This window comes from Denitrobaculum tricleocarpae (assembly GCF_007004665.1).
Classification (GTDB): domain Bacteria; phylum Pseudomonadota; class Alphaproteobacteria; order Kiloniellales; family Kiloniellaceae; genus Denitrobaculum; species Denitrobaculum tricleocarpae.
Genome location: NZ_ML660060.1, coordinates 55,581 through 113,021 on the forward strand (window position 1 = coordinate 55,581; position 57,441 = coordinate 113,021).

The 57,441-nt window shown below is 61.5% G+C and carries 53 protein-coding genes (1 of these 53 cut by a window edge); 35 read left to right on the forward strand and 18 right to left on the reverse strand.

The features are described from left to right. The first annotated feature begins 40 nt into the window (after positions 1-40). On the forward strand, positions 41-994 hold the full coding sequence (locus FKG95_RS22580; RefSeq protein WP_142898701.1) for a LysR substrate-binding domain-containing protein: 954 nt from the start codon (positions 41-43) through the stop codon (positions 992-994). On the opposite strand, the gene FKG95_RS22585 is transcribed toward FKG95_RS22580, so the two are convergent. After that, a complete protein-coding gene (locus tag FKG95_RS22585) occupies positions 991-2,601 on the reverse strand; it encodes a GMC family oxidoreductase (protein WP_142898891.1) in 1,611 nt (536 codons plus the stop codon). The two genes, FKG95_RS22580 and FKG95_RS22585, sit on opposite strands and share 4 nt — an antisense overlap. 102 nt (positions 2,602-2,703) lie before the next feature. Continuing rightward, a complete protein-coding gene (gene pdxR / locus FKG95_RS22590; protein ID WP_142898702.1) occupies positions 2,704-4,218 on the reverse strand; it encodes a MocR-like pyridoxine biosynthesis transcription factor PdxR in 1,515 nt (504 codons plus the stop codon). Positions 4,219-4,408: 190 nt separating this feature from the next. Here pdxR and FKG95_RS22595 point away from each other — a divergent pair, with 190 nt between their 5' ends. The 7 genes from FKG95_RS22595 (at position 4,409) to FKG95_RS22625 (ending at position 11,827) form a co-directional block, all read left to right on the forward strand. Further along, entirely contained in the window at positions 4,409-5,512 is a 1,104-nt protein-coding gene (locus FKG95_RS22595) for a mandelate racemase/muconate lactonizing enzyme family protein (RefSeq protein WP_142898703.1), read from the forward strand. A gap of 64 nt (positions 5,513-5,576) precedes the next feature. Further along, the gene (locus FKG95_RS22600; RefSeq protein WP_218940329.1) at positions 5,577-6,872 is read left to right on the forward strand and encodes an NAD(P)/FAD-dependent oxidoreductase; all 1,296 of its coding nucleotides are present in this window, start codon (positions 5,577-5,579) and stop codon (positions 6,870-6,872) included. Positions 6,873-7,056: 184 nt separating this feature from the next. After that, positions 7,057-8,133, forward strand: coding sequence for an ABC transporter substrate-binding protein (locus FKG95_RS22605; protein ID WP_218940330.1), 1,077 nt, complete (start codon positions 7,057-7,059; stop codon positions 8,131-8,133). Between the two features lie 189 nt (positions 8,134-8,322). After that, a complete protein-coding gene (locus FKG95_RS22610; RefSeq protein WP_142898894.1) occupies positions 8,323-9,453 on the forward strand; it encodes an ABC transporter ATP-binding protein in 1,131 nt (376 codons plus the stop codon). Between the two features lie 3 nt (positions 9,454-9,456). Beyond that, entirely contained in the window at positions 9,457-10,380 is a 924-nt protein-coding gene (locus FKG95_RS22615; protein WP_246116865.1) for an ABC transporter permease, read from the forward strand. A gap of 2 nt (positions 10,381-10,382) precedes the next feature. Then, positions 10,383-11,204, forward strand: a complete 822-nt coding sequence (locus tag FKG95_RS22620; RefSeq protein ID WP_218940331.1) for an ABC transporter permease — start codon at positions 10,383-10,385, stop codon at positions 11,202-11,204. A 35-nt stretch (positions 11,205-11,239) separates the two neighbouring features. Then, positions 11,240-11,827, forward strand: coding sequence for a dimethylsulfonioproprionate lyase family protein (locus tag FKG95_RS22625; RefSeq protein ID WP_142898704.1), 588 nt, complete (start codon positions 11,240-11,242; stop codon positions 11,825-11,827). 11 nt (positions 11,828-11,838) lie between these two features. Here the strand turns inward: FKG95_RS22625 and paaN are convergent, their stop codons facing one another. Then, positions 11,839-13,503 carry a phenylacetic acid degradation protein PaaN gene (paaN, locus tag FKG95_RS22630; protein WP_142898705.1) on the reverse strand — a complete coding sequence of 555 codons (1,665 nt, stop codon included), beginning with the start codon at positions 13,501-13,503 and terminating at the stop codon, positions 11,839-11,841. A 194-nt stretch (positions 13,504-13,697) separates the two neighbouring features. Between paaN and paaG the strand changes: the two genes are divergently transcribed. The 11 genes from paaG (at position 13,698) to FKG95_RS22685 (ending at position 23,054) form a co-directional block, all read left to right on the forward strand. Beyond that, a complete protein-coding gene (paaG, locus tag FKG95_RS22635; RefSeq protein WP_142898706.1) occupies positions 13,698-14,495 on the forward strand; it encodes a 2-(1,2-epoxy-1,2-dihydrophenyl)acetyl-CoA isomerase PaaG in 798 nt (265 codons plus the stop codon). Further along, positions 14,492-14,956, forward strand: coding sequence for a hydroxyphenylacetyl-CoA thioesterase PaaI (gene paaI / locus FKG95_RS22640; protein ID WP_142898707.1), 465 nt, complete (start codon positions 14,492-14,494; stop codon positions 14,954-14,956). Before paaG ends, paaI begins: the two co-directional genes overlap by 4 nt. A 59-nt stretch (positions 14,957-15,015) precedes the next feature. Beyond that, a complete protein-coding gene (paaK, locus tag FKG95_RS22645; protein WP_142898708.1) occupies positions 15,016-16,326 on the forward strand; it encodes a phenylacetate--CoA ligase PaaK in 1,311 nt (436 codons plus the stop codon). Positions 16,327-16,362: 36 nt separating this feature from the next. After that, entirely contained in the window at positions 16,363-16,959 is a 597-nt protein-coding gene (locus FKG95_RS22650) for a TetR/AcrR family transcriptional regulator (protein ID WP_142898709.1), read from the forward strand. A gap of 50 nt (positions 16,960-17,009) precedes the next feature. Further along, positions 17,010-17,933 (forward strand): PaaX family transcriptional regulator, encoded by a 924-nt coding sequence (locus tag FKG95_RS22655; RefSeq protein WP_142898710.1) that lies wholly within the window; start codon positions 17,010-17,012, stop codon positions 17,931-17,933. Positions 17,934-18,132: 199 nt separating this feature from the next. Next, positions 18,133-19,122, forward strand: coding sequence for a 1,2-phenylacetyl-CoA epoxidase subunit PaaA (gene paaA, locus FKG95_RS22660; protein WP_142898711.1), 990 nt, complete (start codon positions 18,133-18,135; stop codon positions 19,120-19,122). 46 nt (positions 19,123-19,168) lie between these two features. After that, complete coding sequence (gene paaB / locus FKG95_RS22665) at positions 19,169-19,456, forward strand: 1,2-phenylacetyl-CoA epoxidase subunit PaaB (protein ID WP_142898712.1); 288 nt, start codon at positions 19,169-19,171, stop codon at positions 19,454-19,456. Then, positions 19,456-20,226 (forward strand): 1,2-phenylacetyl-CoA epoxidase subunit PaaC, encoded by a 771-nt coding sequence (gene paaC, locus FKG95_RS22670; protein ID WP_142898713.1) that lies wholly within the window; start codon positions 19,456-19,458, stop codon positions 20,224-20,226. The genes paaB and paaC overlap by 1 nt, the downstream gene beginning before the upstream one ends. 4 nt (positions 20,227-20,230) lie before the next feature. Beyond that, positions 20,231-20,743 carry a 1,2-phenylacetyl-CoA epoxidase subunit PaaD gene (gene paaD, locus FKG95_RS22675; protein WP_179954234.1) on the forward strand — a complete coding sequence of 171 codons (513 nt, stop codon included), beginning with the start codon at positions 20,231-20,233 and terminating at the stop codon, positions 20,741-20,743. Positions 20,744-20,767: 24 nt separating this feature from the next. Then, on the forward strand, positions 20,768-21,850 hold the full coding sequence (paaE, locus tag FKG95_RS22680) for a 1,2-phenylacetyl-CoA epoxidase subunit PaaE (RefSeq protein ID WP_142898714.1): 1,083 nt from the start codon (positions 20,768-20,770) through the stop codon (positions 21,848-21,850). 136 nt (positions 21,851-21,986) lie between these two features. After that, positions 21,987-23,054 (forward strand): phospholipase D-like domain-containing protein, encoded by a 1,068-nt coding sequence (locus tag FKG95_RS22685; RefSeq protein WP_142898715.1) that lies wholly within the window; start codon positions 21,987-21,989, stop codon positions 23,052-23,054. Between the two features lie 131 nt (positions 23,055-23,185). Here the strand turns inward: FKG95_RS22685 and FKG95_RS22690 are convergent, their stop codons facing one another. The 6 genes from FKG95_RS22690 to FKG95_RS22715 form a co-directional block, all read right to left on the reverse strand. Continuing rightward, complete coding sequence (locus FKG95_RS22690) at positions 23,186-23,785, reverse strand: transferase hexapeptide repeat family protein (RefSeq protein ID WP_142898716.1); 600 nt, start codon at positions 23,783-23,785, stop codon at positions 23,186-23,188. A gap of 60 nt (positions 23,786-23,845) precedes the next feature. Next, complete coding sequence (locus FKG95_RS22695; protein WP_142898717.1) at positions 23,846-24,841, reverse strand: ABC transporter ATP-binding protein; 996 nt, start codon at positions 24,839-24,841, stop codon at positions 23,846-23,848. Continuing rightward, a complete protein-coding gene (locus tag FKG95_RS22700) occupies positions 24,838-25,848 on the reverse strand; it encodes an ABC transporter ATP-binding protein (protein ID WP_246116866.1) in 1,011 nt (336 codons plus the stop codon). Before FKG95_RS22700 ends, FKG95_RS22695 begins: the two co-directional genes overlap by 4 nt. Beyond that, entirely contained in the window at positions 25,845-26,741 is an 897-nt protein-coding gene (locus FKG95_RS22705) for an ABC transporter permease (RefSeq protein WP_246116867.1), read from the reverse strand. The genes FKG95_RS22700 and FKG95_RS22705 overlap by 4 nt, the downstream gene beginning before the upstream one ends. A gap of 3 nt (positions 26,742-26,744) precedes the next feature. Continuing rightward, positions 26,745-27,722 (reverse strand): ABC transporter permease, encoded by a 978-nt coding sequence (locus FKG95_RS22710; RefSeq protein WP_142898718.1) that lies wholly within the window; start codon positions 27,720-27,722, stop codon positions 26,745-26,747. Positions 27,723-27,818: 96 nt separating this feature from the next. Further along, on the reverse strand, positions 27,819-29,402 hold the full coding sequence (locus FKG95_RS22715) for an ABC transporter substrate-binding protein (protein WP_142898719.1): 1,584 nt from the start codon (positions 29,400-29,402) through the stop codon (positions 27,819-27,821). Between the two features lie 327 nt (positions 29,403-29,729). On the opposite strand from FKG95_RS22715, the gene FKG95_RS22720 reads away from it, so the two are divergent. The 15 genes from FKG95_RS22720 (at position 29,730) to FKG95_RS22790 (ending at position 45,127) form a co-directional block, all read left to right on the forward strand. Next, positions 29,730-31,373, forward strand: coding sequence for an amidohydrolase (locus tag FKG95_RS22720; protein ID WP_246116868.1), 1,644 nt, complete (start codon positions 29,730-29,732; stop codon positions 31,371-31,373). 15 nt (positions 31,374-31,388) lie between these two features. Continuing rightward, positions 31,389-32,357, forward strand: a complete 969-nt coding sequence (locus FKG95_RS22725) for a CobW family GTP-binding protein (RefSeq protein ID WP_142898721.1) — start codon at positions 31,389-31,391, stop codon at positions 32,355-32,357. A 130-nt stretch (positions 32,358-32,487) separates the two neighbouring features. Next, positions 32,488-34,779: a bifunctional salicylyl-CoA 5-hydroxylase/oxidoreductase gene (locus FKG95_RS22730; RefSeq protein ID WP_142898722.1), complete on the forward strand. Its 2,292-nt coding sequence runs from the start codon at positions 32,488-32,490 to the stop codon at positions 34,777-34,779. 3 nt (positions 34,780-34,782) lie between these two features. Beyond that, on the forward strand, positions 34,783-35,547 hold the full coding sequence (locus FKG95_RS22735) for an SDR family NAD(P)-dependent oxidoreductase (RefSeq protein WP_142898723.1): 765 nt from the start codon (positions 34,783-34,785) through the stop codon (positions 35,545-35,547). After that, positions 35,544-36,032 carry a MarR family winged helix-turn-helix transcriptional regulator gene (locus FKG95_RS22740; protein WP_142898724.1) on the forward strand — a complete coding sequence of 163 codons (489 nt, stop codon included), beginning with the start codon at positions 35,544-35,546 and terminating at the stop codon, positions 36,030-36,032. Before FKG95_RS22735 ends, FKG95_RS22740 begins: the two co-directional genes overlap by 4 nt. Before the next feature lie 12 nt (positions 36,033-36,044). Continuing rightward, positions 36,045-36,848 carry an enoyl-CoA hydratase family protein gene (locus tag FKG95_RS22745; protein WP_246116869.1) on the forward strand — a complete coding sequence of 268 codons (804 nt, stop codon included), beginning with the start codon at positions 36,045-36,047 and terminating at the stop codon, positions 36,846-36,848. Between the two features lie 3 nt (positions 36,849-36,851). Beyond that, positions 36,852-38,027, forward strand: coding sequence for an acyl-CoA dehydrogenase family protein (locus FKG95_RS22750; protein WP_142898726.1), 1,176 nt, complete (start codon positions 36,852-36,854; stop codon positions 38,025-38,027). A 2-nt stretch (positions 38,028-38,029) separates the two neighbouring features. After that, entirely contained in the window at positions 38,030-39,673 is a 1,644-nt protein-coding gene (locus FKG95_RS22755; protein ID WP_142898727.1) for an AMP-binding protein, read from the forward strand. Positions 39,674-39,709: 36 nt separating this feature from the next. Next, on the forward strand, positions 39,710-40,864 hold the full coding sequence (locus tag FKG95_RS22760; RefSeq protein WP_142898728.1) for an ABC transporter substrate-binding protein: 1,155 nt from the start codon (positions 39,710-39,712) through the stop codon (positions 40,862-40,864). 91 nt (positions 40,865-40,955) lie between these two features. Continuing rightward, the gene (locus tag FKG95_RS22765) at positions 40,956-41,876 is read left to right on the forward strand and encodes a branched-chain amino acid ABC transporter permease (RefSeq protein WP_142898729.1); all 921 of its coding nucleotides are present in this window, start codon (positions 40,956-40,958) and stop codon (positions 41,874-41,876) included. Then, on the forward strand, positions 41,869-42,858 hold the full coding sequence (locus FKG95_RS22770) for a branched-chain amino acid ABC transporter permease (protein ID WP_142898730.1): 990 nt from the start codon (positions 41,869-41,871) through the stop codon (positions 42,856-42,858). Before FKG95_RS22765 ends, FKG95_RS22770 begins: the two co-directional genes overlap by 8 nt. Continuing rightward, a complete protein-coding gene (locus tag FKG95_RS22775; protein WP_142898731.1) occupies positions 42,851-43,594 on the forward strand; it encodes an ABC transporter ATP-binding protein in 744 nt (247 codons plus the stop codon). The genes FKG95_RS22770 and FKG95_RS22775 overlap by 8 nt, the downstream gene beginning before the upstream one ends. A gap of 2 nt (positions 43,595-43,596) precedes the next feature. Then, positions 43,597-44,283, forward strand: a complete 687-nt coding sequence (locus FKG95_RS22780; RefSeq protein ID WP_142898732.1) for an ABC transporter ATP-binding protein — start codon at positions 43,597-43,599, stop codon at positions 44,281-44,283. A gap of 2 nt (positions 44,284-44,285) precedes the next feature. Next, entirely contained in the window at positions 44,286-44,696 is a 411-nt protein-coding gene (locus tag FKG95_RS22785) for an acyl-CoA thioesterase (protein ID WP_246116870.1), read from the forward strand. Positions 44,697-44,731: 35 nt separating this feature from the next. After that, positions 44,732-45,127 carry a RidA family protein gene (locus FKG95_RS22790; protein ID WP_142898733.1) on the forward strand — a complete coding sequence of 132 codons (396 nt, stop codon included), beginning with the start codon at positions 44,732-44,734 and terminating at the stop codon, positions 45,125-45,127. A 1-nt stretch (position 45,128) separates the two neighbouring features. On the opposite strand, the gene FKG95_RS22795 is transcribed toward FKG95_RS22790, so the two are convergent. The 9 genes from FKG95_RS22795 to FKG95_RS22835 all read right to left on the reverse strand — a co-directional run bounded on the left by FKG95_RS22795 (position 45,129) and on the right by FKG95_RS22835 (position 56,380). Then, complete coding sequence (locus FKG95_RS22795; protein ID WP_246116871.1) at positions 45,129-46,313, reverse strand: M20 family metallopeptidase; 1,185 nt, start codon at positions 46,311-46,313, stop codon at positions 45,129-45,131. A 9-nt stretch (positions 46,314-46,322) separates the two neighbouring features. After that, positions 46,323-47,933, reverse strand: coding sequence for a gamma-glutamyltransferase (ggt, locus tag FKG95_RS22800; protein ID WP_218940332.1), 1,611 nt, complete (start codon positions 47,931-47,933; stop codon positions 46,323-46,325). Positions 47,934-47,943: 10 nt separating this feature from the next. Beyond that, positions 47,944-49,371 (reverse strand): amidase, encoded by a 1,428-nt coding sequence (locus FKG95_RS22805; RefSeq protein WP_142898734.1) that lies wholly within the window; start codon positions 49,369-49,371, stop codon positions 47,944-47,946. Positions 49,372-49,416: 45 nt separating this feature from the next. Then, positions 49,417-50,832: a M20 family metallopeptidase gene (locus FKG95_RS22810; RefSeq protein WP_142898735.1), complete on the reverse strand. Its 1,416-nt coding sequence runs from the start codon at positions 50,830-50,832 to the stop codon at positions 49,417-49,419. Beyond that, positions 50,829-51,812: an ABC transporter ATP-binding protein gene (locus tag FKG95_RS22815; protein WP_142898736.1), complete on the reverse strand. Its 984-nt coding sequence runs from the start codon at positions 51,810-51,812 to the stop codon at positions 50,829-50,831. Before FKG95_RS22815 ends, FKG95_RS22810 begins: the two co-directional genes overlap by 4 nt. Beyond that, on the reverse strand, positions 51,809-52,822 hold the full coding sequence (locus tag FKG95_RS22820; RefSeq protein WP_142898737.1) for an ABC transporter ATP-binding protein: 1,014 nt from the start codon (positions 52,820-52,822) through the stop codon (positions 51,809-51,811). Before FKG95_RS22820 ends, FKG95_RS22815 begins: the two co-directional genes overlap by 4 nt. An 11-nt stretch (positions 52,823-52,833) precedes the next feature. Beyond that, complete coding sequence (locus FKG95_RS22825; RefSeq protein ID WP_142898738.1) at positions 52,834-53,775, reverse strand: ABC transporter permease; 942 nt, start codon at positions 53,773-53,775, stop codon at positions 52,834-52,836. Between the two features lies 1 nt (position 53,776). After that, a complete protein-coding gene (locus tag FKG95_RS22830; RefSeq protein WP_142898739.1) occupies positions 53,777-54,694 on the reverse strand; it encodes an ABC transporter permease in 918 nt (305 codons plus the stop codon). 135 nt (positions 54,695-54,829) lie between these two features. Further along, a complete protein-coding gene (locus tag FKG95_RS22835; protein ID WP_246116872.1) occupies positions 54,830-56,380 on the reverse strand; it encodes an ABC transporter substrate-binding protein in 1,551 nt (516 codons plus the stop codon). A gap of 297 nt (positions 56,381-56,677) precedes the next feature. Here FKG95_RS22835 and FKG95_RS22840 point away from each other — a divergent pair, with 297 nt between their 5' ends. Next, a protein-coding gene (locus FKG95_RS22840) for an IclR family transcriptional regulator (protein ID WP_142898740.1) crosses the window boundary here: on the forward strand, positions 56,678-57,441 show its 5' portion. Its footprint extends 79 nt past the window's final position; 764 of the gene's 843 nt are visible here — the first part of the coding sequence; the start codon lies at positions 56,678-56,680; the stop codon falls past the right edge of the window.

The window sequence follows — 57,441 nt, forward strand, 5'->3', positions numbered from 1 at the left end:
ATTTCTCTATATTTATAGAAAAAATTTATGAGGTGGTGTTGTGAATCTGAAACAGATGTCGGCCTTCCGGGAGGTGATGCTGACCGGATCGGTTTCCGAGGCGGCGCGGAACCTGAACCGCACCCAACCCTCCATCAGCCACATGATTTCCGGTTTGGAAGACGAGCTGGGTATGCGGCTTTTCGAGCGGCAGCGCGGCCGCCTGCACCCGGTGCCCGAAGCCCAGTACCTCTTCAAGGAATGCACCGACGTCCTCAACCGTATCAGCAGCGTCAGTCAGAACATGCAGCGTATGAAGACGATGGAAAGCGGTGAGCTCAAGATCGTTTCCATGCCGGGACCGGCCACGGTTATCCTGCCCGAGCTGATCTGCCAGCATCTTGGGACGAAGCCGGAGGTCAAGGCGACGTTATTGTCCCGCAGCTCGGACGCGGTCCAGCAGCTGGTCGGGTCTCAGCAGTTCGATCTGGGCATCGCGGACCATGACCCGGCCCGGACCATCGAAGCCTCGCTGGTGTCCGCCGAGACCTTTTTCTTTGATTGTATCTGTGCCGTTCCGGCGGAGGACCCGCTGGCAGACCTGCCGGTGATCACGCCTGCGGAGCTCTCCGGGAAACCCCTGGCGACGCTCTTTACCGAGCATCGCAGCCATATCCTGACCCGCCGCGCGTTCGAGGCCGAGGGGCAAAGTCTCAATGTGCGTTTTGTCGGGCAGTTCTTCCACCCGCTTTTGACCTATGTGGAGCAGGAGTTTGCTTGCGCGATCATCGATCCTGTAACGGCGGAGTCCTGGCTATCCCGGGCCGCGCAGCCCAACTCCATCGTCTTTCGCCCCTTCGCGCCGGCAATTGAGTTCGGCATCGACCTGCTGACCCCGGCCTACCGCCCGGCGTCGCTGCTCGCCGGATCCTTCGCGGACCGCCTGATCGAGGTCTTCATGAAGATCGGCGCACGGCGCATGGGGCAGGGCTCGTCGGGCGAGGCGGTTGCCTAACTCTCAGCCAGGACCAGGTCGGCGCCCTTTTCTCCGACCATGATCGCGGGAGCGTTTGTGTTGCCGGAGGTCACCGCCGGAAAGACTGAGGCGTCGATCACGCGGAGGTTCTGCAGGCCGTAGACCTTGAGTTTGTGATCGACCACGTTCTCAGCCGGTGATGGGCCCATGCGGCAGGTGCTGACCGGGTGAAAGACGGTCGAGCTGCGTTTGCGGATGTCGGCGATCATGGCCTCGTCGCTTTCGACCGCGCGTCCGGGCTGCAGCTCTTCCTCGATGAGGGCTGAGAGGGACGGAGTTGCAGCGAGTTTGCGCAGGAAACGCACGCCCTCCAGCATTTCCTGCAGATCGTGATTGGTGGAGAGGGAGTTGGGGTGGATGTCCGGCTGGACCGCCGGATCGCTTGAGCTGATCTGCAGATAGCCCCGGCTGGTGGGACGGCAGGGTGAGATCCCCAGCAGGAAACCCGGGTAGGGATCGGGAGACATGAGCGGGCGCTTGCCCGGCGGCGCCTTGATGTAGCTGACCGGCGAGAAATAAAGCTGCATATTCGGGCGCTCGATGTCGGGCCGGGTGCGGAAGAAACCGCCGCCCTGATTGACGCTGAGGCAGAGCGGTCCCTGGCGCAGCAGCAGGTACTTCATCCCTGCCCAAAGCTTGCCGTGCCAGGGATGCAGTTCATTGTTAAGGGTTGGCCTGCGGGCGCGGTAGAGATGGTCGACCCCCAGATGATCCTGCAGGTTCCGGCCGATCGCCGGGCTCTCATGCAGGACTTCGATGCCGAGAGGCTTCAGGACATCGGCGGGGCCGACGCCGGAGAGCTGCAACAGCTGCGGCGAGGCGATCGATCCGGCGGAGAGAATGACTTCCCGCGCCGCGCGCGCCTGACGAAGCCGGCCGCCTTGCCGGTACTCGACGCCGACGGCCTTCTTGCCCTCGAAGAGAATACGGGTTGCCTGGGCCTTGCCTTTGACCCGCAGGTTGGGGCGTTTCATGGCGGGCCGCAGATAGGCCCGGGCCGCCGACATGCGGATACCGTTTCGTGTGGTGATCTGGTAGAGGCCGACACCTTCCTGGGTTTCGCCGTTGAAATCCTCATTGCGGCGCAGGCCCGCTTCCATGGCGCCCTTGATGTAAACCTCATTCAGCGGGTGCACATGCCGGGAAACATCCGCGACATGCAGCGGGCCGCCGGTCCCGCGCCAGGCATCGGCGCCGCGCGCATTGTCTTCGGACTTCTTGAAGTAAGGCAGGACGTCGTCCCAGCCCCAACCCGGATTGCCGAGCTCTTTCCAGGCGTCGAAATCGGCGGCCTGACCGCGGATGTAGACCATAGCATTGATGGAGGAAGAGCCCCCCAGCACCTTGCCGCGCGGCCAGTAGCCCTCGCGGTTGTCCAGGCCGGGGTCCGGGGCGGTCCGGTACATCCAGTTGACGCCCGGGTCGTAGAAGGATTTGCCGTAGCCGATAGGCATCTGCACCCAGAAGCGCCGGTCGCTGTCGCCGGCTTCCAGAAGCAGAATGCGATGCTTCCCGTTCGCACTCAGACGGTTGGCCAGGACGCAGCCTGCCGAACCGGCGCCGACGATGATGTAGTCGTAGTTCATTCTGGAGGTTGCTGACACGGGGTTGTCTCGCCTTCATTGATGATCCGTGGGGGAGACTAAGTGACGTGCCTGTGGTGCGTCAGGTCCATTTTCGACATCCTGTCAGACCACTCGGCCTGTCCCGGCATTGGGGTGAACGCCCTCCAGGGCGCTGGCGAGCGTGGTGACACCCGCGACGATATCCGGTGGTTTGATGCCGCTGAAGCCCAGGACCAGTCCGTTCCTTTGCGTGGGGGCGATGGAAAAGCGCTCGATGGGCGTCACCGTAATGCCCTTTTGCCCGGCCGCCGCCGCCGCCTCATTCTCTCTGAGGTCGTCCGGCAGCAGGCCGATGGTGTGAAGACCGGTGTCGGTGGGCACAATCTCGAGCAGGCCCGAAAGATGTTCCCTGGCGGCGTCGCAGAGGACCTGATGGCGCTCCGCGTAGATCTTGCGCATGCGCCGAATGTGGGCGGCGAAGTGGCCTTCCTCCATGAAACTTGCGACGACAGCCTGGTTGGCCGAGGGCACGCCCTGCAAAAAGGCATTGCTGACCTGGTTGAAGACATCGACCAGGGCCGGGGGCGATACAAAATACCCCAGGCGCAGCGCGGGGAAGAGGGTCTTGCTGAAGGTCCCGACATAGATCACGCGGCCCGTCGCGTCGACGCTTTTCAGGGTCGGTTGCGGATGTCCGCCGTAACAGAACTCGCCGTCGTAATCGTCTTCGATGATCAGCGCTTCGGCCTTGTCCGCCGCCTTTAAAAGGGCGAAACGCCGCTCAAGCGACATGGTCGAACCCAAGGGTTGCTGATGGGCCGGCGTGACGAAGGCAAGGCGGAAATCAGGGGCCAGACGCAGGCCTTCTTCGACCATCAGGCCATGGTCATCGACAGGCATGGGGATCAGGTTTGCGCCACAGGCGACCAGGGAGTTGCGGGCGCCGATAGCGCCGGGATTCTCGAACCAGACCTTGTCGTTGAGATCGAGCAGCAGGCTGCCGATCAGATAAAAGGCCTGCTGCGCGCCGCCGACGATAAAGATCTGCTCGGGCTCACAGGCGATGCCCCTGTTGGCCCGGAGATGGGACGCGACGGCACGGCGCAAAGGCCCGTAGCCATGCGGGTCGCTATAGCCCATAACGATGTTGCGCTGATCGCGCCAGTGCTTGGACATCTGGCGTGACCAGAGAGCCAGGGGAAAAGCATCGAAGGCCGGCATGGCGGTGGTGAAGGCGCGGGGTTTGTGCGGCAGGCGTTCGTTGAACATCTCCGAGGCCCTGGCGATCGTGCGTGAGAGACGGGGCTTGCTGAGTGGTTGCTGCGCCGCGTCGGTGGGCGGGGATGCCGCCGCAGGACGGTTTTCCCTCAGCGCGTCGCTGACAAAGGTGCCCGCGCCGGTGCGGGACTCGATCAGCCCCTCGGCGGCCAGGCGCTCGAAAACCTCGATGACGGTGGTTCTGGAGATGCCGAGGTCTTTCGCCAGGGTGCGGCTCGCGGGCAGGCGCTCGCCCGCGTTGAGACCGCCGGAGAGGATCATTTCACGGATCGCCGTGAAGACCTGAGTGGTGACCAGTCGCCCGGACTCGCGGTCGATATGCAGAGAGAGCAGCAGGGCGCCGCCGCTTCGTTTGACCATTGGGACCGGCATCCTTCCTGGAGTCTGACCACGTTTTCGCAGATCAAGTGGTATTGTAGAATGTTTAAAATGGATCTTATCTCCAGTCCAATTCATTGTCATATCGATTAATCGAAAAGATCTTTCACCCCTGTTTGAGCTGGAAGCAGGGCAAAATCAGACATCGAAGCCAAAGCGGTATTGCGTTCTTATGAAAATCAAATCCATCGAGACCTTCTCAACTCAATACGTCGGTTTCGTCCGGGTGACCACGAGAGACGGCGCGCAGGGCTGGGGCCAGGTTTCGACTTACAATGCGGACATATCATCCCTGGTGCTGCACCGTCAGGTCGCGCCCTGGGCGCTGGGAGAGGATGCACGCGATATCGATTCCCTGGTCGATAGCATCACCGAGCGCGAACACAAATTTCCCGGCTCCTACCTGCGGCGTGCGATCGGCGGACTGGACACTGCGCTCTGGGATCTGCACGGCAAGCTGGCCGGTAAAAGCGTCTGTGAGCTGCTGGGCGGGACGCCCCGGCCGATCCGCGTCTATGCCTCCTCCATGAAGCGCGACGTCACGCCCGCGCAGGAGGCCGAGCGTCTTCTCACGCTGCGGGACCGCGACGGCTACGATGCCTTCAAATTCCGGATCGGCGCGGAATGCGGGCACGATGTTGACGAGTGGCCGGGCCGGACCGAGCAGATCGTGCCCATGATGCGCAAGGCCATGGGTGATGGCACAGCTTTGCTGGTCGACGCCAACAGCGGCTTTTCACCCAAGCGGGCCATCGAGGTGGGCCGGATGCTGGAGGACAACGGCATTTCCCACTACGAAGAACCCTGCCCCTACTGGGAGCTGGAGCAGACCAAGGAGGTGACCGATGCGCTCGACATCGATGTCACCGGCGGGGAGCAGGACTGCGATCTGGTGAACTGGCGCCGGATCATCGGGATGCGCGCGGTCGATATCGTGCAGCCGGACGTGAGTTATCTCGGCGGCATGACCCGCACCCTGCGGGTGGCCAAGATGGCCGAGACGGCGGGGCTGCCCTGCACGCCGCACTGCGCCAACCTCTCACTGGTCACGCTTTTTACCATGCATCTCCTGGGCGCGATCCCAAATGCCGGCAAGTATCTGGAATTCTCCATCGAAGGCCCGGACTACTATCCCTGGCAGGAGGGACTCTACGAGCGCTCACCCTACGATATCACCGATGGTAAGGTGACAATCCCCGATGCGCCGGGTTGGGGCGTGGAGCTCTCTCAAGCCTGGCTGGACGCGGCGGACTATCAGATCAGCGAAATGAGTTGAGTCCAGACCGGGGCCGGGCCAACATCTTGTCTCCTTTGGATGGCCGGATCGACAGGGAGCTCTCGTGAGTTCAAATCTCTTCACCGATGATTTCAAGACCGACCCCTACTGGTGGGAGGATACGCCGCGACCCCGGATCGAAGCGATCGAGCTACCCAAGACCGCGGACGTGGTGGTGATCGGTTCTGGCTACACCGGTTTGAATGCAGCCCTGGAGACCGCGCGCGGCGGGCGTGACACTCTGGTGCTCGATGCCGAGGCAGCGGGCTGGGGCTGCAGCACGCGCAACGGCGGGCAAATCAGCACCAGTGTGAAGTCGGACCTGGAGAGCCTGAGCGCGAAATACGGCCAAGACAAGGCCTTCGCGATCATGAAGGAAGGTCATAACGCGCTCGCCTGGATCGAGGACTTCGTGGGCCGGGAAAAAATTGATTGCCATTTCAAGGTGCCGGGCCGGTTCCACGCGGCCCATTCGGCGGCGCAGTTTGAAGCCCTGGCTGTGGAAGTCGGGCATGATACGCCGGGTCTGGAGATCGGCGCAGAGCTGGTGCCCCGCGGGGAACAACGCCGTGAGTTGGGCACGGACGCCTACCATGGCGGTGTCGTTTTTCCAAAACACGCCTCCCTCGATCCGGGGCGCTATCATCAGGGACTTCTGGACCGGGTCCTTGAAGCCGGTGCCGCTGTGATCGAGCACTGCGCCGTGACCTCGGTCGAGCGCAAGACGGACGGCTTCCAGGTCACGACTCCGCGCGGCAGCGTTCTGGCCCGTGACGTGGTGGTTGCCACCAACGGCTATACCGGAAGCGTGACGCCCTGGCAGCGGCGGCGGGTGATTCCGATCGGCAGCTACGTGATTGCGACCGAGCCTCTGGTGCCGGATCTCATGAACCGTCTGATGCCCAAGGACCGGATCGTCAGCGACACGCGCAAGGTGGTCTATTACTACCGGCCCTCGCCGGACCGGACCCGTATCGTCTTCGGCGGGCGGGTGTCGCACAACGAGACGGATCCCCTGACCAGCGGGCCGAAGCTGCATGCCGCCATGACCGGGCTCTTCCCGGAACTGGCGGAGACCCGGATCAGCCATTCCTGGGTCGGCTTCGTCGCCTATACCTTCGATGAATTGGCGCACATCGGTCAAAAGGACGGCTTGCACTACGCCATGGGCTACTGCGGTTCCGGGGTTTCCATGGCCAGCTATCTGGGTATGCGCACGGGACAAAAGATTCTCGGGCTCCGGGAGGGCCGGACCGGCTTTGACGATCTGACTTTTCAAACCCGGCCCTTTTACAGCGGCAATCCCTGGTTCCTGGGCGCTTCGGTCATGTACTACCGCTGGCGTGATGCCCGAAGTTGAGGCTTCTCGAGTCCAATTGGTATCTTAAATTGTTGAGAATGGCCCTTCCTGCCAGACCATTATAAAGTCGTAAAATCGTAACCTGAAACAAGAAGCGCGGCTGCGTTGCCTTTCCCCACGTAGGAGGGCGCGAATGGCAGACCGATAAAGACTAAAGACAGGCGACAGATGAGGAGGCACGAAAATGGGAAAAGAAGAAAGCTTTAGCAGTAGATCAAGGACCGGCATTGCGGCGGCTGCAATGGCTCTGGCAGCCGGTGGTTTTGTCTCGGGGGCCACGGCTCAGGAGAAAGTCACCATCGCATCCTGGGGCGGGTCTTACCAGGACGCCCAGAGTAAGGCGCTCTTCCAGCCCGCGGAAAAGGCGACGGGGATCGCGGTGACCGAAGAAACCTACGGCGGAATGTCGGACGTACGCCTGAAGGTCAAAGCCGGGGCCATGACCTGGGACATCGTGGCCAGCGGATCCGGCAGCGCGGCGCGTGCGGGCGCCGAGGGCCTGCTTGAGCCTCTGGACTACGACGTCATCGACGTCTCGAATTTCTATCCGACCCTCAAAATGAAATACTGTGTCGGCGGCGATGTCTTCTCGACGGTTTTCGCCTGGAACACCGAGACTTACGGTAAGAACGGGCCGCAGAGCTGGGCCGACTTCTGGGACGTTGAGAAGTTTCCCGGCAAGCGTGCGTACCGCGGCAAGGTCGCCGGCGCGCTGGAGCCGGCCCTGATGGCCGACGGCGTGCCCATGGACCAGGTCTACGAGGTGCTCTCGACCGAAGAAGGTATCGAGCGCGCGCTGAACAAGATCCGCGAACTCAAGCCGCACATTGCGGTCTGGTGGAGCTCAGGCGCGCAGCATGCGCAACTGATGAAGGACGGTGAGGTCGATATGACCACCGGCTGGAACGGACGTTTTGATGTTGCCATCAATGACGGCGCGAAGGCGGCCTACAGCTTCAATCAGGCTCTGCTGGATTACGATTGCTTCGCAATCCCCAAGGGTGCGCCGAACAAAGATACGGCCATGAAATTCCTGGCCGAGATCAGCAAGGCCGAGTACCAGGCCAATCTGCCGAAGTACATCACCTATGGGCCGACCAACAAGATGGCCTACGAGATCGGCAAGATCGACAAGGCGGTTGCCGAGAAACTGCCGTCGCATCCGGACAACGCCAAGCTGCAGCTGCCGGTCGATATCGAGTGGTACGGCAAGTTCGAGCAGAAAGCTTCGGCGATGTATCAGGATCTGGTGACCGAATAGTACGCGGTCATCGGGAATAGGGGTGGCGCTGGGGCGTCGGAGCGCTTGTCGCTGTCCGGCGTTCCGTTCTTGATGTATTTTTTCGGGAACGATCAGACTCTAGTTTTTGCGGGTTAGAGTTGCGCCACCCCTTTTTCGATAGACCGGAGCTGTTCCAGCGATCGGTACGAGAGGTTTGTTTTGAACGAGATGACTCCGGCAGCTTCGTCGGCCGGTTCTCCGGCAAATACGCCGGCAGGTGGCGCGCTGCCGATCACGATCCGCGACGCCACCAAGGCTTACGGCCGGATCTTCGCGCTCGACAATGTTGACCTGGACGTCCGCAGCGGGGAGTTCCTGACTCTGCTCGGTCCCTCCGGCTCCGGAAAAACCACCCTATTGATGGTGCTGGCCGGTTTTACCCGCCCGGACTACGGCAGCATCAAATTCGGCGAGCGCGAGATTGTCCGCACGCCGCCCCATAAACGTGACCTGGGTATGGTGTTCCAAAACTATGCTCTTTTCCCCCACATGACCGTGGCGGCCAATGTCGCGTTTCCGCTCAAGCTGCGAAGTGTCTCTAAGCCCGAAATGGATCAACGGGTCGAGCAGGCGCTGGAGACGGTGCAGCTTGGCGGTTACGGCGAGCGGCGCATCGATCAGCTTTCGGGCGGCCAACGCCAGCGCGTGGCCCTGGCGCGGGCGATCGTTTTCGAGCCGCGCATTCTCCTGATGGACGAGCCGCTATCTGCGCTGGATAAGAAGCTGCGCGAGCAGATGCAGATTGAGCTGCGGCGTCTGCATGACAAGCTGGGTATGACCACGGTCTACGTGACCCACGACCAGCGCGAAGCCCTGACCATGTCCGACCGGATCGCCGTGATCAATCATGGCCGGGTGATGCAGCTGGGCACGCCCAACGAGATTTACGAACGCCCCGCCAACAGGTTCGTTGCGGACTTTATTGGAGAGTCGACCTTCCTGCCGGTGAGCATTCAGGACGGCGTCGCAAGCTTCGCCGGCCAGGCTCTGAAAGTGGCTCAGTTGCCGCGCGGCGATCATGAACTGCTTCTGATGCTGCGGCCTGAGCGTCTGCACCTCGTCACCAACGGCGAAGAGGTGCTTGATGGCGCCGTGAATGCTTTCCAGGCGCAGGTGCGCGAGATGGTCTATCAGGGCGACAGCTTTCTCATGTATACCGCACTCGAGGATGGCACGGAGGTCACCGTGCGCGGGATGACCCGGCGCGACATGGTCTCCAGTCTGCCTGCCATCGGCGATGCGGTTCAGCTTGCGTTGCATAGCGACGACACGGTGCTGGTCTCGGCCGAGGGGACTTGAGCGGTGAGTGACTTTGCGCTTCCGTCTTCCGGGCCGTCTTCTTCTTCGCCTGTGCGCTCCAATCAGCAGGAACTGAAGCGCGACGCCCGGCGCGAACGTTTCGTCCTTTTCAGTCTTTGCTCGCCGGCCCTTTTGCTGGTGCTGATCATCATGGTGCTGCCGGTCGGCTGGCTCTTCTGGCTGTCGTTCCTGGGCGAGGACGGCAACTTCACGCTGGAAAACTACCAGCGCATGGTGGAGAGCAAGTCCTATGCCCGGATCTTCCGCAACACCTTCGAAGTCAGTCTGCTGACCACGGCGATCTGTATTCTGATTGGCTACCCGTTGGCATATTTTCTGTCTCAGTTGCCCAGGCGGACGGCGAACCTCTGCATGATCACCGTCTTGCTACCCTTCTGGACCTCTCTGCTGGTGCGCACCTACGCCTGGCTGGTGCTGCTGCAGCGCCGGGGGCTGGTCAACGAATGGGGGATGGACATCGGGCTTTGGGATGAACCGATCAAGCTGGTGCACAACCTCACCGGCACGCTCATCGGCATGGTCCATATCATGCTGCCGTTCCTGATCCTGCCCGTTTATGGCTCCATGCGGGCGATCGACCGGGACTACCTGAAAGCCGCGGCGAATCTGGGCGCCAGTCCGACCCAGGCCTTCTGGCGGGTGTTCTTTCCGCTTTCGCTGCCGGGACTCTTTGCCGGGTCGCTGATCGTATTTGTGCTTTGCCTGGGCTTCTTCGTGACGCCCGCGGTGCTGGGTGGCGGCAAGGTCATCATGGTCTCCATGCGGATCGCCACCAACATCGAGCTTTTCTTCAACTGGGGCGCGGCCAGCGCGCTGGGGGTTGTGCTGCTGTTTCTCACTCTGGCGATTCTGGGCCTGGCGTCGCGCGTATTGCGTTTCGATCAGATCCTCGGCAGGGGGCACTGACCGTGAGTTGGTTCAGCCGTCCGGCCTCGGAAACCCAGATCACCAACGGCCAGCGCCTGTGGCTTTACGCCGTGGCCTGGCTCGTGATGATCTTCTTGCTGGCGCCCACCGTGATCGTGATCCCCATGTCCTTCTCGGACTCGCAGTATCTCGAGTTCCCACCCCGGGTCTGGTCTCTGCGCTGGTACGAGCACTACTTCGGTTCGCCGGCCTGGATGCAGGCGACCGCGACGTCACTGAAGGCCGGGGTTCTCACCATGCTGGTCGCGACGCCGATCGGGGTGATGGCAGCCTACGGCCTGTTCGTCTCAAAGATGCGCGCGGCGAGCCTGATTTTTCTGATCCTGGTCATGCCGATCATGGTGCCGGTCATCCTGGTGGCCATCGGTGTTTTCTACATCTATGTGCAGATCAATCTGGTCAACTCCTTGCTGGGGCTCGTACTGGCGCACTCCATTCTCGCCATCCCCCTGGTGGTCGTGGTGGTGAGCTCGGCGCTCAAAAGCTACGACATGAATCAGGAGATGGCCGCCCGCAGCCTGGGCGCCTCGCGCTTCAAGGCCTTTATGGTGATCACCCTGCCGCAGATCCGCTTTTCAGTGATCACCTCGGCGCTGCTGTCGTTCCTGACCTCCTTCGACGAGGTCATCGTCGCCATGTTCGTCTCAGGCGGCGAGAACTCCACTCTCACCCGCAACATGTTCAACGCGCTGCGGGATCAGATCGACCCGACCATTGCGTCTATCTCGACGATTATGATTATCGTCTCGACCAGCCTGCTGGTGCTGGCGCAGGCTTTCGGGAGATCGGACGACGAGACCTGATGCGATAGCACCGGGCGGGAAGATGGTTTGGGGAGATGAAGAGAGTCCTGCAAGCGCTTGCGGATAGCCTCGAAGCGCAGTCTGGTTCCATGACTGCAGCGCTCTGTGATGCTTTGCGTCGTTCCAAGGGTGACACGCATTTACCGCCCTGCGAGCCGCCCCCGGCCGGCCGGATGCTCGATCAGATCCTGGCGACCGGTAACCCCGATCCCCATCCCCTGCTTGCAGAGGTCGCGCGCAGCAGAGAGACACTGGCCTGGTACGGAGCCAGGCCTGAACGTATTCCCGAGGCGATTGGAGCGCGCCTCTTTTTCGTCGAGCTGCTGGGGCCCGACGGCATGGTGTTTTGCGACCGCTGCCGCCTAGGCCTGCTTCTTCAGATGCCGGAGTCGCACTATCCGGAGCATGCGCACGCGGCAGACGAGCTCTATCTGGTGCTGAGCGGAACCGCGGAATGGCGGTCTGAGGGATCAGAGCCGGCGTTGCGGCCACCTGGATCCTTCATCCATCACCCGGGAAGGCAGCGGCATGCCATGACCACGCAAGAAGAAGCCCTGCTCGCGGTCTGGGCCTGGACCGGCGATATCGGTTTCGAAAGCTACAGCATCGAAGCCGGGCCGTAGCCCTCGCGATGTCAGGCCGCCGCGTGGCGCCGGATGGCCGTCACCCGGAAGCGGTTGGCGACGAAGGCTGCGTCAGTCAGACAGGCGTTGCCGGCAGGGTTGGCGCCGCTGACGTGATAGTCGCTGAAGGCTGCGCTTTGATTGACGAAGATGTTGCCGGTCAGATTGCAGGACAGGCTGACACCGGCGCGTGAAAAGGCGTCCGCGGCTTTGTCCAGGGTGGCCTCATCTGTGGCATAAACGGCGGCTGTGATGGCGCCCTTGTCCCTGGCGGATTGCGCCGCGCGGGCAATGGCGTCCTCCGCCGAGTCCGCTGCTACCACGAAGGCGATGGGACCGAAGCGTTCTTCCAGATGGGCGTCGCTCTGCGCGGCGTCGATTTTGAGAAGCATGGGGGTCGCGGTGCGCGCGCCGTCAAGTCCTTCAATCGCCTCCGAAGCCCGTATTACCTCGCCGAGGGATCCGGCCTGCTTGACCCGTTCCAGGGTCGCGGGATTGGCGATGGCGCCGCAGATCCCGGCGGCGCGGGCCGGATCGCCCAGCAGCTTGTCGATGGCAATCTTGATTCCCTCGGCGACCTCGTCGAAGGACTTGTGGCCGGCGTCCGTCTCGATGCCGTCACGCGGCACATAGATGTTCTGCGGGGCGGTGCACATCTGACCGCTGTAGAGCGAGAGGGAAAAGGCGATGTTGCCGCACATGCCCTTGAAGTTGTCGGTCGAGGCGACCACGATGGAATTGACACCGGCTTCCTCGGTATAGACCTGAGCCTGCCGGGCGTTCTCACGGACCCACTGACCGAAGCTGTTCGAGCCGGTGAAGTCGACGATGGCGACCTCGGGATGCAGAACCAGATCCTTGGTGATCTCCGTGCCCGCCTCATCGGCGGCCAGCAGCAGAACGTTGGGATCGAACCCGGCTTCGCGCAGAACCTCGCGCCCGATCTCGATGCTGAGGGCGAGCGGCAGAACGGCTGTCGGGTGCGGTTTCACGATGACGCTGTTGCCTGTCGCGAGGCTGGCGAAAATGCCCGGATAGCCGTTCCAGGTCGGGAAGGTCGCGCAGCCGATGGTCACCGCGATGCCGCGCGGCAGGATGCGGAACTCCTTATCCATCACGATGGGATCGTGCTTGCCCTGGGGCTTGGTCCAGGTGGCGGTGGCGGGGTTGCGGGTCATCTCGGCGTAGGCATAGGCGACGGCCTCGACCGCCCGGTCCTGGGCGTGGGGTCCGCCGGCCTGAAAGGCCATGACGAAGGCCTGGCCGGTGGTGTGCATCACCGCGTTGGCCATCTCGAAACTGCGCTTGTTGATGCGGTGAATGATCTCCAGGCAAACGCCGGTGCGTTCCTCCACGGAGGCCAGAATCCAGGCTTCGCCAGCCGTCTTCGAGGCGCCGATCAGTTGATCGATGTCGGCGGCGGGGTAGGTGATTTCCAGGGGCAGGCCGAAGGGGGAGGCTTCCTTGCCGACCAGCTCGCCGTTGGTCGGGTGGCCGGCCAGCGCGAAGCTGTTTCCAAGGCGCGCCGTGAAGGCGGCTTCGCCATCGTCTTTTGCGGTCTCGCCGTAGATTTTTCCGCTTGGGGCTTCAGGGTAAGGGCTCCAGTAACCGCGGTCCCGCGCCGCCGCCAAAGCCTTGTCCAGCATCTCGCGATGGGTCTCGAAGAAGCGCGTCATGATTGGTCTCCCGTCAAGCGGTTACGCCCGGCAATCACCGCCAGGTGCGATGCGGACAAAGGTTGTTTTTGATTGATTTAAATAATTGACCGACCGGATGGTCTATGCAAGATGTTTTTTAACTGCGCAGGTGATCGACCCTGCCGATAGAATCACCGCGGCTTACTGCGGAAAGATAAACAGGGAGTGCGGGTATGAGCGAAGAGAGCATCCAGATCGAGCAGGCGGCGGGATATCGTGTTTTCACCCTGAACCGGCCTGAAAAACTCAACTCCTTTAACGCGGACATGAACCGGGCGCTCTTCGTCGCCTTCGAGGCGGCGGCTGCGGACGATGACTGCCGCGCGGTTTTGCTGACCGGTGCGGGCCGGGCTTTTTGCGCCGGGCAGGATCTGGGCGACCGGGACTTTTCGAAAATGGAGGGTCCGCCCGATCTCGGCGAGACCATCGAGACGCTCTACAATCCCCTGGTGCGCTCGATCCGGGCCATGGAAAAGCCGGTGGTCTGCGCGGTGAACGGTGTAGCCGCCGGGGCAGGCGCGAACATTGCCCTGGCCTGCGACATCGTGCTGGCGGCGAAGTCGGCGAAGTTCATTCAGGCTTTTTGCAAGATCGGGCTGGTGCCCGACAGCGGCGGCACCTGGAGCCTGGCCCGCCTGATCGGTGAGGCGCGGGCCAAGGCGTTGGCCATGACCGGCGTCCCGGTCTCCGCAGAAGACGCCGCGGACTGGGGGATGATCTGGCAGGCGGTCGAGGATGCGGCGCTGATGAACGAGGCGCGGGCGCTGATGGAAGGTTTCGCAAAGGCGCCGACCGTCGGTCTGGGCCTGACCAAACGGGCCATCCAGGCGGCGGCGACGAACAGCCTGGACCAGCAGCTCGATCTGGAGCGCGATCTGCAGCGCGAGGCAGGGCAGACCCCCGATTATGCCGAGGGCGTGAGCGCGTTCCTGGGTAAACGCGCGCCGAACTTCACGGGCCGCAAGGCATGAGCGAAGCAAAAGCCATGACGCCGGACGAACTGGCGAAGGCCTGTGCCGACTCCATGTGGGCCGATGACAGTGCGTCGCAAGCCCTGGGCTTTGAGATCGAAGAGGTGACGGCGGGGCGGGCACGGCTCTCCATGACCGTGCGTGAAGACATGCTCAACGGACAGCGGATCTGTCATGGGGGCTTTATCTTCACCCTGGCGGACAGCGCCTTCGCTTTTGCCTGCAACAGCTACAATCAGTTCGTGGTCGCGCAACACTGCGCGATCAGCTTCATCGCGCCCGCCTATGAGGATGACCGCCTGATTGCGACGGCAAAAGAGGTCACGCGCTATGGCCGCTCCGGAATCTACGACATCAGCGTGGCGCGCGAAGACGGCGCGGTGATTGCCGAGTTCCGGGGGCAGTCCCGCTCGGTCAAGGGCACGCATCTGCCGGAAGACGAGGTCGCTCTCAAAGCGTGAGAGTCCAAAAAGACAAGAAACAAAAGCGATAAGAACACCAAGACCAGGAGGATCGCACCATGGAAGACCGAACCCCGCAAAAGACGGATCTGGATCCGATAGAAATCGCGTCGCGGGACGAGATCGCCGGCCTCCAGCTCGAACGCCTGCGCTGGTCGCTCCGTCACGCTTATGAGAATACAGCTTTCTACAAGAAAAGCTTCGATGCGGCGGGCGTGCATCCGGATGATCTGAAGTCGCTCTCCGATCTCTCCAGGTTTCCTTTCACGGTCAAAACAGACCTGCGGGATAACTATCCCTTCGACATGTTTGCGGTACCGCGGGATCAGGTGGTGCGCATTCATGCTTCCTCGGGGACCACGGGCAAGCCCACGGTGGTTGGCTACACCCAGACCGATATCGACAACTGGGCGAGCCTTGTCGCCAGATCGATCCGGGCGTCCGGCGGGCGGCCCGGCGATATCGCGCATGTGGCTTACGGCTATGGTCTTTTCACCGGTGGCCTGGGCGCGCACTACGGCGCTGAGCAACTTGGCTGCACCGTTGTGCCGGTCTCCGGCGGCATGACCGAGCGGCAGGTCACCCTGATCCAGGATTTCAAACCCGACATCATCATGGTAACGCCGTCTTACATGCTCTCGATCCTGGATGAGTTCAAAGCCCAGGGTTTCGATCCGCGCGAAAGCTCGCTCAAGGTGGGGATTTTCGGGGCCGAGCCCTGGACCAACACCATGCGTCAGGAAATCGAGCAGGCCTTCGATATGCATGCGGTCGATATCTACGGCCTGTCGGAGGTCATGGGACCCGGCGTTGCCAATGAGTGCGTCGAGACCAAGGACGGCCTGCACATCTGGGAAGATCACTTCTATCCCGAGATCATCAATCCCGAGACCGGCGAGCCGGTCGAAGACGGTGAGCAGGGTGAGCTGGTTTTCACCTCGCTGACCAAAGAGGCTCTGCCGATCATCCGTTACCGCACGCGCGACCTCACGCGTCTTCTGCCGGGATCGGCCCGCAGCATGCGGCGCATGGAGAAGGTTACCGGGCGGTCCGACGACATGATTATCCTGCGCGGGGTCAATGTCTTCCCCACCCAGATCGAAGAACAGATCCTCAAGTGCGCGGGCCTGGCGCCTCATTTTCAGATCGAGCTGACCAACCCGGACCGCATGGATGTCATGACCGTTCATGCTGAAGCGACCGCCGAAGGCGCATCCGAAGCGGCACGCGAGGCGAGTGCGAAAGAGCTGATCCACCACATCAAGAGCGTCATCGGTGTCTCGGCGAAGGTGAGCGTCGGCGAGCCCCACGCGGTGGAACGCTCCATGGGTAAAGCCCGGCGGCTTGTCGACAAGCGCATAAAGAAGTAAGCAACGCACAGACCTACATCAGGGGAAGTTCTTTTTATGGCGCGCACACAGGCGCAGGACTACGGCGAGAAGCGCAACGCTATTCTGCGGCGTTCGGCCCGCCTCTTTGCCGACGGCGGTTTCGAGCGGACCTCCATGTCGAGCGTGGCGGCGGAATGCGGTGTCTCCAAACCACTGCTCTACCACTACTACACCAACAAGGAAGAGCTGCTCTTCGACATCATTCACGGACACCTGGAAGAACTCTGCGAAGCCATTGAACAGGCCGACGATCCGGATGCGGAGCCGAAAACGCGCTTGCGCGGACTGGTCGGTGCGCTGCTCGACTGCTACCGCGACGCCGATGCGGAACACAAGGTACAGATCAACGCCCTCTCGGCCCTGCCCAAGGATAAGCAGGAGGCCCTGAAAGGGCTGGAGCGCAAGCTGGTGGCGATCTTCGCGGATGCGGTCAAAGGCATCAACCCGGCCGTGGAAGACGGGCAATCGATCCTGAAACCGGTGACCATGTCCCTCTTCGGCATGCTGAACTGGCACTACATGTGGTTCCGCCCAGAGGGTTCCATCAGCCGCGAGGACTACGCGGATCTCGCCACGAACCTCTTTGTGAAGGGGCTGCTGGGGTTAAGGTAACGGCGCTGCCCGCTTGTCGTGAGGCAGGTCTTTAGGCCATAAAGCCCTCCATGGTCCCCACAGAATCCTCTTCTTCCGCCACCGCTTGTCTTGAGTCCCTGATCGATCGCCTGCATCGGCGTGAACGCCTGCGGGTCTGGTCGATTGTCATCACCGTCTACGGCGATGCCATCGTGCCGCGGGGCGGGGTGTTGTGGCTGGGGGCTTTGCAGGCCTTGCTGGAACGGCTGCGCATTGAACCGGGGGCTTTGCGGGCGGCCATGTCGCGGCTGGCGTCGGATCACTGGCTGAGCCGTGAGAAGCGGGGGCGGCGCAGTTACTATGCGCTGTCTGAGACCGGGGAGCGTTCCTTTGCCCTGGCGACCCAACGGATCTATGCGGCGGGTCCCGTCGCATGGGACGGCGGCTGGACGATCTGCGTGGCGCCGGAAGAGGCCGGCGAAGCGCGGGATGCCCGGCGCAAGGCCCTGCGCGAGCTGGGCTTCGGGACTCTGGGGCCGACGGTCTTTTGCCGTCCGGACACCGAAGACGCGCCAGATGCCGGCGAGTTTCTGGCTGGGGCGGTCGTCTTTTCGGCCAAGGCGCCAGTGAACGCACATCTACCACCGCTGACCTCCGCCGCTTGGCTGCTGGAAGATACGGGAGCAGCTTACAATGAGATTCTGCGGGTGTTCTCGCCTCTCTTGGCGAGCTTGCGGGACGGAGCACAGCTTGCCCCCCTGGACGCTATGGCCGCGCGCACACTGCTGATCCACGATTTCCGCAGGATCGCCCTGAAAGATCCTCTGCTGCCCCCGGAACTCTTGCCCGAGGACTGGGCGGGACGGGAGGCCCGGGAGACCGTGGCGGAGCTGTATCGTCTGCTGCTGCCGCAGAGTGATCGCTGGCTCGATGGATGCGATGGCGCGCCGGATGGTGGTTTGCCGCCGAATTCAGGGGCGTTTTCCGCGCGTTTTGGGGGTTTGCCGTCCTGATTTCCAGTTAAATGTTACGAAAAATGTATTGATAAAATCATATTTGTAACATATTGTGTCGATGCTGCAGTGTGAAAGCAGATTGCGTTTAAGGTGGCTCAAAATTCGCTGCCTCTCAATTAGCAAGGAGCTAATGTCGAACGCAAATTTTGAGACGCTATGAGTTAAGAAAAACGCGATCCGCGATAGAGGTGATGCTATGTATTCCCAGGGGCTGATCGGTGCGGACGGCACCACCCATGAAGACGAGGAATTCCTCGCGGCCTTTCAGGCGCGGATCGATGCGGAACTCAAGATCGAACCGAACGATCCCATGCCCGCCGGCTACCGCAAGACGCTGGTGCGCCAGATCGCCCAGCACGCCCACTCCGAAATCGTCGGCATGCTGCCCGAAGGCAACTGGATTACCCGCGCGCCGACCCTGCGCCGCAAGGCGGCGTTGCTGGCCAAGGTCCAGGACGAGGGCGGGCACGGGCTTTATCTCTATTCCGCCGCCGAGACCCTGGGGGTCAGCCGGGAAGAACTGGTCGGTCAGTTGCTGAGCGGCAAGGCCAAATACTCTTCGATTTTCAATTATCCGGCCATCACCTGGGCCGACATCGGCACCATCGGCTGGCTGGTCGACGGCGCGGCGATCATGAACCAGATCCCGCTCTGCCGCTGTTCCTTCGGCCCTTACGCGCGGGCCATGATCCGGGTCTGCAAGGAAGAGAGCTTCCATCAGCGCCAGGGCTACGAGATCATGCTGACCCTCTGTAAGGGCAGCGACGAACAAAAGGCCATGGCGCAGGATGCGCTGGACCGCTGGTGGTGGCCGTCGCTGATGATGTTCGGGCCGCACGACGCGGATTCGACCCATTCCGACCAGTCCATGGCCTGGAAGATCAAACGCTTCACCAACGACGAACTGCGCCAGAAGTTCATCGACGCAACTGTGCCGCAGGCGGAGTTCCTGGGTCTTACCATGCCCGACCCGGATCTGAAATGGAACGAGGAGAAGGGCGGCTACGACCACGGTGAAATCGACTGGGATGAGTTTTGGCGCGTGGTCAAGGGCGACGGTATCTGCAACCGCGACCGCATGAAGGCGCGCCGTAAGGCCCATGATGACAACACCTGGGTCCGCGAAGCGGCGCTGGCCTACGCGGAGAAGACCGCGGCCCGCGAAACCGCCGTTGCCGCTGAATAGGCGCACGAGCTCTGGCAATTGAGCGCAAGTTTAATGAGAGACTGATATGACCGAGAAGAATACCCCCCTGTGGGAAGTTTTCATCCGCGCCCGCAATGGCCTGAGCCATAAGCACGTCGGCTCGCTGCATGCGGTCGATGCGGAAATGGCGATGCAGGCTGCGCGCGACGTCTATACCCGGCGCGGCGAGGGCCAGTCGGTCTGGGTGGTGCGTTCCAGTGACATTGTCGCCTCCGATCCGACCGAGAAGGAGACGATGTTCGAACCGACCGGCTCGAAGATTTACCGCCATCCGACCTTCTATGACATTCCCGAAGATGTGGGGCACATGTGATGCCGGACGCAGACCTCAAACCCGAAACCCTGTTCAAGTACGTCCTGCGCCTGGCTGACGATCAGTTGATCCTGGGCCAGCGGCTGGGCGAGTGGTGCGGCCATGCTCCGACGCTGGAAGAAGAGCTGGCGCTGGCCAATATCGGGCTGGATCTTCTGGGTCAGGCCCGTTCGCTCTACAGCTATGCGGGCGAAATCGAAGGCAAGGGCCAGGGCGAGGACGATCTCGCTTTCCTGCGCCCCGAGCGGGAGTATCTGAATGCCCTGCTGGTGGAGCAGCCCAACGGCGACTTCGCGGTCACCATCGTGCGACAGGTCTTTCATGCTGCTTTCATGGTTCCTTTCTGGCGCACGATGACGGCCTCCAGCGACGAGACACTCGCGGCGATCGCGGCAAAATCACTGAAGGAGGTCGAGTATCATCTCCGGCATTCTTCCGAGTGGCTGATCCGGCTGGGCGACGGCACCGAAGAAAGTCATCGGCGCAGCCAGGATGCGCTTGAGGAGCTTTGGGGCTACGCCAGCGAGCTCTTCGAGATGGACGCGCTTGCCGATGAAATGCTCGATTGTGGAATCGCTGTCGATGCCGCCGCACTGAAGGCGGAATGGGACGCGACCGTGAATGCGGTTCTCGAGCGCGCTTCCCTGACCCGGCCTATGGACAGCTGGTCGCAGTCCGGCGGACGGAGCGGGCGGCACAGCGAGCACCTGGGGCACATCCTCAGCGAGCTGCAGTACATGCAGCGTACCTATCCGGGCCTGAGCTGGTAATGCGATGACTGCCGCCGCACCATCGACCGACTCCATGAAGACCGCTAAGGCCTGGGAAGCGGCTGCGACCGTCTGCGACCCCGAGATTCCGGTGCTGACCATCGAGGATCTGGGCGTTTTGCGCGATGTGCAGGTGGCGGAGAGCGGCGCGGCCGTCGTGACGATCACGCCGACCTATTCGGGCTGTCCGGCCATGTTGGTCATGGAAACGGAAATTCTGGGTGCGATGCGCAGCGCTGGCTTCGATGATGTGCGGGTCGAGACGGTGCTTTCGCCGGCCTGGACGACCGACTGGCTGTCGGATGCCGGACGGGAAAAGCTGCGGGCTTACGGCATTGCCCCGCCGGTACGTGCCTCCAGTTCACGCCAGGCGCTCTTCGGCAAGGACTCGGTGGACTGCCCGCAGTGCGGCTCTTGCAATACGGAGCGGGTGAGCGAATTCGGTTCGACCGCCTGCAAGGCGCTCTATCGCTGCAAGGCCTGCGCCGAGCCATTCGATTATTTCAAGTGTTTGTAGAATTCTGTCTGTGAGAGGGTGGCCATGGCCAAATTTCATTCTTTGACCATTGCCGACGTCCGCCGGGAGACGGCGGATGCGGTGTCGATTTCCTTCTCGGTGCCCGAAGAATTGCGCGAAGCCTATCGCTATACGCCGGGTCAGTACCTCACGCTGCGCACGGATGTCGACGGTGAAGACACCCGGCGCTCCTACTCGATCTGTTCCGGACTGGACGACGGCGAGTTGCGGGTCGCGGTGAAGAAAGTCGAGGGAGGAGTCTTCTCGACCTTCGCCAATGACAATCTGACCGTGGGCATGGCACTTGACGTCATGACGCCGGAAGGCCGCTTCCTGGCCGAGCCTCATGAAGATGCGGCGGGCAGCTATGTGGCCTTCGCCGCAGGCAGCGGCGTGACTCCTATCCTTGCGATTGCGAAGAGCCTGCTCGAGCGCGAGCCGCAGAGCGAATTCACTTTTTTCTACGGAAACCGGACAACGGATTCGATCATCTTCCGGACGGCTCTGGAGGATCTCAAGGACCGCTTTCTCGAGCGCTTCCGCCTAATCCATGTCCTGAGCCGGGAAGCACAGGATGTCGATCTGCTGCACGGCCGGCTGGATGCCGGGCGCATCCGCGACCTGGTGCAGACTGGCCTCTTCAATCCGGCGGAGGTGGATGCCTTTTTCCTCTGCGGCCCCGGCGACATGATCGAGCAGGCCAAATCGGCTCTTGAAGATCTAAACGTCGCGCCGGAGAAAGTACGCGCTGAGATGTTCGTGCCCGCCGAGGGCGCACCGCCGCCCCGCGAAGCCTCGGCGCGGGCCAAGGAAACGGCGAAGCAGGGCGCGACCATCGAGACCGTTCTCGACGGCACCCGCCGCAGCATCGAAATGCTCGAGGGTGACGAGAACGTTGTTGCCGCCGCCGCCCGGCAGGGTCTGGAACTGCCCTATTCCTGCAAGGGCGGGATGTGCTGCACCTGCCGCTGCAAAGTGGTGGAGGGTGAAGCGGAGATGGCGACCAATTATTCGCTCGAGCCCTGGGAACAGGAAGCCGGGTTTATCCTGGCCTGCCAGGCACGGCCGCTGACCGAAAAGCTGGTGCTCGATTTCGACGAAGTCTAAGCCGGTGATCTTCGTTCACGACGTGACCTGAAGAACAAGTTCCCGCGCCTATCTGAACTTTAACTCGTCTAATTTTGCGCGAACGCCTATCCTGTCCCCATTACCTTTGGTTTAGGTTTTTTTGGGGACGGATTTCATGGCGATAAAGATAGGCGGCGTCGAATTCTATATGGGCCCGAAGACAGTGGGCGCACCCGACGATCTGGAAGCCGTGATTGTCGATTTTATCGACGGCGCAAAAAAGCGCCTGGAGATCGCGGTTCAGGAGCTGGAGAGCCGGCCCATTGCCGAAGCCATCATCCGGGCCCGTGCCAGGAAGTGCCTGGTGAAGATCGTCCTGGAGCAGGATTATCTGAAGTCCTCGAAGCTGCAGAGCAACCCCTGGGAAGCGAGCGGCAAGTACGAGCCGAACCGGGAGATCCACAACGCCATTCTGCGGTCCCGGATCGACGTCAAGACCGACTACAACACGAGCATATTCCACCAGAAATTCATCGTGCGGGACCGGGTGTCGCTGCTGACCGGCTCCACCAACTTTACGCCGACCGGGACGCACAGCAACCTCAACCACATCGTGGTCATCCATGACGAAAAGGTGGCCAAGATCTACGCACGCGAGTTCGCCGAAATCCAGCGCGGCCATTTCGGCAAGCGCAACGAAGGGCATGATGAAACCCCGACCGACCGCATCGTGTCGGACCTGCCCATTCGGATTCTCTTCGCTCCGGACCACAATCCGGAAATGGAGATCATGAAGCAGATGTTGAAGGCGAAGAAACGCATCGACTTCGCGATCTTCACCTTCGCCAAGTCTTCCGGGATCGACGACACCATGCTGCGCCTGTTGGATATGAATATGCCGATTACCGGCGCGTTCGACGGCGCGCAGGGCGCACAGAAGTGGGCGGCGGTCAAACCGCTGCAGAAAAAGGGCGCGAATCTGACCGCCGTCTGGAAAGGCAAGGGCGTCGGCAAGCTGCATCACAAGCTGATGGTACTGGATGAGCAGGTCGTGATCGGCGGGTCGTTCAATTACACCGGTCCGGCCAACCGTCTGAACGACGAAAACATCTTTATTCTGGGCGACCTGCAAACCACCTCCGCGGCCAGCCGCAGGGCGCAAAAAAAGGTCGGTGCCTTCGCCCTGAAGGAGATCGAACGCATCATCAAGGATCACGGAGCGCCGATCAGGCGCCCGCGCTAAAAGAGACTTAAAGCAATTTGCGTTTAAACAGACACAAAATTCGCTGCCTCTCGATCAGCAAATTGCTGATCTTGAACGCAGACTTTGAGATGCTGTGATTCAAGAAAAACGCAATTCGCTATAGTTTCGCTTTACTTCGTCTGACCGAGGGTTTGGTAGGAGCTGTCTTCATAGCAGGGGCGGTTGGCTTCGATTTCGGTCAGCGGCTGTACTTTTTTCATGCTGGCCATAGAGCGCCGGGTGAGCTGCTGGTATTCGGCGGTGCCGCGGCTCTTCCAGTCGATTTCCTGATCCGTCAGTTCGCGCAGGATTCGGGCGGGCGTGCCGACCGCCAGGGAACGGGCGGGGATTTTCTTGCCCTCGGGTACGAAGGCTGCCGCGCCGATGATTGAAGACTCGCCGATTTCGGCACGGTCCATAACCACCGCGTTCATCCCGACCAGAACGTTCCGTCCGATCTGTGCGCCGTGAATGACCGCCCCATGTCCGATGTGTCCATCCGGCCCTATGACGGTCTCCACACCGGGAAAGCCGTGCACGACGCAGGTGTCCTGAACATTGGCGCCTTCCTGCACCACGATCCGCCCGAAGTCGCCCCGCAGGCTCGCCGCCGGGCCAATGTAACAGCCCGGGCCGATAATAACGTCCCCGATCAGAATGGCGTTGGAGTGGACGAAGGCGGTTGGATCGACGACCGGGATCATGCCGTCGATCTCGTAACAACTATCCATGAAAGCTTCTCTCGAATTGCCGTGTTTTGACCATGCCGCATGGTAACCGGGAAGGGGCCTCTAGACCAGATGGCAGGCGACCTTGTGTCCCTTCCCGATGAGCCGGAGTTCGGGAGGCGTTTCGTGACAGCGGGCCTCTGCCAGGGGACAGCGTCCGGCAAAGCGGCAGCCTTTGGGCAGGTCGATCGGGCTTGGCGGGTCGCCCTCCAGGCGGATGCGGTTGGCCCGGTTTGCGGCGCGCTTCCCCGCCCGCGCCGAGGGCACCGCCGAAAGCAGGGCCTTGGTGTAGGGATGCCGGGGTCGGACAAAGAGCGAAACCCGGTCCGCCTGCTCGACGATTTGTCCCAGATACATGACCGCGATCTCGTCGCAAATGTACTGTACGACGCCCAGGTCATGGGAGATGAAGAGGTAGGTCAGACCCAGCTCCTCCTGCAGACGCCGCATAAGGTTGAGGATCTGGGCCTGGATCGCGACGTCCAGCGCGGAGACGGGCTCGTCGCAGACCACCAGCTCGGGACGGGTGGCGATGGCGCGTGCGAGGCCAATGCGCTGCCGCTGGCCGCCGGAGAACTGATGAGGAAAGAGCGCCTGTTGTTCGGGGCGCAGGCCGACCTGGGCGAAGAGCTCCTGTACCAGTCCGTCACGATCGGCCTCGGCGCCGATCTCCATCAGGTCCAGCGGTTCGCGGACGATCTGCCCCGCCCGGACCCTTGGGTTGAGCGATGAAAAGGGATCCTGGAAAACGATCTGGAAGCGCTTGCGTGCCAGACGCAGCGCTTCGCCGGTGAGTGCGCTGATCTCAGTGTCGTCCAGGAAGACCCGGCCCGCGGTAATCGGCACCAATCGGACCGAGGCGAGGGCCGTGGTGGTTTTCCCGGAGCCGGACTCGCCGACAATCCCAAAGGTCTTTCCGCGTTCGACCTCGAGGCTGACACCGTCGACGGCATGGACGGTCTTGCTGGCTTTCCCGGGTATCCAACTCTTACCCCCAAAGTGAACCTTGAGGTCTTCGATGCGGAGCAGGAGGTCGCGGTCAGGGATTTCCGCTGTCATGACGTGCCGTCTTCCACCAGCAGCCAGCAGGCGGCACTGTGGTCACCGCCGACGGGCTGTCGTTCAGGCCGTTCGTCGTGGCAGCGCGCGAAGGCATGCTTGCAGCGCGGCGCGAAAGCGCAACCGCTGCCCAATCGGCTCAGGGGCGGAACCACACCCGGAATTTCCTCCAGCGGCGGCCGCTCGCTGCCCGGGTTCGGATCCAGTTGCGGCACGCAGGCAATCAGACCCTGGGTGTAGGGATGGCGCGGCGCTTCGAGGATGGCCTCGACCGGCCCCTCCTCGACGACGCGTCCGGCGTACATCACGGTCACCCGGTCGGTCATCTCGGCGATCGCGCCCATATCGTGGGTGATCAGGATGATCGCTGTTTGAAGGTGCTGATTGAGATCCCGCAACAGATCGAAAATCTGGGCCTGCACGGTGACGTCAAGCGCCGTGGTCGGTTCGTCGGCGATGATGACTTTGGGGCCGCAGGCCAGGGCGATGGCGATCATGACCCTCTGCCGCATGCCGCCGGAGAGCTGGTGCGGGTAGGACTCTGCCCTGGCTTCGGGTTCGGGAATGCCGACGGATTTCAAGATTTCAACTGCGCGCTTTGCCGCGTCCTTCTCGCTGATCCCTTCGTGCAGACGGAGGGACTCGGCGATCTGTTCACCCACCGTAAAGACAGGGTTGAGCGAGGTCATGGGTTCCTGAAAGATCATCGAGATGTCTTTGCCGCGAATGTCGCGCATACGGCGTTCGTCCAAGGACAGGAGATCTGTGCCGGAAAGGCGGACCCGGCCGGCGGTGATCTTGCCCGGCGGGCTGGGGATCAGGCGCAGGATGGAGAGGGCGGTCATGGACTTGCCGCAGCCGGATTCACCGACGATACCCAGGGTTTCGCCCGCGCGCAGTTCCAGCGAGACCTCGTCCAGCACCTTCGCCGTGCCGTCGCGGGTCTCGAACTCGACGCAGAGATCGGTAACCTGGAGCAGCAGTTCTTTCGGCGGCATATCGCTCATCGTTCGCGCAGCTTCGGATTGAAGGCGTCATTGAGCCCGTCGCCGATCAGGCTGACCGCCAGGACCGTGATGAAGATCATCCCGCCGGGCAGGGTCACCGCCCACCAGGCGTCCAGGATGTTGTCGCGCCCGGAACCGATCATGTAGCCCCAACTGTAGGTATTGGGGTCGCTCAGGCCGAGGAAGCTCAGACCGGCCTCGAAGAGAATGGCGGTTCCGATGGTCAGGGTGGCCGAGACGATCAGGGGCGGCAGGGCATTGGGCAGGATCACACGCCAAATGATCCGGGGGTTTTTCGCGCCGACGGAACGGGCCGCCGAGACATATTCCAGATTCCGGATTCGCAGGAACTCCGCGCGGGCCAGACGCGCCGTGGGCGGCCAACTGACCAGACCGATGGCAATGGCGACCACGGTCAGGGATGACGAAAAGAGCGTGACCAGAACCATGGCGAACATCAGGGCCGGGAGCACCTGGAAGAACTCGGTGACCCGCATCAGGATATCGTCGACAAGGCCCAGATAGAAACCGGCCAGAGCGCCGACGGTCAGTCCGATGGTCACGGTGATGAAGGCGGCGGCCAGGCCGACCGCGAGGGTCGCGACGCCGCCATGAATCAGGCCTGCCAGGATGTCCCGGCCCAGGTAATCCGTCCCGAGCGGTGCGGTTGCTTCCTGTCCCGGCGGCGTCAAGGGTGCCCAGACGATCTCAAAGGGGTCGACGCTGTAGACCAGGGGGCCGATCAGGGTGATCAGCACCAGGAACCCCAGCAACACCAATCCGAACATGGCGGCAGTGTTCCGCTGGAACATACGCCAGGCTTCCGAGACGGGATGTTCCGCCTTCGGGATGCCGCCCTGGATCATGGCGTCGGTGGAATCGCTCTGCGCCATGATCTAGTCCGCTGTCCGGATGCGCGGATCGACGACGCGATAGAGGATATCGGTTACGACATTCATGATGATCACGATCAGCGCCGAAAAGAAAAGAATGCCCAGGACCGTGGGGTAGTCGCGGGCCAGGATCGACTGGAAGGCCAACGTGCCCAGGCCGGGCCAGTTAAAGACAGTCTCGACCAGGACAGCACCGGAGATGATGCTGCCGAACTGCAAGCCGGCGATGGTCACGACCGGCAGGATGGCGTTGCGCAAAGCATGTTTGCCGAAGACGCTGCGTTCCGGAACGCCCTTTGCCCGTGCCGTACGGATGTAATCCGAGCCAAGAACCTCAAGCATGCTGGCACGTGTCAGACGGCTGTACTGGGCGAGGAAGACAATGCCCAGGGTGAAGGCCGGCAGGACCAGGTGATGGGCGACGTCGAGAATTTGGCGAAAGGTGCCGCCCTCCAGGGTGACATCGCGCATGTTGGAGATCGGAAAGACGGGAAAGATCCAGGCCAGCAGGATAATCAGCATAATCCCGGTCCAGAAGATCGGAGCCGAATAGCCGACGATGGAGAGCACGGTGACCAGATTGCTGACGATCCCGCGCGGATTTCGCGATGCGATCACGCCAAGCAGGGTGCCCAGGCCGATGGCAAACAGCAGAGCGGTCGTAACCAGCAAGAGTGTTGGCCCGATCCGGCCCAGAATCAGGCTGGTGACCGAGGCGTTGTAAAAGAAGGATTGGCCGAAATCCCCTTGCAGGGTTTTACCAAGATAGACGCCGAGCTGTTCGTGCAGCGGACGGTCCAGCCCGTAGGCCTTGCGGATCGACGCCATGACCTCCTCGGTCGCGCCGCCCATCTCGCCCGCAATGACCTCCGCCGGATCGCCGGGCGCGAGATGAATCAGCAGGAAATTGAGAACCAGAACAGCCAACACAAGGATCGCGGCATACAGCAAACGCCGCAGAAGCATCGTCAGGATCTGCATTCCGGCCGTCCCACCCTCGCCGTTACATCCTCTGGAGAAGATAAAGTCGTGCCTCGCCTGCTGTGTCGCAGCAAAGAGCGCATGATAAAGGAGAGACTACTTCGTCTTGAAGACTTCATCGAGCGGTGCCATTGCCCCCCAAATGCTGATCGGCGGGTTGCCGATCTTTTTGCTGTAGGCGGTGTGGTAGGGCACGGTGTTGATGAAGGCGATCGGCACCTCATCGACGATGATCGCCTGCGCTTTGCGGTAGAGCGCGGCCCGCGCGTCCGGATCGGGCTCCACGCCGGCCTCGGACAGGACATCGTCGACCTCTTCGTTGCAGTAGCTCTGGGTGTTCGACCAGATCACACCTTTGCGGATATTGTCGCAGGTATAGGTGCGATGGACCCCGATCACCGGGTCTCCCCAATTGAAGACGATATCCATGGTCATGTCGAAGTCGTGGCCGGAAACCCGTTTTGACCAGGTCGGAAAGTCGGGTGCGGCGCGCACCTCAACCTCGATCCCGACTTTTTTAAGCTGCGGTTTCAGATATTCCGCGATGGCTTTCTGCTGTTCGGCTACGCCGGGAATGTAGTCGACCCTGAGCTTGAAGCGCATGCCGTCGTCTTTTTTGGCGCGACCGGCTTCGTCCAGCAGGGCGTTGGCCTTGTCCAGATCGAGGTCATAGGCTTCGACGTCGGGCGCGTGGAAGGGACTGCCCGGAACGACCGGTCCTGCGGTGCGTTGGGAAAAGCCGCCGTGCAGGGCATTGATGATGAAGTTCTTGTCCGTGGCGAAGGCGATGGCCTTGCGCACCCGTACGTCGCTCAGGAACTCGTTTTTGGTATTGAAGGCCAGCCAGTTGACCGGGCCGACTGCGGCGTAGCCCTGGCTCGTGACCTCCAGGTTTGCGTTCTTCTTCAGCCGGCCGATGTTACGGGTATTGGTGACGAAGGGATACATGTCCACCTCGCCCTTGTCGGCGGCAAGCGTGAGGCTGTTGGAATCCTTGTAGTGCTTGACGATCACACGGTCCAGGTGGGGCCTGTCCTCGATGAAATAGTCCGGATTGCGCTCCAGAATGACGTGCTCGCCCGGCTTGAATTCGACAATCTTGAAGGGGCCGGAACCGATCGGGTTGTTGTTGGCCGGGTGCGACTTGGGATCCTGACCGTCGCCGTAAACGTGTTTCGGCAGGACCGGCAAAAGCGCCGAGGACATCGCGAGCAGGGCGGCCGGATGCGCGCGCGAAAAATGGATGACGGCGGTGTGGGCGTCAGGCGTATCGACTTTTTCGACCGGGGCGAACATGGTTTTGAAGGGATGGTTGTCCTTCACGGTCTGGATGGAAAAGGCCACATCTTCCGAAGTTATCGGCTCGCCGTCGTGGAACCTGGCGTTCCTGCGCAGATTGAGCGTGATGCTCAAGCCGTCGTCGGAAACGCTCCAGCTTTCGGCCAGATAGGGTTGTGGGGTCCAGTTTTCATCGAACCGCAAAGGCGTGGCGAAAATCTGCGTGCCGGGTACCGCTGTGGCTGTACCCGATTGAACGGCCGGGTTTAGGTGGCGCGGTTTCTGCGTGGTGCCAATGACCAGTGTGCCGCCTTTGACCGGATCGGCGGCCTGGATCTCCGACCCAGGAATCATGCTTGCAACCAGAGCTGTTGCCAGGCTTAAGCTTTTGAATTTGTGCATTTTCTCCCCCGTCTTCTCAGACGCGTTCCCAGCGTCCGGCTCGTTGAGGGGGCGAAACCCCCGGTTCCCGTTCAGCGTCTAACTCATCTGAAGTTTCTGAAATTCTACCCTATCACAGTTAAGTCTCAAATTTTTCAATGAATTGGAGGTTTTTCACTTTTAAGCTGCGGCGCTCTCCATCAAAGCTGGCCGCGCTCAAAAATTGCGTTCTGGTTGATGCAGCTCGCGCATAGACTAAACCGGAATTTTTGATCAGACTTCCGGCTGCGGCGTAATTCAAAAAGAGGCAGACAGGCGCAGGACTCGCGGTCTTGAGGGGAGAATCTGGTGCAAACGGTCATTTATGCGGCGCGAAAAATTATCACTATGGTGCCGAATCGGCCAGAAGCGACCCACGTCGCGGTTCGCGACGGCCGGGTTCTGGCGGTCGGCAGCCTGGAGGAGGTCTCCGGTTGGGCCGAATCCCGCTCCGACGATGTCCGGCTCGATGAAACCTTCGCGGAAAAAGTGTTGTTGCCCGGTTTCGTCGAGGGGCACGCTCATATGATGGCGGGGGGGGTCTGGCAATTCACCTATGTCGGCTTTGAGGACCGGATCTCTCCCGACGGAGTGCTTTGGGAAGGTCTGAAGGACATCGAGGCCGTCACCCGCAGGCTGCGCCAGATCGAGTCGGAGCTGGAACCGGGCGCGCCTTTGATCGCCTGGGGCTTCGATCCGATCTTCCTGACGGCGCATCGTCTCAATCGCTTTGACTTGGATGAGGTCACCAGGGATCGGCCGATTGCCGTCATCCACTCCAACTTTCATCTCCTAACCGCGAATTCAAAAGCCCTCGAGATGGCGCAATACGACCGAAACACCGACGTCATGGGCGTGGACCGCGGGGAAGATGGAGAACCAACGGGCGAGCTTCAGGAAATGGCGGCCATGTTCCCGGTGATGCGGCGCCTGAAGATCGACATCCGCTCGCTGGCCCGCACGGAGGGAGGTATTCGTGCCTACGGCAAGGTCTGTCACCGCAGCGGCGTGACGACCGCGACCGACCTGATTAACGATCTGCCGCTGGAAGACGTCGAGCTCATGGCATCGATCACCGGCGAGGAGAGCTATCCCAGCCGTCTGGTCCCGGTGCTCAACGCCCATACTGGCCCTGCGGGGGAAATCGCGGCCCAGGCGCTGGCCCTGCGCGAAAAGTCCACCGACAAATTGCGCCTCGGCTCGATCAAGATCATCACCGACGGCTCGATCCAGGGCTTCACCGCACGCATGCGCTGGCCGGGGTACTACAAGGGGCCGGATCACGGGATCTGGAACATTCCGCCCGAGCAGTTGATGACGACGGTCGAGACCTTGAACGCAGCAGGCGTGCACATGCACATTCATGTCAACGGGGATGAGGCGTCGGAGGTCACCATCGAAGCACTGGCGCAGGCCCTGAGAAAGAACCCAAACCCGGATCATCGGCACGTGCTGCAGCATTGCCAGCTGGCCGACGCCGCTCAGTTCCGCAAGATCCGCAATCTCGGACTCTGCGTGAATCTCTTCGCCAATCACATTTTCTACTTCGGGGATAAGCATTACGAGCTGACGGTCGGGCCGGAGCGTGCTGAGCGGATCGATGCCTGCGCGACAGCGCTCTTCGAGGGCGTGCCACTGGCGATCCACTCCGATGCGCCGGTGACGCCCATGGGACCCTTGTTCACGGCCTGGTGTGCGGTTAACCGTGTCACGCCTTCAGGACGGATCCTGGGCGCGGCCGAGCGGATTTCCGTGGAGGATGCCTTGCGGGCCGTGACGCTGGGACCGGCTTATACCCTGCATATGGACCATGAGGTCGGTTCCATCGAGGTCGGCAAGAAAGCGGATTTCGCGGTGCTGGAGGACGACCCCTTATCTGTCGACCCGATGACCATCAAGGATATCGGCGTTTGGGGCACGGTTCTTGGGGGCCGGCCCCAGCCGATTTCCTAGGGAGCAATTCAGGCCATGGATTCCAAGGATCAGCGCCTGCCTCTGACCGTTATCACCGGCTATCTCGGTGCCGGCAAGACGACGCTGGTTAATCACATGCTGCGCCATGCCGATGGCCGGAGGATCATGGTGCTGGTCAATGACTTCGGCGATATCGCCGTCGATGCGGATCTGATCGAATCGCAGGAAGGTGACACCCTGACCCTGGCCAACGGCTGCATCTGCTGTTCCATGGGCGGAGATCTTTTTTACGCACTCTCAGACGCACTGGACCGTCAACCGCGCCCGGATCATCTGCTGATCGAGGCCAGCGGTGTCGCCGACCCGACCCGCATCTCGGAAATCGCCCGGGCCGAGCCAGAGCTGCGTCTCGACGGAACCATCGCGTTGCTTGACGCCCTTGGCTTCCCGGCATTGGTCGATGATGCACAGATCGGAAGTTCGCTGGTTCGCCAAATTGCGGCGGCAGACCTGATTGTCGTCAGCAAAAGCGATCTTCAAGCTCCTGACGCCCTTTCGGAGCTCAAGGCGCAGGTCGCGGCGCTTGCGCCCACTGCCCGGCAAATCGAGGCGAGCTTCGGCCGGGTACCGCTCGAGGTGCTGCTGGGGAGTTTGTCGCCCGCCGAAGTCGACGAGATCCCGCAGGGCTGCGCCCATTACGGTCACTCTGGCCACGATCACGCCAACCATGATCACGCTGAAGATCACGAGGATCTCTATTCGCGTTGGTCGCTCGCGCGCGATTGCATCTTCGGACAACAGGAGCTTGCTGACGTGCTCAAAGATCTTCCCGCGGGCTTGCTCCGGCTGAAAGGTTTCGTGAAGCTGGACGGGTGTTGGGCGCTGGTGCAGGCGGTCGGTGGACGGGTCGAAATCGAATCCCTCCCAAGGGTGCCGGACCATATCAAGCACACGACTTTGGTGGCGATCGGCCTCAAGGGTCAAATGGATACGGTAGAGCTGAACCGCCTTTTTTCCCGCTAACTCGCCAAAATTTCCAACTCTTCTGCTGGCACAGCTTTCCTTTTAAAGCTTCAGGTCTAAATATTTTATACTTGAAACAAATTTTCCGAGGACGCATAGTGATGCCCGAATTGGATGAAGGGAGAGTTTGATGCGCGTTGCCTGTCTTGGAGGTGGACCAGCCGGACTCTACTTTGCGATCAGCATGAAGCTGCGCGATCCGTCCCACGAGATTGTCGTGATCGAGCGGAACCGGCCCAATGATACCTTCGGCTGGGGTGTGGTTCTTTCCGATGAAACCCTGGACAACTGTCAACTCAACGATCCTATCAGCGCTAAGTCGATCCGGGAGCACTTTGCCTACTGGGATGACATTGCAACCCATTACCGGGGCGAAAAGATCGTGTCGGGCGGTCACGGCTTTTGCGGGATCGGGCGCAAGAAACTGCTCAACCTTCTGCAGGACAGGGCGCGGGAACTGGATGTCGAGCTGCGCTTTGAAAGCGAGTTCGGCTCGACAGACGGCTTCGCCGACTACGATCTGATCGTGGCCTCCGACGGGCTGAACTCAAAGGTGCGTAGCGAGCATGCCGATGTCTTCAAGCCCGATATCGATCAGCGGGCCTGCAAATTCATCTGGCTCGGCACCCATCAGAAATTCGATGACGCCTTTACCTTCATCTTCGAGGAAACCGAGCACGGATGGATCTGGGTCCACGCCTACCAATTCGACGATGACACGGCGACTTTCATCGTCGAGTGCGCAGAGGACACCTGGCTGAATTTCGGCTTCGACAAGATGAGCCAGGAAGAGACCATTGCGGCCTGCGAGAAGATTTTCGCGAAGTACCTGGACGGTCACGCGCTGATGTCCAACGCGAAGCACTTGCGCGGATCTGCCTGGCTGAATTTTCCCCGGGTGTTGTGCGAGAAGTGGTCGCACAAAAACATCGTTCTTATGGGCGACGCGGCTGCAACGGCGCATTTTTCCATCGGTTCGGGAACCAAGCTGGCACTGGAAAGCGCGATCGATCTTGCCGATCGCCTGCATAGTAACGCCACGATGGAAGAGGCTTTCGCCTGCTATGAGGATGAGCGCCGTCTAGAGGTTTTGCGCCTGCAGAGTGCGGCACGCAATTCGCTGGAATGGTTTGAGGAAATCGACCGCTATCTCGATCTGGCGCCGACACAGTTCGCCTATTCGCTTCTGACCCGATCTCAGCGAATCAGTCACGAAAACCTGCGCCTGCGCGACAAGGACTGGCTTGAGGGCGCGGAGAAATGGTTCGAGGGCCGCTCGACCGGGCAGGCCCCCAAGGACTCACGCCCGCCCATGTTCACGCCTTTCCGCATTCGCGGGCTGGAACTGGAGAACCGGATCGTAGTCTCGCCCATGGCGCAGTACTCGGCCAAGGACGGGACGCCGGACGACTGGCATTTCGTCCACTATACCAGCCGGGCGCTGGGGGGCGCGGGCCTGGTCTACACCGAGATGACCTGTGTTTCGCCCGAAGGCCGGATCACACCGGGCTGCACCGGACTCTACGACCCCGAGCACGAGAAAGCCTGGAGGCGCATCGTCGATTTCGTCCATGCGGAGACCCCGGCGAAGATGGCCATGCAGCTTGGGCATTCCGGCCCCAAGGGCTCCACCCAGCTTGGCTGGGACGAGATGGATGCGCCGCTGCCGGGCGAGAATTGGGAGATCCTGGGGCCGTCGCCGGTTGCCTGGTCCGACAAAAATGCGACGCCGCGTGAAATGACCCGCATGGATATGGATAAGGTTCTCGATGATTTTGTCTCGGCAGCTGAGATGACCGAGCGTTGCGGCTTCGATCTTCTGGAGCTGCATTTCGCCCATGGTTATCTGCTGTCCGCGTTCATCACGCCCCTAACCAATCGCCGCAGCGACGAATACGGCGGTTCGCTGGAGAACCGCCTGCGCTTTCCGCTAGAGGTCTTCCGGGCGGTGCGTGCGGTCTGGCCCGACGAGAAGCCGATCTCCGTGCGCATTTCCGCGAACGACTGGGTCGGCGACGAAGGCGTGACACCCATGGAAGCGGTAGAAATCGCCCGGGTTCTGAAGGAAGAGGGTGTCGACATCATCGATGTTTCCGCCGGTCAGACCTCGAAGAAGGCGCAACCCGTCTATGGCCGTATGTTCCAGACGCCCTTCTCCGACCGCATTCGTAACGAGGCGGGGATCGCCACCATGGCGGTGGGCAACATCTATGAGCCGGATCACGTGAACTCGATCCTGATGGCGGGCCGTGCGGATCTTTGCTGCCTCGCGCGTCCGCATCTGACCAACCCCTACTGGACCCTGCATGCGGCGGCGCAGTTGGGCTATGATCGCGCGGATTGGCCCAAACAGTACTATGCGGGACGGGATCAGATGCAGCGATTGGCCGCCCGCGCCGAAGCCACGGTGATGAAGGTCTAGCAGGTGACACAGCTTGCGGGAAAACATGCTCTCGTGACGGGCGGCGGAACCGGGGTCGGCGCGGCGATTGCCCGTCGTCTTGCCGCAGCGGGTGCGAAGATCACCCTTGCCGGACGGCGGCGGGAGCCTCTGGAAGCGACGGCGGCAGAGATCCCGGGCGCTGCCATGGTGCAGGCCGATGTGACCGACGAAGCGGCGGTGCGCGAGATGTTCGAAGCCGCGCGTGCGGCACAGGGCCCGGTGGATATCCTGGTGGCCAATGCCGGCGCGGCGGAGAGTGTGGCATTGAAGAACACGAGCCTCGATCAGTGGGAGCGAATGCTTTCGGTAAACCTCACCGGCAGCTTTCTCTGTGCGCGCGAAGCTCTGGCCGATATGCTCGAGTCCGATCAGGGACGTGTTGTGTTTGTCAGCAGCACGGCGGGCCTCAAAGGCTATCCCTATGTTGCCGCCTATTGTGCCGCCAAGCATGGGGTCGTGGGCTTGACCCGCGCCATGGCGAGCGAGTTGGCAAAGACGGGGATCACCGTGAACGCGGTCTGCCCCGGCTTTACCGAGACGCCGTTGCTGGCGGACTCCATTGCAAAGATCGTCGAGAAGACGGGCCGCAGCGAGGAGGATGCTCGCAAATCTCTGGCGGCGTCCAATCCGCAAGGCCGTTTCGTGCAGCCGGAGGAAGTGGCGGAGAGCGTGGTCTGGCTGTGCGCTTCCGGATCGGGGTCGGTGACCGGACAGGCGATTTCCATTTCCGGGGGAGAGGTCACGTGACATCCGGCAGCGGAACTTCTGCAGCAGTCACCAAGCCGGAGACTGCAAAGCTCAGCAAGCAGCGGCTGCGCTTGTGGTTGCGGCTGTTGCGGGCGACCCGCTCCGTGGAGGGAGAACTGCGGGAGCGTCTGCGCAAGGACTTCGATGCCACACTGCCGCGCTTCGATGTTCTGGCGGCTCTGCATCGCTGCCAGGACGGCATGACCATGACCGAACTCTCGCGTTTTCTCATGGTCTCAAACGGCAATGTGACCGGGATCATCGACAGGCTGGTGCTGGAAGGCCTGGTCGTCCGCGTGCCGGACAAAAAAGACCGCCGGGCCACTTTCGTGCGCTTGACCCCGAAGGGCGTCACGGCTTTCGGTGAGATGGCGGAGGCTCACGAGGGTTGGGTCGATGGCCTGCTCTCGGAGGTTTCTGCGGAGGAAGCTGCGGACCTGATCAGCCTCCTGAGCCGCTTCAACGAAACTCAAAGGAGCCGATGAGAGATGGCGGCTATGACCGAATTCAAACCTCAGCACTTTAACTGGCGGATGGAGGGCAGCGTCGGCGTGATTTCACTGGACCGGCCCGACCGCAAGAATCCGCTGACTTTCGAATCCTACGCCGAGCTGCGCGATCTTTTCCGCGACCTGGTTTACATCGACGAAGTGAAAGCAGTGGTCTTTGCCTCCAACGGGGGGAACTTCTGTTCCGGTGGGGACGTGAAGGACATCATCGGGCCGCTGCTGGACCGGGATATGAAGGGCCTGCTCGAATTCACCCGCATGACCGGCGACCTGGTCAAGGCCATGCGGGCCTGTCCGCAGCCGATTGTTGCGGCGGTCGATGGGGTTTGCGTCGGCGCGGGCGCTATGATTGCACTTTTCTCGGATTTGCGCCTGGGCACGCCGGAGGCCAAGACGGCGTTCCTCTTCACCCGTGTCGGTCTGGCCGGGTGCGATATGGGGGCTTGTGCCATGCTACCGCGTGTCATCGGGCAGGGCCGCGCGGCGGAACTGCTTTACTCCGGCCGCTCCATGTCCGCCGACGAAGGCGAGCGCTGGGGCTTCTTCAACCGGCTCGTCGAAACGGATGCGCTGGAAGACGAGGCCGTCGCCCTGGCACAGCGTTTCGCGGCCGGCCCCAACTTCGGCAACATGATGACCAAGACCATGCTGAATCAGGAATGGTCCATGACCCTGGATCAGGCGATCGAGGCGGAGGCGCAGGCTCAGGCGATTTGCATGCAGACCCGGGACTTCAAACGGGCGCACGATGCTTTTATCGAGAAGCAAAAGCCGGTTTTCGAGGGTGATTGAGCCATGAGCGATAAGAGCTTTCTATCCTGGCCTTTCTTCGACGACAGCCACCGGGTGCTTGCGGATGACCTCGACTCCTGGTCGACCGAGAAATTGGCCGGTCTGGATCACAGCGACACGGACGCGACCTGCCGGAAACTGGTTGCCATGCTGGGACAGGACGGATGGTTGAGGTATTCCGCGCCGGACCCCGCGGACCCGGACTCCCGGATCGACGTGCGTAAGCTTTGCCTGATTCGCGAGACTTTGGCGCGTCACGACGGCTTGGCCGACTTTGCTTTTGCCATGCAGGGCCTGGGTGCAGGCTCGATCTCACTCTTTGGCAGCGATACGCAGCGCGAAACCTGGCTGCCTCGGACCCGGGCCGGGAATGCCATTGCCGCCTTTGCACTCTCCGAGCCGCGCTCGGGATCCGATGTCGCCAATATCGAGATGACGGCGAGCAAAGACGGTGACGACTACATTCTCGAAGGCGAAAAGACCTGGATCTCCAACGGCGGTATTGCGGACCTCTATGTGGTCTTTGCCCGGACCGGCGACGCGCCCGGCGCGCGCGGGCTCTCGGCTTTTATTGTTCCGGGGGATACGCCAGGCCTGGAGATTGCCGAACGCATTGATGTAATTGCACCCCACCCCTTGGCGCGCCTGGAATTCAAAAATTGCCGGGTGCCCGCGACGGCCATGATTGGGGCGTCGGGCCAAGGCTTCAAGATCGCCATGAGCGTGCTCGACGTTTTCCGCTCCACGGTCGGGGCTGCCGCGCTTGGCTTTGCGCGACGAGCGCTCGACGAAGCCCTAACACGGGCGGCCAAGCGTGAACTCTTCGGTGCGCCCCTGGCCGAGCTGCAGCTTGTGCAGGGACAACTGGCGGAGATGACGCTGGATGTCGATGCGTCGGCGCTGCTGATCTACCGGGCCGCCTGGACCAAGGACCGGGGCGCGCCGCGCGTCACCCGTGAAGCGGCCATGGCCAAGCTTTATGCGACCGAAGCGGCCCAGTCGGTGATCGACAAGGCGGTGCAGATCCACGGCGGGGACGGCGTGCGCTGCGGGCAGATTGTCGAATCGCTCTATCGGGAAATCCGCGCCCTGCGGATTTACGAAGGCGCTTCGGAAGTCCAGAAGGTCGTCATTGCCCGGCAGGCGCTGGCTGAGGCTGCCGCGTCGGGAGGAAGCTGACCATGCTGGGACCCTCCGCGCATCAGGACAGCTACAGCCGGGACCAGCTTCCGCCGTTTGAAAACTGGCCTGAGATTCTGCTCGAGCGGCCGGAGTTCCAGTATCCTGAGTACGTCAATGCGGCGGTTGAGCTGACCGACGGCGTGGTTGCCAAGGGTTTGGGCGCTCAGGTGGCCGTCAAGGGCGAAGGCGAGAGTTTCACCTACCGGGAACTGGCCGCGGAGAGTAACCGCATCGCGCAGGTGCTGATCGAGGACATGGGTGTCGTGCCCGGCAACCGGGTTCTGATCCGATCCGCCAATAACCCGCGTATGGTCGCGGCCTGGCTCGGCGCGACCAAGGCCGGTGCGGTGGTGGTCAACACCATGCCGATGCTGCGCGCCGGGGAGCTGACCAAGATCGTCGACAAAGCTGAGATCGGCTTTGCGCTTTGCGATCAACGGCTGAAGGAAGAGTTGCAGGCTTGCGCAGGATCCAGTGCATATCTCAATAAGATCCTGACCTTTGACGGAACCAGCGCGCGTCAGGGCGAACTCGAAGCGCGTATGGGCGGGAAACCCGCGACCTTTGAGGCGGTGAAAACCGGGCGTGACGATGTGGCGTTGCTGGGCTTTACATCCGGCAGCACCGGGGCCCCCAAGGCAACCATGCACTTCCACCGGGATATCCTGGCGATTGCCGACGGCTACGCCGCTTCGGTTCTGGCTCCAAGCCCCGAAGATGTCTTCATCGGCTCACCACCCTTGGCCTTCACCTTCGGCCTCGGCGGCCTGGCGGTTTTTCCGCTTCGCTTCGGCGCGACGGCGGTTCTGGTCGAGGATGGCCGTCCAGGCAATCTGCTCAAGACAATCGAAGAGCAGGGCGCGACCGTCTGCTTTACCGCGCCGACGGCCTACCGGGTCATGATGGGCGAAGTTGCCGAGGGCCGGGGTGATCTTTCCTCGCTCCGGCTGGCGGTCTCCGCCGGCGAAACCCTGCCCAAAGCGACCTTCGATGCTTGGACCGCCGCGACCGGGGTGCCCATCCTGGATGGTATCGGCGCGACCGAGCTTCTGCATATTTTCATCACCAACTACCCGGACGATACTCTGCCCGGCGCGACCGGAAAACCGGTGCCGGGCTATGAAGCGATGATCGTGGACGACAAGATGAACGCCTTGCCGGCCGGCGAAGTCGGGAAACTCGCTATCCGCGGACCGACTGGTTGCCGCTATCTGGGCGGCGACAGGCAGACCGCCTATGTCCGCGACGGCTGGAATCTGACGGGCGATGCCTTCAGTCAGGATGCCGAGGGCTACTTTCACTTTGCAGCGCGGGCGGACGATATGATTGTGTCCTCCGGCTACAACATTGCCGGACCCGAGGTGGAGGACGCGCTCCTCACTCACCCTGATGTCGCGGAATGCGCCGTTGTCGGCGCCGACGATCCGGACCGTGGCACCATCGTCCAGGCGCATGTGGTTTTGCGCGAATCTGTTGACGGTGACGAAGCGCTGGTGAAGCATCTGCAGGATCACGTGAAATCGGTGATCGCACCCTACAAATACCCGAGATCAATCCTATTCACCAAAGCGCTGCCGAAAACACCAACAGGGAAAGTGCAGCGTTTTAAACTCAAGGCCGAAAAGGCCATTAAACAGGGCTAACAACACGTAACAGGGCTACCAATGGGAGACAGATTTATGAAAAGCAAGTTACTCGCGCTGGCACTGGCGGCCGGCGTTTCGATGCCTGCCATGGCGCAGGCGGAGAACGTAAAAATCGGCATGATCACGACGCTTTCGGGCGGCGGGTCCAGCCTGGGTATCGACATCCGTGACGGCTTCGCGCTGGCGGTCAAACAGGGCGGCGGCAAGCTCGGCGGCCAGGATGTTGAGGTGATGATCGAGGACGATGCCCGCAAGCCGGACAAAGCAAAGCAGATTGCGGACAAGTTCCTCAAACGCGACAAGGTCGATATCCTGACCGGCCTGGTCTGGTCGAACCTGGCGCTTGCGGTTGTGCCCTCCGCGGTCAAGGGCGGCACCTTCTACGTCAGTCCCAATGCGGGCCCCTCGCAACTGGCCGGCAAACTCTGTCACGAGAACTACTTCAACGTCGCCTGGCAGAACGATAATCTGCATGAAGCGATGGGTGCATACGTTTCCAGTCAGAACCTGAAAAACGCCTACATTCTGGCGCCGAACTATCCGGCAGGTAAGGATGCGCTTACAGGCTTCAAGCGCTTTTATAAGGGCGAACTGGCCGGTGAGACCTTCACGAAGCTGGGGCAAAAGGACTACGCCGCCGAATTGGCCGCAATCCGCGAAGCCAAACCGGATTCGGTCTTCTTTTTCCTGCCCGGCGGCATGGGGATCGCCTTCATGAAGCAGTATGCCCAGTCTGGTATCGAGGCCCCTGTCTTCGGTCCGGCCTTTTCCTTCGACCAGGGTATCCTGAAAGCGGTCGGCGATGCGGCGCTCGGGGTCAAGAACTCCTCGCAGTGGAACAAGGATATCGACAATGCGGCCAACAAGGCTTTCGTTGCCGAGTTTCAGGCGGAGTACGGCCGTCTGCCGTCGCTTTACGCCAGTCAGGGTTACGACGCGGCGCGCCTGATCGCATCCGCACTGGAAAAAACCGGCGGTGTTGAAGATGCCGATGCGTTCCGTGCGGCATTGAAGGCCGCAGAGTTCGAGTCTGTCCGTGGAGCTTTCAAGTTCGGTCCGAACAATCACCCGATCCAGGACATCTATGTGCGCGAGGTGATCAAGGAGGGCGACGTTCTGACAAACAAGATCGTCGGTGTCGGCCTGAAGGATCATGCGGATGCCTATGCCTCCGAGTGCTCGATGTAACTGAGAAACCAGAGCGGGCCGCGCTTCAATAGGCGCGGCCCGCATCCACTTTCATTCCTTCCCTATTCCCGGCATTTAAGGAAAGGCGTCGATGTCCGCTGCCTTCATCTTCGAGCAGCTCCTGAACAGTCTGCAGCTTGGCGTCATGCTTTTCGTCATGGCGGCGGGGCTGACGCTGGTCTTCGGCGTGATGGGCCTGATCAACCTGGCGCATGGTTCGCTCTACATGGTTGGCGCCTTCTTCTGCGCCTGGGTCGCGGGCGAAACCGGCTCTTTCTGGATCGGTCTCGCGGCGGGGCTTGTCGCTGCGGCTGCGGCGGGGGCGATTATCGAGATGCTGGTGATGCGGCGGCTGTACGACAGGGATCATCTGGATCAGGTGCTGGCGACCTTCAGTCTGATTCTGATCTTCAATGAGGGCACGCGCTGGGTGTTCGGGGCGCAGCCGCTCTATCTGGACATACCCGAAGCGCTGGCAACTTCCGTGCCGCTGCCCGGCGGGGGCGGTTATCCGCTCTATCGCCTGGTGATCATCGGTTTCGGGGTTTTGACGGCGGTGGGACTCTATCTGCTGATCTCGCGCACCCGGCTGGGTATGCAGATTCGCGCGGGTGAGTCCGACCGGGAAATGATCGGCGCGCTTGGTGTCGATATCAACACGCTCTACACGCTGGTCTTTGCGATCGGGGCCATGCTGGCGGGTCTGGCGGGGGCGCTGGTTGGGGCTTTGCAGTCTGTCGAGGTCGGGATGGGTGAACCGGTGCTGATCCTCGCCTTCGTGGTCATCGTCATCGGCGGCATCGGCTCGATTAAGGGGGCTCTGATCGGGGCGATCCTGGTCGGCCTCGTGGATACGCTGGGCCGGGCCTTTCTTCATCAACTCTTCGCCCTGGCGTTGCCGCCTGCCGAAGCCAACGGCTACGGCGCGGCGTTGGCATCCATGTCGATTTACCTGCTGATGGCCATTGTTCTGGCCTGGCGGCCCAAAGGACTCTTCCCGGTCAATGCTTGAAATGCGTCGCGAAACCCTTTTGAACGCGGGGATTGCCCTGCTCCTGCTGGCGGTGCCGCTTGTGGCCTGGGCGATTGACGAGACCTACTACATCACCGTGGCTTCCCGGGTTGCAATCCTGGCGCTGGCGGGCGTTGGCCTCAATCTGGCGTTGGGCTTCGGCGGCATGGTGAGTTTCGGCCATGCGGCCTTTTTCGGTTTGGGCGGCTACGCGGCGGGCGTGCTCTCGCACCATGCCTTCGAGGGATCGGCCTTCATGAACTGGCCACTGGTGATCGACGGCAGCGACTCCACGCTGACGCTCTGGTTTGCGGCGCTGCTGCTGTCCGGTGTTGTGGCCGCGATCATCGGTGCGATCTCTCTGCGGACCACGGGTGTCTATTTCATCATGATCACCCTGGCCTTCGCCCAGATGATTTACTACCTCGCGATCTCTCTGCCGACTTACAACGGCGAAGACGGCCTGCCCCTCTATCTGCGCAGCAACCTGCCGGGCCTCGATCTCTCCAACGACCTGACCTTCTTCTTCGTCTGCTACGCTCTATTGCTCCTGGCGATTTTTCTCTCTGTCCGCATTGTCGGTTCACGCTTCGGCGCGGCGCTTGAATGCGCGCGGCAAAATGAAAACCGCCTGTCGACGATCGGAATCGCACCCTATCCGGTCAAACTCACGGCCTTCGTCCTCTCGGCTATGATCACCGGGCTCGCAGGCGCGCTTTTTGTCGAGTTGAACGGTTTCGTCAGTCCCTCCATCCTCTCCTGGCATCTCTCCGGCGAGATCATGATCTTCGTGATCCTTGGGGGCGTTGGGCGCTTCTACGGGCCGATTGTCGGCGCGGCGCTCTTTATCGTGCTGGAGACGGTGATCGGCGGCTATACCGAACGATGGCAGCTCTTCCTGGGTGTGATCCTGCTGGGGGTCGTTCTTTTCGCGCGGGGCGGTGTGGTCGGCCTGCTGGCGGGAAAGGCACGCCATGACTGAGCCGCTTCTCGTTCTCGAGGGTCTGCATAAATCCTTCGGCGCTTTGCGGGCGACCGACAACGTCTCGCTCGATTTGGCGCCGGCTTCGATCCATGCCCTGATCGGGCCGAACGGAGCGGGAAAGTCTACGCTGATCGCGCAGATTGCAGGCTCACTCAAGCCGACTGCCGGCACCGTCCGCCTTCTGGGACAGGACATCACCGCGCTTTCAGTTCCTAAACGGGCGCAACTGGGTCTGGGCCGAACCTTTCAGGTCTCCTCCCTCGCCATGGCCTTTTCGGCGCTGCGCAACGTCATGCTGGCCGTGCAGGCCCGGCAGCATGCGACCTTCCGCTTCTGGCACCCGGTGCGGGGCGACCGGTCATTGATCGATCCGGCCATGGCGCAGCTGGAACGGGTCGGGCTTGCCGAGAGGGCGCATCTGCCGGTCACGGCCTTGTCCCATGGCGAGAGGCGGCAGCTCGAGTTGGCGGTGGCGCTCGCGCTCGAGCCGAAGGTGCTGCTGCTCGACGAACCCATGGCCGGACTGGGTGGCGAGGATTCGGAGCGTATGACTGAAGTCTTGACTGGCCTGCGTCAGGACGTGGCCATGCTGCTGGTTGAACACGACATGGATGCGGTTTTCCGGCTTGCCGACAGAATTTCCGTGCTGGTCTATGGCCGGGTGATTGCATCCGGTTCTGTCGAGGACATCCGGGCTTCGCAAGAAGTCCGCGATGCCTATCTGGGGGAATGAGCATGCTGCGCGTTGAAGGCATTGAGACCTACTACGGCCCCAGCCAGGCTTTGTTCGGTGTCGATCTCTCCCTGAACGAAGGGGAGATGGTGGCGCTGCTGGGCCGCAACGGAATGGGGAAGACGACCACCATCCGTTCGATCTGCCGCCTGACGCCACCCGCCGCCGGGCGCGTTGTCTTCGACGGGCAGGATCTCGACCGTCAGCGGGCCTTCCGGGTTGCGCGCTTGGGCCTGGGACTGGTGCCGGAAGGACGGCGGGTCTTTGCCAACCTCTCTGTAGAGGAGAACCTGATCGCCACGGCCCGTGACGGCGACTGGAACCTGCAGCGGATCAACGATCTCTTTCCCCGTCTCGGAGAGCGGGCCGGGCAATCGGCGAGCACGCTCTCGGGCGGTGAACAGCAGATGCTGGCCATTGGCCGGGCATTGATGACCAATCCGAAGCTGCTCATTCTGGACGAAGCGACCGAAGGCCTGGCACCGCTGATCCGCCAGGAAATCTGGGCTTCGATCAAGATCCTGAAACAGCAAGGGCTGTCGATCCTGATCGTGGACAAGAACCTGAAAGACCTTTTGCCGCTTGCATCTTCCTGCGTGGTCCTGGAAAAGGGCCGCTCCGTCTGGGGCGGTTCCCCCGATGCGCTCGCCGCCGATGCGGAGCTGCAGAACCGCTATTTGGGAGTTTGACCTTGCCCGCTTTTGAAACCCGACAGAAGATCATGTTTCAGCACTGTGACCCGGCGGGCATTGTGTTCTATCCGCGCTATGTGGAGATGTTCAACGCAGTAGTCGAGAGGTGGTTCGAGCAGGGGTTGGAACTTTCCTTCGCGGAGCTGGTCATGGAGCGCGGAAAGGGTGTGCCGACCGCGCATCTTGAAGTCGCCTTCAAGGCGCCGAGCCGCCTGGGTGAAGTCCTCGATCTCTCCCTGGTGGTGACGAAACTCGGCGCGAGCAGCGTGACCTGCGCCATAGAGGCGCGATGCGGAGACGAAATGCGCATCGGTGGAACCGTCACCCTTGTGCATATCGACGGCGCGCGCATGAAGTCGGAGCCCTGGCCGGGCGATTTGCGCACGAAAATTGAAAACTATCTCATTTAACCTTCCGTTCCATTCGGATACCCACAGGTACAGCCATGCATGAAGTCCTTCACCCAGAGAACTGGAAAACGCCAAGCGGTTACGCCAACGGCGTCGCGGCCAGCGGGCGCACGATCTTTGTCGGCGGACAGGTCGGCTGGAACGGGGATCAGGTCTTCGAGTCCGACGATTTCGTGGAGCAGTTCAGGCAGGTCCTGCGCAACATTCTCGCCATCCTGCAGGAAGCCGAGGCCGGGCCGGAACATCTGGTGCGGCTGACCTGGTACATCACGGACAAACGCGAGTATCTCTCGCGCTTGCGCGAAACCGGCGCCGCCTATCGTGAGGTCTTCGGCAGAAATTTTCCGGCCATGGCGGTGGTTCAGGTGACCGCTTTAATGGAAGACCGGGCCAAGGTTGAGATCGAAGCGACAGCGGTGATCCCGGAGTAGGCTACCGAACGTCTCCCATGCGCAGGATCGTGAGTGCGAGCGCCTGGGCGCGCGGGACAATACTGTCGACTTCCAGGTACTCTTCGGGGCTGTGGACCTTGCCGCCGACCGGACCCAGACCGCAGATTGTCGGGGCGCCGAGCACCGATGCCAGACCGGAATCCGCGCAGCCGCCGGAGAATTCGCCTTCCATGGTCAGGCCGACATCGCGCCCGCTGGCGAGGTAGTTCTCTATCAGGCGTTCGCCTTCGGCGGATTGCGTGAGCGGATGGAACTCTCCCAGGATCGTCAGATGCGAAGAGGTGCCTGTGAGCGTGTTCTTGTCGGCGATCTCGGTGATGGCTTCGACGATCTCCTCGCGCCGCGCCGGGTCTTTGTAGCGCAGGTCGATATCGCATGAGGCGGAGGGGGCCACGGTATTGACCGACTGGCCACCCGAGATCAGCCCGACGTTGAGGGTATGACCTGCTTCGTAGTCGGTCAGGGCGTGCCAGGCCTGGATCTTGCGCGCCAGTTCCTCGATGGCGCTGACCCCGTCCTGATGGTTGGCGCCGGAGTGGGCCGCCTTGCCGATGACCTCGCAGCGGAAAAAGATCCCGCCCTTGCGGCCCGTCACGATATTGCCGGTCGGACGGCCGGGCTCCGAATTGAAGACGGCACGGGCTTTGCCGGCTTCAGCTTTGATGACGGCCTTGGACTCAGGCGAGCCGATTTCCTCGTCACCGGTGAAAAGTGCGATCAAGGGTGCAGGCGCACCGCCGAGTTTCGAAAAGGCAGACAGGATAAAGGCATTTATCACCAGTCCACCCTTCATGTCGGCCACGCCCGGACCATAGGCGATGCCGTCCTTGATCGTGAAAGGGCGGCGCTCGGTCTCGCCTTTGGGAAAGACCGTGTCCCGATGTCCCATCAGCAGAATCGGCTGATTGCTGCCGATGCCGTCTGTGGGCAGGGTCGCGCGGACCGCGTCGCCATAGCCTTCCAGCGGCAGGATATCGCAGGCGATGCCCTCGCGTGCGAAGAAGGCGGCGATGGCGGCACCAGCCGCGTCAACGCCCGGCTTGTCGTAACTGCCGCTGTCGATGTTCACGAGCTCTTCCAGAAAGGCAAGCATCTCACCTTCGCGCTCTGCGAGCCAATCCGTCAACGCGGCTTCCTGCGCCGTTTTTGTCGCAATCTTCGTCAAAGTCTTTTCCTAAACTGAGAGGGCGATACCGTCGCGCGCGGGATCCGCGCCGCCATCCCAGCCGGCGGCGGTTTTGCGCAGAGCGTGGACCCCGGCGAAGTGGTAGCCGAGGGGAGAGCGCCGTACCGCGTAACCCTGCGCCTTGAGCGCGCTTTCGGTTCGGCGCGTGATACGGTTAGTGATGTCGATGGTGTCTGAAGTCGTGCAAAAGCGCGGGGCGGAGACGGCTTCCTGGGCGTTCATACCGAAATCGACGACATTCAAGATCGCCTGGAGCACGCCCATGGTGATGTAGGTGCCGCCCGGCGCACCGACCACGAAGAAAGGCTCGTCATCCCTGAAGACCATGGTGGGCGCCATGGCGGTGAAGCGCGACTTGCCGGGAGCGAGCGAGCCGGTACGGCCGGGCCGCGGGTCGAAGACCGACATGCAACCGTTGTACATGAAGCCAAGTCCGGGTGTGACAACGCCCGAGGGCATTCCCAGCGAGTGGGTCATGGCGACGCAGTTGCCGTGTTCGTCGGCGACAGAGATGTGTGTGGTGTCTTTTGACTCCTTGGCGCCGCTGTTCAGGCGAGGCACAGATGTCTTTGCGCCGGAACGGATACGCCCCGCCATCTCCGCCGCGTAGGTTTTCGAGTTCAGCCGCTCCATCGGGATATCGACGAAATTCGGGTCGCCTACCGACTGGTCCTTGTCGACGGTCGCGATCTTCATGGCTTCGGAAACGGTGGCGATATATTCGGGTGTGTTGTGTCCCATGGCCGCGAGATCGAAGTTCTCGAGGATGTTCAACATCTCCAGGACCATCACGCCGCCGCCGGGTGGGTTGTTGGTGGCGATCCGATGGCCGCGATAATCTCCCCAAAGCGGTGCGGCCTCGTTGACCGAAACGGACTGCAGATCCTCACGGGTCAGATAACCTCCGTTGGCCTCCATGTCGGCAATGATCCGCTCGGCGACGGAACCCCGGTAAAAGGATTCGACACCTTCTGAAGCAATCTGGCGGTAGGTCGCTGCCAGATCCGGGTTCTTGAGGATTTCGCCCGGTTTGCGAAGACTTCCGTCATCCTTCTGGTAGATACGCCGTGCCTCGGCGAGCCTGGTAACCCGATCTCTGTGCGGCGCCCGCCCGCCACCCTCGACCAGATTCCAGAAGTAGCTGACATGGGGGCGGACCATAAAACCCTCTTCCGCATAGCTGATAGCCGGCTGCATAAGATCACTGAGGGTCATGGTTCCGAAGCGGGTCAAAGCCTCGTCGTAGGCCTTGAGGCTCATGGGTGTCGTGATGGCGCCGTAACCCACGTCATTGAGATGGTCTTCCAGGATGAAACCAAAGCCATCCTCGGCCTCGCTCAGGATTCGATCTTCCCACATGTCAGGCGTCACCTTGGAGGGTGCGCGGCCATGAAAATCCAGACAGCTATGCACCTTTGGTTCAGGCAGATAGAGCTGCATCGATCCGAAGCCCGCGATGCCGCACATCTGAGGATCGACCACGGTTTGCACCAGCGCGGTTGCAATCGCGGCATCGACGGCGTTTCCGCCCTTTTCCAGAGCCTCGATACCGGCTTCGACCGCTTCGGGTTGCGGGGCGCTGACGATGCCGTGGGTCACTCGGGCCTCCTTACAGTCGTGACAGATCCGGGGTCGGACGGCGCGTGTCGGGATGCTGGGCCAGCACCTGTTCGAGGCTCTGCGCGACCTGCAGCACCAGTTCGTCCGAGCCGTTGGGGCCGACGATCTGAATGCCGAAAGGCATGCCTTGATGGTCCAGACCGCAGGGCAGAACGCAGGCAGCCGGCAACGCCATGGTCAAGCCGTAGGTAATCGCTAGCCAGCGCATGTAGGTTGGCATGGCCTCGCCGTTGATTTCCTCAATGAAAAGCTGTGAATGGGGGAAGGGAGAGACCGAGGCCGCCGGGCAGATCAGGATGTCGGCGTCCTCGAAAAAGCGGTCGAACTCATAGTAGATCTTGGTTTGGACATTGTGCGCCCAGGCCACGTCCGGGAGCGAATAGGCCATCCCACGCTCGGTATTATCGATGACGTTGGGACCCAGCAGATCGCGATGCTTCTCGAGGCGTTCCCGATGGGCGCCGACAAAATTCACGCCGCGCAGGATTTCAAAGCACTCATGGACATCGGTCAGGTCGGGATTCCGTTCGTATGCCTCTGCGAAGACACCGCCAAAGGCCTCGGCGCGGGCTTTGAAGGTTGCGCTGATTGCGTTGTCGACTGGCGCGCAGCCGAGATCGGCGGAGAGCGCCACGCGCACCGACCCAAGATCGACGCCCGACAGGCTTTCCGGCATCCGAAGGCCATCATCGCTGGAGAAGGGGTCGCGCTTGTCGCTGTCGAGCTGCGCCAGGAGCAGCAGGTAAGTGTCGGCGACCGTCCGGCCCATGGGCCCCAGCACCGCGAAGGGGTTGAGTGAGACCGGCCGCCCGGTCGCGGGCACCAGGCCGGGCGATGGGCGATAACCTGTGATGCCGCAGAAGGCGGCGGGCGTGCGCAGGCTGCCGCCGTAGTCCGAGCCTGTTGCCAGCGGCACCATGCCGGCGGCCAGGGCAGCGGCGGAACCGCCAGAGGACCCTGCGCAGGTCTTGACCGGATCAAAGGGGTTGCCGGTGGGCCCGTAGACTTTATTGGTGGTGTTGGCGCCCGCGCCGAATTCCGGCGTGTTGGTCTTGCCCAGAATATTAGCGCCCGCCGCGCGGACATTGCCAACCATGTCTCCATCTTCGTCAGGCACGTGGTTTTCGTATATCAGGGACCCCCAGGTGGTGCGCAGACCCGCCGTGGCGTCCAGATCCTTGATCCCGACGGGCAGCCCGTGCAGCAGGCCAAGGTCTTCCCCCGCCATGACGGCATCTTCAGCCGCTTTGGCCTCTGTCTTCGCGGTATCGACGTCCATGGCAACCACGGCATTGATGGCCCCGTTGGTCTTTTCGATCCGGGTGAGGCAGCTCTCCAGCAACTCGACGGGCGAGAGTTGCTTGTTGCCGATCATTTGCCGTGCTTCGACGGCGGAGAGGTCGCAGGCTTCAGTCATGTCTTCTCATTCTTGTCTAATGGGGAAGGGTGGCTTTTGCAGGCTCTAGGCCGCTTTGGGTGTCGCGCCTTCTCCAAGATCCCAGTAGATTCCCGCCATGACCGGTAATGCGGTGCGGGTGATGGACATGAGGATATGCTCGTTGGGCGCATGCTGCGAGCAGGCGCCGTAGGAGTGGGGGATCCAGATCGCCGGCAGGCCGAGCAGGTCGGTGAAGAGATCGTTGCAGATGGAGCCGCCCATGCTCGGGATGACAGCCGGGGCTTCCCCCATGGAGCGGGTCATGGAGTCCCGGGTCCAGGTTACCCAGGGATGATCCGGTTCGGTCCGCGATGCACCAAATCCCCCAGAGTTTGCCTCGGGCGGCCCACTGACCTCGACATGTGAAAAGCCGTGCGCATCCAGGTGACGGCGCAGGGCCGGCAGGATCTGGCTGGTGTCCGTGCCCGCGAAGTAGCGCAGTTGGCAGTGTGCCCTGGCGCGCGGCGGGATGGCGTTTACCGGGTTTGCCGGATTGCCCGACGTCATGGCCAGGACCGCGAAAGAGTTGGAGCTATAGACCCGCTCCGCCGGGGTCAGGCCGGGCTGTCCCCAATCCGGATCGATGGTTGGTGCGTCCGGTCCGGCGTCTATGGTGAGACCCTGTAGCGCTTCCCGGACGGCGGGTGGTGTCGCGGGCGGCATCCATTCCGGGATTCTGATTTCGCCCTTGGGGCCGGTGATGGAGGCAAGAGCATGTGCGAGGATGATCGAGGGATCGGCAATCAGTCCGCCCCAGTTTCCGGAGTGGTGTGCGCCCTCGCGCAGATCGAGGGAGAGGTCGAAGTTCTCCGCACCCCGGGCCCCGAGGGTCAGGGTTGGACGCTCGGCCTGGGCACGGGGGCCGTCAGAGGCAATGAAGACATCGGCTTTGAAGTCGTCTAGATGCGCTTCCAGGATTTCACGTACACCGTTCGAGCCGGCTTCTTCGCCCATCTCGATCATGAACTTGGCGTTGAAGCCGAGCTTGCCGCGTTCCTCGAGCACGCAGCGGATGGCGGCGATATTGATGGTGTGTTGTGCCTTGTTGTCGGCGGTGCCGCGGCCATAGAGTTTGTCGCCGTCACGGGCGATCTCCCAGGGGCCCTTGCCTTTGGTCCATTGCTGTTCCAGTCCTCGGATTACGTCGCCGTGGCCATAGCCCAAAACGGTTGGGAGATCGTCGCCTTCGTGACGAGTTGCAAGTAGCATTGGGCCGAGCCCCTCGATCGGGTTCTCATACTTTTTGCAAGCGAACCCCATGGCCTCGAAGGTGGGGATCATCTCCGCATCGACATAACGGTGCAATTCCGGCAGGCTCTCGCGCTTCTGGCTTTCGGTGCGGATGGCCACACGGCGCTGCAGCTCCGTTTCGAAGTCACCGCCGTCAAGATAGTCCAGTACCCGTGCGACTGCCGCTTCGCGTCCATTCGGCGTGCTCATGACGTTATCCTCATTTTACCTTTGTTTTCCTCATAGAGACTACATTCGACGTGTCCGCTCTCCGTTGGGATCGGACTGGGCGCTTGCTGCGCACACTGCGGCAGCATTTTGGTGCAGCGCGGGTGAAAGCTGCAGCCGCTGGGCATGTCCAGTGGGTTCGGATAGGCGGCGCCAAGGTGTGTGTCGGGCACGCCGAGGCTCGGATCCGGCGTGAGAACGGATCCCAGAAGCGCTTCGGTATAAGGGTGCCGCGGGCTGTTGTAGACGCTCTCGGCCTCGCCTTCTTCAACGATCCGGCCCAGGTACATGACGGCGATGCGTGTCGCCATGTGTTCGACCACGGCCAGGTTATGGCTGATCATCAGGTAGGTCAGGCCCAGTTCCTGCCGGAGGTCCTGCAAGAGGTTCAGGATTTGGGATTGCACCGAGACGTCCAGGGCCGATGTGGGCTCGTCGCAGATCACGACGCGCGGCCGGTTGATCAACGCCCGGGCAATCGCCACGCGCTGCCGCTGGCCACCGGAAAGCTGGCTCGGGAAGTTGTTGTAGACCCGGCGGGGCAGGCCGACCAGTTCCATGATCTCCTCGGCCCGCTGCCGCCAGCTTGCCGGATCCTTGTCGCCCTGAACCTGCAGCGGCAAGGTGATGATACTGCCGATCGATTTGCGGGGGTTGAGCGAGGAGTAGGGATCCTGGAAGATCGGCTGCACGATCCGCGCGACCTCGAGATGGCTCAGCGAGGCGAGAGGCTGGCCATCGAGCTCGAGTGTGCCGGCGCTTGGGGGCAGCAAACCCAGAAGCATCTTGGCTAAGGTGGTTTTGCCGCAGCCGGATTCTCCCACCAGCGCCAGGACTTCGCCGCGGTGGAGTTTCAGATTGACACCGTTGACCGCATGCAAGGGGCGCTTCGCGCGCATGAAGCCCTGAGAGATCATAAAGCTGCGCGAGATGTCGCGGGCGTCGAGAACGACTTCGTTCATGCTGCGCCCTCCCGTGCGGGCTCTCGGCCGGTAGCTTCATCCGCCAGAAGGCAGCGGACACTGCGTCCCGGTTCGGCACCTTCAAACTGAGGAATCGGGGCCGTGGTGCAGTTATCCCGCACCTCGGAACAGCGGCTGGCAAAGTGGCAGCCCGGCATCCTGCCCACAAGCGAAGGCACGATGCCGGGAATCGCGCCGAGATGGGCGCCGCGTGCGGTCTGACCCGGAATGGGAATACAGGCCAGCAGGCCGCGCGTGTAGGGGTGGGCAGGGTTCTTGAAGATCTGCTTGGCGGTTCCGGTTTCCACGATCTGCCCGGCGTACATGACCGCCACGCGGTCGGCGATGCGCGCCACCACACCCAGGTCGTGGGTGATCAGGATCAGGCCCATGTTGAACTCGCGTTGGAGCTCGGCCAGCAGATGAAGGATCTGGGCCTGAATAGTCACGTCGAGGGCGGTGGTCGGCTCGTCGGCGATAATCAGGTCGGGTCCGCACATGAGCGCCATGGCGATCATCACGCGCTGGCGCAGGCCGCCGGAAAGCTGATGCGGATACTGGCCAAGACGGCTGGCGGCGGCGGTGATCCCGACTTTTTCCAGCAGAAAGACCGCGCGATCGCGGGCTTCGCGGCGCGACACCTTCTTGTGACGGCGCAAGGCCTCGGTCAACTGGTCACCGATGGTGTAGGCCGGGTTGAGCGATGTCATGGGTTCCTGAAAGATCATGCTCATGCGGTCGCCGCGAATGTCCGACATGCGCCGCTCGCCAATATCGAAAACGGATTCTCCGGCAAGTTCCAGGCGTGTTGCTTTTCGGACGGCCTTCCTGGGCAGTAGGTCCATGATGGCGAGAGAGGTTAGAGACTTGCCGCAACCGGACTCGCCGACAATGCACAGTGTCTCGCCGCGGTCGACGTGGATCGAGACGCTTTGAACCGCATGCAGCGTGCCTGAAGGGGTTGGAATATCGATCGTCAGGTCTTGCACTTCGAGGATCTTGTTGCTCATTCCGGCCCGCCTCAATTCCGATTCTCGGGTGCCGTGACATCTCGCATGCCGTCACCCACGAGGTTGATGGAGAGCACCAGGGCGAAGAGAGCGACGCCCGGGATGGTGATGAGCCAGGCATCGAAGAAGATCATGCCTTTGGCTTCGGCGATCATCAGTCCCCAGCCCGGATCGGGCGGCTGCACGCCCAGGCCCAGAAAGGAGAGCGCGGCCTCGAGCAGGATCGCGTGCGCCATCTCGATGGTGGCAATGACGATCAGTTGGTTGGCGATGTTGGGCATGATCTCGGAGAGAATGATGCGCCGGGTCGAGCAGCCGAGTGATTGTGCGGCGGCAACGAAATCGAGCCCGCGGACCTGTTGTGTCGCACTGCGCATGACCACGGCGAAGCGGTCCCAAATCAGTAGCCCCAACACCCAGATCACCACGGTCAGGGATGAGCCGACCAGACTGACTATCGCGAGAGCGACAAGGACCACGGGCATGGAGAGGCGTGTGGTGATTATGAAATTCACCACCATGTCGACCTTGCCGCCGAAGTAGCCCGCCAGTACGCCGAGCGTGGTGCCGATCACGCCGGAGATCAACATGGCGGCAAAGCCGATCAGGAGCGAAATCCGCGCGCCGTAGAAGAGCCGCGACATGTAATCCCGGCCCAAGAGATCCGTTCCCAGCGGATGTTCCCAAGTTGCCTTTTCCGATTCATGCCAGACCGGCGGGATAAGCTTGCGCGAGAGATCCTGATCGTAGGGATCGCCCGGTGAAATCACCGGCGCCAGGATGGCCATGAGGAAGATGATCAGCAGCACGCCGCCGCCGATCATCAGGCCCGCATGGCCGAAGATGCGTTTGCGTAGAAGTGAGCCCGGTGAAGGTTCAAGCACGCCATCCAGACCGCTGCTGAGAATGGAGCCGCCTTGTCCGCCGACGGGTGTCTTTATCACATCGGTCATGTCATGCCACCCGGATGCGGGGATCGAGGAAGCCGTTCAAGAGGTCGGCCAGGAAGGTCAGCAGGATGTAAAACACACTGAACACCAAAACGATGGCCTGCATCATGGGCAGGTCCGCGCGCTGGATCGACTCCCAGGCCAGGAAACCCAGGCCGTTGATGGCGAAGATCGTCTCGATGACGATCGAGCCGCCGAGCATGAAACCGAACTGTACCGCCGAGAGCGAGACCACCGGAATAATGGCGTTGCGCAGGGCATGCTTGAAAAGCACTGTCATGGGGCGCAAGCCCTTGGCGCGGGCGGTGCGGATATAATCGGACGAGAGCACTTCGAGCATGCCCGCGCGGGTCAGGCGCATGACCGCCGGGGTGACGTAATAGCCAAGGGCGATCGAGGGCATGATGAAGTTCAGCCAACTTGCCGTGCCCGTGATCGGAAGCATGCGCCAATTGATCCCGAACCAGAGGATCAAGGTCAGGGCAAACCAGAAACTAGGCATGGCCTGACCGATCACCGCGATGGTCAGGGCAACGCGGTCGATCATGGAGTTGGCCCGGATCGCTGCCACCACGCCCAATGGGATCGCAAGGATCAATGCAAAGGCCAGGGCGCTGGCCCCCAGCAGCATCGTCGTTGGCAAACGTTCAAAAACCACCGACGCAACATCGGATTTCAGGTAGTTGGAGTGGCCCAGATCGCCCTGTAACGCCCGGACCAGCCAGTCACCGTACTGCACGATGATCGGACGCTCGAAGCCGTAAACCCGGCGCACGTTTTCGATGTCTTCCTGGCTGGCGCCCTCGCCGGCCAGCGCCACGGCGGGATCGCCGGAGAGGTAGATCATCGAAAAAGACAGCATCGATACGGTCAGTGCGACCAGAATGGCGATGCCGAGCCGTTTCAATGCGAATTGGATCATGGTCTTCTACTCTGTCCTGTCACTGCAGGGACCGCCAACCCGATCGTTGGCATGGCGGTCAGAGACTGCGGAAGATCCGGCCGGACTGCCTGTCCGGCCGGTAAGTCAATGGGATGACGCGTCAATCACGCGGCGTCAGTTCCATTTGGACGTGTAGAAGCGTGGGATTTCATCGGATGTGGCAGTGAAATCCAGATCCTTGGAGAAAGCATAGTACTTGGCGTAGGTGAACATCGGCAGCCAGTAGGCTTCTTCGGCGATACGCTCAAACGCCTGTTTGTAGTACAGCTTGCGCGTTTCCGGCTCGACCGAGTTGTCTCCGACCTCAACCAGTTCCTTGGTCTTGTCGTCTTTCGCGGGATCGTCCGGGCCATGGGTGAAGAAGTTGCTGACGATGGCCGAGACATCCGGGATCGAATAAGAGCCCCATGTCATGTGATTGATCGGTGTTTCGCCCTTGCGCACGATGTCGCGCAGTGCCCGGTACTGCATGAAGTTCAGCTTGGCTTTGACACCGATTTTCGCCAGGTCACCAATGACCGCTTCGGTGAACTCGCGTTCTCTGTAGGCGTAGATGTCGAATTCGAAACCGTCCGGATAGCCCGCCTCGGCCAGAAGCGCCTTGGCCTTTGCGGGGTCATATTCGTATTTGGTGACATCCTGGGTGCAGCCGAACTGGTCGGGATGACAGGCGGAATGAATAACTTCCGACGCTGGTCCGACCAGGTTCTTGGCGATGGACTCGCGATTGATCGCGTGTGCGAAGGCCTGTCGCACCTTTTTCTTGGTGAAGACATCGGTTCCGGAGTCGCCGTCGACATCGAAGGCCATGTAAGACACGCGGAAGGTCTTGGCGTTTTCAACCGTGACGTTTGGGGCGGCCGCCATGCGTTCCGCCTGCTCCTTTGGCACGTCCCAGATCCAGTCCAGCGCGCCGGTCATTAATTCGGCGATCTGGGTGTTGCGTTCTGTGATAGTCCGAAAACGCATTGTGCCGATCTGGGGCGTTCCCTTGGGGCTGTTGGCGAAATAGTCTTCGTTTTTCTCCATCAGCACGAACTCACCGGCCTTAACGTCCGCCACCTTGTAAGGGCCGGTGCCCATCGGCTCGACGGCGGCAAAATCCGGGTTGCCGTCGGCTTTTGCCGGGGCGTTGTCGTAATGACCCGAAGGCAGGATAAACGCCGCGTTGGCGAGATACGCCAGCGCGGGCGGGAAGGGTTTGTGGAGGTTGACCCGCACTTTGTGGGGGCCGAGTTTTTCGGCGTTCTTGATCCAGCTGACGTTGCGGAAGGTCAGGACACCGTTATCCTTGTTGGAGACGTGGTTGAAAGTATAGACCACATCATCGGCATCGAAGGCGCTGCCGTCATGGAACTTCACGTCATCGCGTAACTCAAATTCCAGCGCGGTGTCGCCGGCCCATTCCCAGCTGGTGGCCAGCAGCGGTTTGTATTCGCCTGTGTCCTGGTCACGGTATACAAGGCCGTCCCAGCCCATGTGCCCCATGATCACCAGTTCGCGTGTATTGTTGTAGTAGGGGTCGACAACGGCGATCTCGCGGTTTGTCGACCAGTTCAATGTGTCGTCCGCCTTGCCGGCTTGCGCCGGACCACTCCAGGCGAAGGCCATAGCCAGCCCCACTGTCAAAGCGGCGGATGCCGGTCCGAATTTTCTACTTTTCACAGCCCCATTACTCCCTGTTCTACGATTAACTGAACAAGGACGATCACGGTTTTCCGCTCGTATTTCCCCGGAGTCTCCCGCAGCCGCCCGTTAGATTTCGATCGCTCCAATCGGGAACGATCACGTTCTAGAACATCGCTGGGATTGGGGCTTTTTCGGCCCCCCTGTACTGCCTGACTGATCCCCAGCAGAGTACCACTTGTCTTGGTCAGGCGAAGATGAGTATTATTATTCAATACTCTGTATTATTAATTGATAGCGTATCGCTCCCTTTGAAAGGCGTCAAGCACCCCCGCCATGGCACAGGATCCTCAGGCAAAAGACTCTCATGCCGCATTGGACCCCCAAGGCAAAGGAGTCACGAATCGTTCAGATACGCTTTTCGTCGGCTCACTCGAAAAGGGTTTTCGGGTTCTGCGTGTGTTCCGTCAGGCGCAGCGGGACCTGGGTTTAAGGGATCTGAGTCTGACGGAGATCGCGAAACTGGCGGAACTCGACAAAAGCGCGGCGCAGCGCTTCACCAACACATTGGTCACGCTTGGTTACCTGAACAAAAACCCGCGCACCCGGCGCTACAGTCCGGCGATCGGCCTGGCGGATTTTTACTACACCTACATCCTGAGCAACCGGATCGCCGAAATCGCCATGCCGCGGATGATCGAAGCCAGCAAGAGGTTCGATACCACCGTCAATCTCTGCGAACTCTCGGGCAGCGACATTGTCTATACAATCCGTATTCCCCATGAAAAGGCGCGATACGAAGCGACCGTTCCGGGCCGTCGCGTGCCGGCCTTCTGCGCAGCGGGCGGCGTGGTGATCCTGGCAAATTTGCCGGCCGCCGAGCGGGATCAAGTCCTGACAGACTCAAGTTTTCGCGCCTACACCGACCATACAATCACAGACCTTGCAGCTGTCTACAAACGCATCGATACCGCGCGCGGAAAGGGGTTTGATATCGGCGAGAGCCAAATCATCATTCACGAACTCAGCACGGCGGCGCCCGTCTTCAACAGCGAGGGCCGTGCCGTCGCGGCGCTGCAGATTCCCGTCTACCAACCCGA

What these genes read in the sequence shown, in the direction of transcription:
- FKG95_RS22585 (WP_142898891.1), bottom strand. Translation starts at nt 2,601, where the DNA reads ATGAACTACGACTACATCATCGTCGGCGCCGGTTCGGCAGGCTGCGTC.
- FKG95_RS22765 (WP_142898729.1), top strand. Translation starts at nt 40,956, where the DNA reads ATGTCCGCTGCCTTCATCTTCGAGCAGCTCCTGAACAGTCTGCAGCTT.
- FKG95_RS22830 (WP_142898739.1), bottom strand. Translation starts at nt 54,694, where the DNA reads ATGATCCAATTCGCATTGAAACGGCTCGGCATCGCCATTCTGGTCGCA.
- FKG95_RS22745 (WP_246116869.1), top strand. Translation starts at nt 36,045, where the DNA reads ATGACCGAATTCAAACCTCAGCACTTTAACTGGCGGATGGAGGGCAGC.
- paaK (WP_142898708.1), top strand. Translation starts at nt 15,016, where the DNA reads ATGGAAGACCGAACCCCGCAAAAGACGGATCTGGATCCGATAGAAATC.
- paaE (WP_142898714.1), top strand. Translation starts at nt 20,768, where the DNA reads ATGGCCAAATTTCATTCTTTGACCATTGCCGACGTCCGCCGGGAGACG.
- FKG95_RS22705 (WP_246116867.1), bottom strand. Translation starts at nt 26,741, where the DNA reads ATGGCGCAGAGCGATTCCACCGACGCCATGATCCAGGGCGGCATCCCG.
- FKG95_RS22825 (WP_142898738.1), bottom strand. Translation starts at nt 53,775, where the DNA reads ATGACCGATGTGATAAAGACACCCGTCGGCGGACAAGGCGGCTCCATT.
- FKG95_RS22820 (WP_142898737.1), bottom strand. Translation starts at nt 52,822, where the DNA reads ATGAGCAACAAGATCCTCGAAGTGCAAGACCTGACGATCGATATTCCA.
- FKG95_RS22695 (WP_142898717.1), bottom strand. Translation starts at nt 24,841, where the DNA reads ATGACAGCGGAAATCCCTGACCGCGACCTCCTGCTCCGCATCGAAGAC.
- paaG (WP_142898706.1), top strand. Translation starts at nt 13,698, where the DNA reads ATGAGCGAAGAGAGCATCCAGATCGAGCAGGCGGCGGGATATCGTGTT.
- pdxR (WP_142898702.1), bottom strand. Translation starts at nt 4,218, where the DNA reads ATGGTCAAACGAAGCGGCGGCGCCCTGCTGCTCTCTCTGCATATCGAC.
- FKG95_RS22610 (WP_142898894.1), top strand. Translation starts at nt 8,323, where the DNA reads ATGACTCCGGCAGCTTCGTCGGCCGGTTCTCCGGCAAATACGCCGGCA.
- FKG95_RS22725 (WP_142898721.1), top strand. Translation starts at nt 31,389, where the DNA reads ATGGATTCCAAGGATCAGCGCCTGCCTCTGACCGTTATCACCGGCTAT.
- FKG95_RS22685 (WP_142898715.1), top strand. Translation starts at nt 21,987, where the DNA reads ATGGCGATAAAGATAGGCGGCGTCGAATTCTATATGGGCCCGAAGACA.
- FKG95_RS22790 (WP_142898733.1), top strand. Translation starts at nt 44,732, where the DNA reads ATGCATGAAGTCCTTCACCCAGAGAACTGGAAAACGCCAAGCGGTTAC.
- FKG95_RS22780 (WP_142898732.1), top strand. Translation starts at nt 43,597, where the DNA reads ATGCTGCGCGTTGAAGGCATTGAGACCTACTACGGCCCCAGCCAGGCT.
- paaA (WP_142898711.1), top strand. Translation starts at nt 18,133, where the DNA reads ATGTATTCCCAGGGGCTGATCGGTGCGGACGGCACCACCCATGAAGAC.
- paaC (WP_142898713.1), top strand. Translation starts at nt 19,456, where the DNA reads ATGCCGGACGCAGACCTCAAACCCGAAACCCTGTTCAAGTACGTCCTG.
- FKG95_RS22715 (WP_142898719.1), bottom strand. Translation starts at nt 29,402, where the DNA reads ATGCACAAATTCAAAAGCTTAAGCCTGGCAACAGCTCTGGTTGCAAGC.
- paaI (WP_142898707.1), top strand. Translation starts at nt 14,492, where the DNA reads ATGAGCGAAGCAAAAGCCATGACGCCGGACGAACTGGCGAAGGCCTGT.
- FKG95_RS22595 (WP_142898703.1), top strand. Translation starts at nt 4,409, where the DNA reads ATGAAAATCAAATCCATCGAGACCTTCTCAACTCAATACGTCGGTTTC.
- FKG95_RS22760 (WP_142898728.1), top strand. Translation starts at nt 39,710, where the DNA reads ATGAAAAGCAAGTTACTCGCGCTGGCACTGGCGGCCGGCGTTTCGATG.
- FKG95_RS22730 (WP_142898722.1), top strand. Translation starts at nt 32,488, where the DNA reads ATGCGCGTTGCCTGTCTTGGAGGTGGACCAGCCGGACTCTACTTTGCG.
- FKG95_RS22700 (WP_246116866.1), bottom strand. Translation starts at nt 25,848, where the DNA reads ATGAGCGATATGCCGCCGAAAGAACTGCTGCTCCAGGTTACCGATCTC.
- FKG95_RS22605 (WP_218940330.1), top strand. Translation starts at nt 7,057, where the DNA reads ATGGGAAAAGAAGAAAGCTTTAGCAGTAGATCAAGGACCGGCATTGCG.
- paaD (WP_179954234.1), top strand. Translation starts at nt 20,231, where the DNA reads ATGACTGCCGCCGCACCATCGACCGACTCCATGAAGACCGCTAAGGCC.
- FKG95_RS22750 (WP_142898726.1), top strand. Translation starts at nt 36,852, where the DNA reads ATGAGCGATAAGAGCTTTCTATCCTGGCCTTTCTTCGACGACAGCCAC.
- paaN (WP_142898705.1), bottom strand. Translation starts at nt 13,503, where the DNA reads ATGACGCGCTTCTTCGAGACCCATCGCGAGATGCTGGACAAGGCTTTG.
- FKG95_RS22815 (WP_142898736.1), bottom strand. Translation starts at nt 51,812, where the DNA reads ATGAACGAAGTCGTTCTCGACGCCCGCGACATCTCGCGCAGCTTTATG.
- FKG95_RS22710 (WP_142898718.1), bottom strand. Translation starts at nt 27,722, where the DNA reads ATGCAGATCCTGACGATGCTTCTGCGGCGTTTGCTGTATGCCGCGATC.
- paaB (WP_142898712.1), top strand. Translation starts at nt 19,169, where the DNA reads ATGACCGAGAAGAATACCCCCCTGTGGGAAGTTTTCATCCGCGCCCGC.
- FKG95_RS22775 (WP_142898731.1), top strand. Translation starts at nt 42,851, where the DNA reads ATGACTGAGCCGCTTCTCGTTCTCGAGGGTCTGCATAAATCCTTCGGC.
- FKG95_RS22770 (WP_142898730.1), top strand. Translation starts at nt 41,869, where the DNA reads ATGCTTGAAATGCGTCGCGAAACCCTTTTGAACGCGGGGATTGCCCTG.
- FKG95_RS22650 (WP_142898709.1), top strand. Translation starts at nt 16,363, where the DNA reads ATGGCGCGCACACAGGCGCAGGACTACGGCGAGAAGCGCAACGCTATT.
- FKG95_RS22690 (WP_142898716.1), bottom strand. Translation starts at nt 23,785, where the DNA reads ATGGATAGTTGTTACGAGATCGACGGCATGATCCCGGTCGTCGATCCA.
- FKG95_RS22805 (WP_142898734.1), bottom strand. Translation starts at nt 49,371, where the DNA reads ATGACTGAAGCCTGCGACCTCTCCGCCGTCGAAGCACGGCAAATGATC.
- FKG95_RS22810 (WP_142898735.1), bottom strand. Translation starts at nt 50,832, where the DNA reads ATGAGCACGCCGAATGGACGCGAAGCGGCAGTCGCACGGGTACTGGAC.
- FKG95_RS22655 (WP_142898710.1), top strand. Translation starts at nt 17,010, where the DNA reads ATGGTCCCCACAGAATCCTCTTCTTCCGCCACCGCTTGTCTTGAGTCC.
- FKG95_RS22755 (WP_142898727.1), top strand. Translation starts at nt 38,030, where the DNA reads ATGCTGGGACCCTCCGCGCATCAGGACAGCTACAGCCGGGACCAGCTT.
- FKG95_RS22625 (WP_142898704.1), top strand. Translation starts at nt 11,240, where the DNA reads ATGAAGAGAGTCCTGCAAGCGCTTGCGGATAGCCTCGAAGCGCAGTCT.